The 46507-nt window shown below is 35.6% G+C and carries 45 protein-coding genes, 1 pseudogene and 1 riboswitch; of the genes and pseudogenes, 33 read left to right on the plus strand and 13 right to left on the minus strand.

The genetic code is table 11. The features are described 5' to 3' along the window. A partial coding sequence (prsA, locus tag ACFWDE_RS19855) for a peptidylprolyl isomerase PrsA (protein WP_377894178.1) occupies positions 1-734 on the minus strand: 734 nt, incomplete at its 3' end. Between the two features lie 448 nt (positions 735-1182). Next, positions 1183-1377: a hypothetical protein gene (locus ACFWDE_RS19860; protein WP_000172692.1), complete on the minus strand. Its 195-nt coding sequence runs from the start codon at positions 1375-1377 to the stop codon at positions 1183-1185. Positions 1378-1495: 118 nt separating this feature from the next. On the opposite strand from ACFWDE_RS19860, the gene ACFWDE_RS19865 reads away from it, so the two are divergent. Further along, the gene (locus tag ACFWDE_RS19865) at positions 1496-1831 is read left to right on the plus strand and encodes a DUF1878 family protein (RefSeq protein ID WP_002150076.1); all 336 of its coding nucleotides are present in this window, start codon (positions 1496-1498) and stop codon (positions 1829-1831) included. Positions 1832-1836: 5 nt separating this feature from the next. Here ACFWDE_RS19865 and ACFWDE_RS19870 read toward each other — a convergent pair whose 3' ends face one another. The 3 genes from ACFWDE_RS19870 to ACFWDE_RS19880 form a co-directional block, all read right to left on the minus strand. After that, positions 1837-2394 (minus strand): HTH-type transcriptional regulator Hpr, encoded by a 558-nt coding sequence (locus tag ACFWDE_RS19870; RefSeq protein WP_002150075.1) that lies wholly within the window; start codon positions 2392-2394, stop codon positions 1837-1839. Positions 2395-2693: 299 nt separating this feature from the next. Next, a complete protein-coding gene (locus ACFWDE_RS19875; RefSeq protein ID WP_377894181.1) occupies positions 2694-3056 on the minus strand; it encodes a YtxH domain-containing protein in 363 nt (120 codons plus the stop codon). 208 nt (positions 3057-3264) lie between these two features. Further along, complete coding sequence (locus ACFWDE_RS19880) at positions 3265-3699, minus strand: HIT family protein (RefSeq protein ID WP_001016832.1); 435 nt, start codon at positions 3697-3699, stop codon at positions 3265-3267. A gap of 582 nt (positions 3700-4281) precedes the next feature. Between ACFWDE_RS19880 and ecsA the strand changes: the two genes are divergently transcribed. The 6 genes from ecsA to ACFWDE_RS19910 all read left to right on the plus strand — a co-directional run bounded on the left by ecsA (position 4282) and on the right by ACFWDE_RS19910 (position 9940). Next, positions 4282-5025: an ABC transporter ATP-binding protein EcsA gene (gene ecsA / locus ACFWDE_RS19885; RefSeq protein WP_377894183.1), complete on the plus strand. Its 744-nt coding sequence runs from the start codon at positions 4282-4284 to the stop codon at positions 5023-5025. Further along, entirely contained in the window at positions 5018-6229 is a 1212-nt protein-coding gene (locus tag ACFWDE_RS19890) for an ABC transporter permease (protein WP_002150074.1), read from the plus strand. The genes ecsA and ACFWDE_RS19890 overlap by 8 nt, the downstream gene beginning before the upstream one ends. Before the next feature lie 13 nt (positions 6230-6242). Continuing rightward, a complete protein-coding gene (gene ecsC, locus ACFWDE_RS19895) occupies positions 6243-6950 on the plus strand; it encodes an ecs operon protein EcsC (protein WP_377894186.1) in 708 nt (235 codons plus the stop codon). Between the two features lie 137 nt (positions 6951-7087). After that, entirely contained in the window at positions 7088-7825 is a 738-nt protein-coding gene (locus ACFWDE_RS19900; RefSeq protein WP_377894189.1) for a (Fe-S)-binding protein, read from the plus strand. 2 nt (positions 7826-7827) lie between these two features. Then, positions 7828-9258: a LutB/LldF family L-lactate oxidation iron-sulfur protein gene (locus ACFWDE_RS19905; RefSeq protein ID WP_377894191.1), complete on the plus strand. Its 1431-nt coding sequence runs from the start codon at positions 7828-7830 to the stop codon at positions 9256-9258. Then, the gene (locus ACFWDE_RS19910) at positions 9239-9940 is read left to right on the plus strand and encodes a LutC/YkgG family protein (RefSeq protein ID WP_377894194.1); all 702 of its coding nucleotides are present in this window, start codon (positions 9239-9241) and stop codon (positions 9938-9940) included. The genes ACFWDE_RS19905 and ACFWDE_RS19910 overlap by 20 nt, the downstream gene beginning before the upstream one ends. 195 nt (positions 9941-10135) lie before the next feature. On the opposite strand, the gene ACFWDE_RS19915 is transcribed toward ACFWDE_RS19910, so the two are convergent. After that, the gene (locus ACFWDE_RS19915; RefSeq protein WP_377894196.1) at positions 10136-10270 is read right to left on the minus strand and encodes a sporulation protein YjcZ; all 135 of its coding nucleotides are present in this window, start codon (positions 10268-10270) and stop codon (positions 10136-10138) included. Positions 10271-10426: 156 nt separating this feature from the next. Here ACFWDE_RS19915 and ACFWDE_RS19920 point away from each other — a divergent pair, with 156 nt between their 5' ends. The 12 genes and pseudogenes from ACFWDE_RS19920 to ACFWDE_RS19975 all read left to right on the plus strand — a co-directional run bounded on the left by ACFWDE_RS19920 (position 10427) and on the right by ACFWDE_RS19975 (position 23759). Then, positions 10427-11008 (plus strand): TetR/AcrR family transcriptional regulator, encoded by a 582-nt coding sequence (locus ACFWDE_RS19920; RefSeq protein WP_377894199.1) that lies wholly within the window; start codon positions 10427-10429, stop codon positions 11006-11008. A 2-nt stretch (positions 11009-11010) separates the two neighbouring features. After that, positions 11011-11184 carry a hypothetical protein gene (locus ACFWDE_RS19925; RefSeq protein WP_377894202.1) on the plus strand — a complete coding sequence of 58 codons (174 nt, stop codon included), beginning with the start codon at positions 11011-11013 and terminating at the stop codon, positions 11182-11184. An 80-nt stretch (positions 11185-11264) separates the two neighbouring features. Continuing rightward, entirely contained in the window at positions 11265-11741 is a 477-nt protein-coding gene (locus tag ACFWDE_RS19930) for a PH domain-containing protein (RefSeq protein WP_377894204.1), read from the plus strand. After that, positions 11734-13185 (plus strand): PH domain-containing protein, encoded by a 1452-nt coding sequence (locus ACFWDE_RS19935; protein ID WP_377894207.1) that lies wholly within the window; start codon positions 11734-11736, stop codon positions 13183-13185. The genes ACFWDE_RS19930 and ACFWDE_RS19935 overlap by 8 nt, the downstream gene beginning before the upstream one ends. 229 nt (positions 13186-13414) lie before the next feature. Beyond that, positions 13415-14068 (plus strand): DUF975 family protein, encoded by a 654-nt coding sequence (locus ACFWDE_RS19940; protein WP_377894210.1) that lies wholly within the window; start codon positions 13415-13417, stop codon positions 14066-14068. 219 nt (positions 14069-14287) lie between these two features. Next, complete coding sequence (locus tag ACFWDE_RS19945; protein WP_377894212.1) at positions 14288-14746, plus strand: hypothetical protein; 459 nt, start codon at positions 14288-14290, stop codon at positions 14744-14746. Between the two features lie 169 nt (positions 14747-14915). Further along, entirely contained in the window at positions 14916-15161 is a 246-nt protein-coding gene (locus tag ACFWDE_RS19950; RefSeq protein ID WP_377894214.1) for a CPCC family cysteine-rich protein, read from the plus strand. A 371-nt stretch (positions 15162-15532) separates the two neighbouring features. Then, entirely contained in the window at positions 15533-16069 is a 537-nt protein-coding gene (locus ACFWDE_RS19955) for a TetR/AcrR family transcriptional regulator (RefSeq protein ID WP_377894217.1), read from the plus strand. 170 nt (positions 16070-16239) lie between these two features. Further along, positions 16240-16332: riboswitch (cyclic di-GMP riboswitch) on the plus strand. A 60-nt stretch (positions 16333-16392) separates the two neighbouring features. After that, on the plus strand, positions 16393-21243 hold the full coding sequence (locus tag ACFWDE_RS19960; protein ID WP_377894220.1) for a SpaA isopeptide-forming pilin-related protein: 4851 nt from the start codon (positions 16393-16395) through the stop codon (positions 21241-21243). Positions 21244-21501: 258 nt separating this feature from the next. After that, complete coding sequence (locus ACFWDE_RS19965; protein WP_377894223.1) at positions 21502-21798, plus strand: protoporphyrinogen oxidase; 297 nt, start codon at positions 21502-21504, stop codon at positions 21796-21798. 74 nt (positions 21799-21872) lie between these two features. Next, complete coding sequence (locus ACFWDE_RS19970) at positions 21873-22349, plus strand: PH domain-containing protein (protein WP_377894225.1); 477 nt, start codon at positions 21873-21875, stop codon at positions 22347-22349. After that, a pseudogene (locus ACFWDE_RS19975) lies at positions 22342-23759 on the plus strand (PH domain-containing protein). Before ACFWDE_RS19970 ends, ACFWDE_RS19975 begins: the two are co-directional and overlap by 8 nt. Positions 23760-23862: 103 nt before the next feature. On the opposite strand, the gene hmoB reads toward ACFWDE_RS19975, so the two are convergent. Then, on the minus strand, positions 23863-24366 hold the full coding sequence (hmoB, locus tag ACFWDE_RS19980; protein WP_000644084.1) for a heme-degrading monooxygenase HmoB: 504 nt from the start codon (positions 24364-24366) through the stop codon (positions 23863-23865). Between the two features lie 127 nt (positions 24367-24493). Between hmoB and ACFWDE_RS19985 the strand changes: the two genes are divergently transcribed. The 6 genes from ACFWDE_RS19985 (at position 24494) to ACFWDE_RS20010 (ending at position 33261) form a co-directional block, all read left to right on the plus strand. Continuing rightward, positions 24494-26611: a transglycosylase domain-containing protein gene (locus ACFWDE_RS19985; protein WP_377894228.1), complete on the plus strand. Its 2118-nt coding sequence runs from the start codon at positions 24494-24496 to the stop codon at positions 26609-26611. A 189-nt stretch (positions 26612-26800) separates the two neighbouring features. Next, the gene (gene hemE, locus ACFWDE_RS19990) at positions 26801-27847 is read left to right on the plus strand and encodes a uroporphyrinogen decarboxylase (RefSeq protein WP_377894230.1); all 1047 of its coding nucleotides are present in this window, start codon (positions 26801-26803) and stop codon (positions 27845-27847) included. A gap of 14 nt (positions 27848-27861) precedes the next feature. Next, positions 27862-28797, plus strand: coding sequence for a ferrochelatase (hemH, locus tag ACFWDE_RS19995; protein ID WP_377894231.1), 936 nt, complete (start codon positions 27862-27864; stop codon positions 28795-28797). 21 nt (positions 28798-28818) lie between these two features. Then, entirely contained in the window at positions 28819-30240 is a 1422-nt protein-coding gene (hemY, locus tag ACFWDE_RS20000; RefSeq protein ID WP_377894232.1) for a protoporphyrinogen oxidase, read from the plus strand. A 218-nt stretch (positions 30241-30458) separates the two neighbouring features. Further along, entirely contained in the window at positions 30459-32825 is a 2367-nt protein-coding gene (locus ACFWDE_RS20005; RefSeq protein WP_377894233.1) for a DUF6359 domain-containing protein, read from the plus strand. A gap of 136 nt (positions 32826-32961) precedes the next feature. After that, the gene (locus ACFWDE_RS20010) at positions 32962-33261 is read left to right on the plus strand and encodes a hypothetical protein (RefSeq protein ID WP_002150028.1); all 300 of its coding nucleotides are present in this window, start codon (positions 32962-32964) and stop codon (positions 33259-33261) included. Between the two features lie 47 nt (positions 33262-33308). Here ACFWDE_RS20010 and ACFWDE_RS20015 read toward each other — a convergent pair whose 3' ends face one another. Further along, positions 33309-34157, minus strand: a complete 849-nt coding sequence (locus tag ACFWDE_RS20015) for a hypothetical protein (RefSeq protein WP_377894234.1) — start codon at positions 34155-34157, stop codon at positions 33309-33311. Positions 34158-34591: 434 nt separating this feature from the next. On the opposite strand from ACFWDE_RS20015, the gene ACFWDE_RS20020 reads away from it, so the two are divergent. Together ACFWDE_RS20020 and ACFWDE_RS20025 are read left to right on the plus strand one after the other, a co-directional pair. Next, complete coding sequence (locus ACFWDE_RS20020) at positions 34592-35164, plus strand: TetR/AcrR family transcriptional regulator (protein WP_088077914.1); 573 nt, start codon at positions 34592-34594, stop codon at positions 35162-35164. 210 nt (positions 35165-35374) lie between these two features. Further along, positions 35375-38311, plus strand: coding sequence for a YhgE/Pip family protein (locus tag ACFWDE_RS20025; RefSeq protein WP_377894236.1), 2937 nt, complete (start codon positions 35375-35377; stop codon positions 38309-38311). 38 nt (positions 38312-38349) lie between these two features. Here the strand turns inward: ACFWDE_RS20025 and ACFWDE_RS20030 are convergent, their stop codons facing one another. Both ACFWDE_RS20030 and ACFWDE_RS20035 read right to left on the minus strand, forming a co-directional pair. Then, the gene (locus ACFWDE_RS20030; RefSeq protein WP_377894238.1) at positions 38350-39111 is read right to left on the minus strand and encodes a hypothetical protein; all 762 of its coding nucleotides are present in this window, start codon (positions 39109-39111) and stop codon (positions 38350-38352) included. A gap of 235 nt (positions 39112-39346) precedes the next feature. Continuing rightward, complete coding sequence (locus ACFWDE_RS20035) at positions 39347-39700, minus strand: PH domain-containing protein (RefSeq protein ID WP_002150013.1); 354 nt, start codon at positions 39698-39700, stop codon at positions 39347-39349. 242 nt (positions 39701-39942) lie between these two features. Here ACFWDE_RS20035 and ACFWDE_RS20040 point away from each other — a divergent pair, with 242 nt between their 5' ends. The 3 genes from ACFWDE_RS20040 to yknW all read left to right on the plus strand — a co-directional run bounded on the left by ACFWDE_RS20040 (position 39943) and on the right by yknW (position 41243). Further along, positions 39943-40149 carry a hypothetical protein gene (locus ACFWDE_RS20040; protein ID WP_002125823.1) on the plus strand — a complete coding sequence of 69 codons (207 nt, stop codon included), beginning with the start codon at positions 39943-39945 and terminating at the stop codon, positions 40147-40149. Between the two features lie 29 nt (positions 40150-40178). Further along, complete coding sequence (locus tag ACFWDE_RS20045; protein ID WP_002168936.1) at positions 40179-40481, plus strand: DUF2087 domain-containing protein; 303 nt, start codon at positions 40179-40181, stop codon at positions 40479-40481. Between the two features lie 81 nt (positions 40482-40562). Continuing rightward, positions 40563-41243: a YknW family membrane protein gene (gene yknW, locus ACFWDE_RS20050; RefSeq protein ID WP_377894240.1), complete on the plus strand. Its 681-nt coding sequence runs from the start codon at positions 40563-40565 to the stop codon at positions 41241-41243. 90 nt (positions 41244-41333) lie between these two features. On the opposite strand, the gene ACFWDE_RS20055 is transcribed toward yknW, so the two are convergent. Both ACFWDE_RS20055 and ACFWDE_RS20060 read right to left on the minus strand, forming a co-directional pair. Then, positions 41334-41834 (minus strand): DinB family protein, encoded by a 501-nt coding sequence (locus ACFWDE_RS20055; protein ID WP_377894241.1) that lies wholly within the window; start codon positions 41832-41834, stop codon positions 41334-41336. Positions 41835-41926: 92 nt separating this feature from the next. Next, complete coding sequence (locus ACFWDE_RS20060) at positions 41927-42868, minus strand: helix-turn-helix transcriptional regulator (RefSeq protein ID WP_377894242.1); 942 nt, start codon at positions 42866-42868, stop codon at positions 41927-41929. A 195-nt stretch (positions 42869-43063) separates the two neighbouring features. Between ACFWDE_RS20060 and ACFWDE_RS20065 the strand changes: the two genes are divergently transcribed. Then, positions 43064-44077 (plus strand): LacI family DNA-binding transcriptional regulator, encoded by a 1014-nt coding sequence (locus ACFWDE_RS20065; protein ID WP_377894243.1) that lies wholly within the window; start codon positions 43064-43066, stop codon positions 44075-44077. A 39-nt stretch (positions 44078-44116) separates the two neighbouring features. Here the strand turns inward: ACFWDE_RS20065 and yhfH are convergent, their stop codons facing one another. Beyond that, positions 44117-44245: a protein YhfH gene (gene yhfH, locus ACFWDE_RS20070; protein WP_061883874.1), complete on the minus strand. Its 129-nt coding sequence runs from the start codon at positions 44243-44245 to the stop codon at positions 44117-44119. A 203-nt stretch (positions 44246-44448) separates the two neighbouring features. Here yhfH and ACFWDE_RS20075 point away from each other — a divergent pair, with 203 nt between their 5' ends. Further along, complete coding sequence (locus ACFWDE_RS20075; RefSeq protein WP_377894245.1) at positions 44449-45183, plus strand: MBL fold metallo-hydrolase; 735 nt, start codon at positions 44449-44451, stop codon at positions 45181-45183. A gap of 9 nt (positions 45184-45192) precedes the next feature. Then, positions 45193-46182 (plus strand): lipoate--protein ligase, encoded by a 990-nt coding sequence (gene lplA / locus ACFWDE_RS20080; protein WP_377894246.1) that lies wholly within the window; start codon positions 45193-45195, stop codon positions 46180-46182. Positions 46183-46507: the final 325 nt, after the last annotated feature.

Raw genomic sequence — 46507 nt, forward strand, 5'->3', positions numbered from 1 at the left:
GCTTTCTTCGCAACTAACTCTTTTTTCAGGTCAGCTTTTGATTGCTCAAATGATTTTTCTGGTTCTTTAATGTCTGTTACTTTAATGATATGGTAACCAAATTGTGTTTTTACAGGCTCGCTTACTTCATCTTTTTTCAGTTTATAAGCAGCATCTTCGAATTCTTTAACCATTTTACCATGTTCGAAGAATCCTAAGTCGCCACCTTTTTCTTTTGAAGCAGTATCTTCAGAGTATTGTTTCGCTAACTCTTCGAAAGATTTACCTTGTCCAAGTTCTTCTTTAACCTTTTTAGCAGTCGCTTCATCTTTTACAAGAATGTGGCTTGCCTTAACTTGAGGCTTGTAGTTATCTTTTAATTCTTTATCAGTGATTGTTTTCTCGATAGCTTGTTCTTGAGCTAATGAAGCGCGAACGCCATTTTTAACTGTTTCTTCTTTAAGGCCTTGTTGTTTCATTAGTGTATCGAATTGGTCACCGACTTGCTTTTTCATTTCATCGAACTTTTTGTCTACTTCTTTGTCATCGACTTTGTAGTTTTTAATAAGTACTTTTTCCATAACCATGTTATTTAGTACTTGTTTACCAGCTTGTGTCTTCATTTGATTGTAGAACTCTTCTTTAGTGATGTCACCAGCTTTAGATGTAACAATTTTGTCTGATGATGATGATGTTCCACATGCTGATAATGCGATTACACTTGTTGCGGCTAAGGCAAGCATAGCTTTCTTCATTCAATAAACACTCCTACTATTATGTATTTTTAATTTATCCCGTACAAATGAAGAAACGCCTTATGATAGGTTATTTTCGTTCATAAGAACCTGATTAAGTCTCACTGATGTCTTTGCTTTTTTAATATGTAAAAGCACGCTTAACAGGGCTTACCGAGGCTTTAGGATAAAGTTTAGATGCGTGTCGTTTATTTCATAGTATAAGCAATATGTACAAAATTTAATATATCATATTTCGACGAGTTTTCCTATTGATAAAGAAATTTTAACCAGTTTGTGTCAGATTTTGAAAGGGTACCATATTGGGCACATGTCGCATATACAGAAAAGAGGAGGGGATGGGGGATGAATTCTCAACTTATTTTATTACTTGTACTGTTTATTTTATTAGTTATAGTAGGTATAATTTGCTTATAGAGGAAAAAAATGAGGAAGGGGCTTTCCTTCCTCACTTTCCATGGAATATAATTTCTATATAACTAGAAATTAATAGAATGGTAATACATACATTAATAACTCGAAAGACACCGGGCTGGCGGCTCGCAGATATTTGTTTTCGCTCACACAGTGTATGTGTCATGAAATTCGTGTAAAATATAACAAGAAGTGCGAATGCGACAAAGACAACGGTTATAAGAGTCATGAGGCGAGACCTCCTTTTGGCTAAAATACATATACTTTATATATTGTATCATACGATATTTTGTTCGTGTTACAAAATTCAGAAATAGAAGACTTTGTGTTAGGAAGCGAGGGAGAAAATGGACGTTGTAAGAAGACTAGAACAAGCTGAATATTACGTAGACCTACTATTTAAAATGATTGATGAAGAAAAGTGTCCATTTTATTCTTTAATCATAAAGAAAAAAGCTCGTAAAAAAGACATTGAACGTATACTAAAACTTTGTGAAAAGCTGAACGAACAATATGTAGTGGAGAAAGCAGAAGGCCTTCTATTGTTTGATGCGCTATTAGATCAATTTGAAAAAGCGCTTCCACATCAGCTCGAAGTACACGAAACTGCGGAAGCGCTAGCAAAACAAGGTTTATTTAAGCCACTTATGAATGAATTCTTACGCATGATTGCGAAAAAATAAATAGATTATTTCTTAACTAACTTTTGATCGGATTCCGTAAAGTTCTCCTCGATATCTTCTAATGATTTCTCAAAAATATCGATGAAGTCTTGTCCATAAATATTGCGCAGGATTGCAATCAGTTCGATATTTTCTGGGAACTTACCGTAAAAATTACGAAGTTCAAGTGCCCCATTAAAAACAGAATTATTTTCAGGATCATACTCCTCCATTAAGCGAAGTAGCAATTCTTCCCCTTTGTCTGTAATTTCAATGTACGTATTTCGTTTATCATCTTCTTTTTTTGAGAATACAAGATAGCCGCGTTCTTCAAGCTTTTTAGAGAAGTTAAACGCCGTTGAGACGTGCATAACTCCAAACTTAGCAATTTCAGAAATAGAAGCCCCTTTTAAATGATAAGCGATGGTTAAAATGTGATGCTCATTAATGTTTAAATCGTAAGGTTTAATCCACTGTTGCCAATCTTTCTCTACGCATTTCCATAACGCTTTCGATAATTGAGCAATACGTTGGCTGAAAATCATCGCTTCTTTTACCGAGTAATTTTTTTCTCCACTTTTCATTTACTCACCCACTTTAACATTCTTTTTTCATTATTATCTATTATGCCAGTAAAATAAAAATTAATAAAGTCTTTTTGTGAGAATTGTGAAAATTTTTCGGAAAAACAACATTCTATACAAATCATGCATAACTATGGAAGCGTTTTATGAGTCGAGAATACATGTGTTGTCTTTACATGTTAAAGGATAACATATATTGTAAATGCATAAAAACACGACATATCTATGTGATATGCCGTGTTAAGGTCAATTCGTATGAAAAATATTTGTTATATGCAAAAAACTAAGCAGGAATATGTTTACGCTTTTTCTGGAACGGCTTCTTGTAGTTTCTCAATTGACTTTTGAATGTCTAAAATTTCTTTTTCAATATGTCGTTTGTTTTGAGAAATATCTTGTTTCCAGTTAGAAAACGTGTCATGCATATCGTCTTTTAGTTCTTGGAATACTTCTTTACCTTCTGAAGCAGTTTCAACGATTTGACGCTTTAATAACTTTGTATCAGCTGTAATATCAGCTAAAGTCTTTTTAATATCAGTTCCTTTTTCTTTCAGCTTACCGCGCATAGCTTTACCAGAAGAAGGAGTTGAGAAAAGAACGGCTAGTCCAGCAACTGCTCCGCCGCAAAGTACACCTGTAATAAAGGATTTAGCTTTTGACATAAAAGGAAACCTCCTTATTTTTCGTTCGTATTCATGATGTATAAAAGTGTGCATATCTTTAAGACAAGGGGAAGAAAAGTGAGCTTTTCTCTCTTGTACATGCTATGCACAAAAAATCATATCCCCGGCATTTTTTGTGAAGAAACAAGCCATACAATAAATGCCAGAGGAATCGGCTTGATATGTATTACTTCTTATTATAGTGGCACTATTTCACACTATTTGCAATTGTACTTGCGATGTTTTGTAAATTTTCCATTGTATATTCATTTTGGTGTGATTTCCAAACAGCACCGAAACCATCGTTTTCACCGTAGCGTGGAATTAAATGAAGGTGGAAGTGGAATACAGTTTGTCCAGCTTTCTCGCCGTTATTGTTAAGTAGGTTGAAGCCAACTGGATTAAATTCTGCTTTCATTGCATTTGCGATTTTTGGAACGACAGCAAAAATATGTGATGCGATTTCTGGCGTTAACGCAAAAATGTCTTGTTTGTGAACTTTCGGAATAACAAGAGTATGTCCTTTTGTTACTTGACTAATATCTAAAAATGCAAGTACATGTTCATCTTCGTATACTTTTGAGCAAGGGATTTGCCCGTCAATGATTTTACAAAAAATACAATTGTCCGCTGTATGATTCATCGATCTCATCCTTTCAAATAGTCTTAGCCGTATTTTACCATAATTACATAGGAGAACAAACACGAAAAACAGGAAGCTGACTCAGCTTCCTGTTTTCTGAAGAGGGATTGAAAAAGCATTTTTTTATAATTTACGGTTCGCAGACACCTCATTTATATAAGAAATGCACGGTAAATCGGCTAAAGTTTCTGCCGTAGACACCCCATTTTCAAGTGAAATGAATTGCAATCTTTTTAAAAATGAAATTGTTTATTTTATAAAACAGTATATGCTCTTTCGGAGACACCCCGTTTCGAAAATGAAACAAATTATCTGGTTATGTGTAAATTTCATTGTCCAATTTGGACACCCCATTTCATGATGACTTCACTATGTTGTTGTACTCATCAATTGGTGGTTGCTTTTTCAAGTGTGTTCCTTCTTCACTAATTATGATGTCCGCTTTCGTAAAAATATATGCGAAGAAATTTAATTTTTTTTTTGGAGACATCGATACTATGTAGTGCACCATGATTTTTGGTAAGATGAATATATACATTTCTTACAAAAGTGAATGAATATAAATGAAGAAAGTGGTGTCGTATGAGCGAGTTATTGCGTGTAGAAAATGTTACAGGAGGATATACGAAACGACCTGTACTGCAAAATGTTTCGTTTTCTGTTAATAAAGGCGAACTTGTCGGCTTAATCGGTTTAAATGGAGCCGGGAAGAGTACGACAATTAAACATATCATCGGTTTAATGGAGCCGAAAAAAGGAACTGTCACAATTAACGGGAAAGCAATTCGTGATGATATGACAGCGTACCGTTCTAGTTTCTCCTTCATTCCAGAAACGCCAGTATTATATGATGAGTTAACGTTAGAAGAGCATTTGAAATTAACAGCGATGGCGTACGGTGTAGATGAGAAACAGTACGAAGAACGTGTAGGACAACTATTACAAGAATTTCGCATGAAAAATCGCTTGAAATGGTTTCCGTCTCATTTCTCAAAAGGGATGAAACAAAAAGTGATGATTATGAGTGCATTTTTAGTTGAACCATCACTTTACATTGTGGACGAACCTTTCGTTGGGCTTGATCCGTTAGCGATTCAATCACTTCTTCAAATGATGGATCAAATGAAAAAGAGTGGTGCGGGCATCTTAATGAGTACACATATTTTAGCGACGGCAGAGCGCTATTGTGATTCATTCATTATTTTGCATCAAGGTGAAGTGAGAGCGATGGGAACATTATCAGAACTTCAGTCCGGGTTTAACATGCCTGGTGCAACGTTAGATGATATTTACATTGCATTAACAAAGGAAGAAGACTATGAATAGCACAGCGTTATGGAAAGAAAGATTTCGGCACTTTCTAAAAGAAGTTCGTACATATAGTAAATACGTATTTAATGATCATTTGAAATTTATTTTCGTATTTATCATCGGCGCAGGAGCGTATTATTACCAGCAATGGTTACAAACGTTAACACCTTCGTTTCCGACAGCGTTCGTTATGGCAGTCTTACTTGGCCTCGTATTAACAGCCGGATCTATACAAACGCTATTAAAAGAAGCGGACCTTGTGTACTTGCTGCCAGTTGAAGAAAAGTTAAAGCCTTACTTTACAAAGGCATTTCTCTTTACGTTTATGATTCAGTTATACATAATCGCAATGGTAGCAGCTGCGCTTGCCCCGTTATATTTCCAGCAAATGAAACAAACAGGAGCGGCTTACATATGGATTGTAATCGCGTTTGTCATTGTAAAAGCGTGGAATTTATTCGTAGCGTGGGAAAAATCATTTTTAACAGATCAAAGCGTTCAAAAAGCAGATTGGTTCATTCGTTTTATCCTAAACGGCTTATTTGTGTACTTCCTTGTAGAACGTACTTCAGTCATTTTTACAGGTGTAATTGTCTTTTTAATGGTGCTATACCTTGCTGTTATGCATCAAAAGGTGAAAGGAAAGCCGCTGAACTGGGAGTATTTAATTTCTGAAGAAGGTAAAAAAATGATGCTGCTGTACCGCATTGCGAATATGTTCGTTGATGTACCGGCGTTAAAAGAGAGAGTATCACGCCGAAAATGGCTTGATTTCATTCTTTCGATGATCGGTGAGAAGCGTACATATTTATACTTATATACGAGAACATTTTTAAGATCAGGTAACTATTTCGGCTTATATGTGCGTTTACTCGCTCTTGGCGGGATTATTCTTTACTTCATCCCATTTTTATATGGACGCTTTATCGTAAGTCTTATTTTCTTATACTTAATCGGCTATCAGCTATTAACCCTTTGGAAACATCACCGCATGAAAATTTGGCTTGATTTATATCCAGTAGGGGGAGATGAGAAGACGAAAGATTTCCTTACTTTATTAAATGCGATTCTCATCATCGGTAGCGTTGTGTTTACAGTTATATTTGCACTTGCGACGAAAGATTTCATGATGACCGGCATTTTATTTGTAGTAAGCATATTATTTAGTATTGGTTTCGTTTATCAATACGGTGCGAAACGCATTGAGCGTTTAAATTGAAAGGAATGAACCTATGATTACATATGAAGAGAAAGTTATAAAAGAATTGGAGCAGTGGAAAGCTACATTCATGAAAGATTCTTCTATGATGACACGGTTCTCTAAAAAAGTGCAGGTGAAAGTGCAACAACTAGTGCCGGCGAAAGTGCAAAAGGTACTAACAGAAACGATTCGGATGATGGTACAAACAATTAGTGCTGGATCAAACTTCATAAAGCCGAAGCTAAAAGAAACGAACTGGTCACTGCAAAGACGAGACGATGAAGTACGTAAAAAAATGGATGAGTACAAAAAAGTCGCAGCGGCAGAAGGAGCAGGAACGGGAGCAGGTGGTATTCTCCTCGGTCTTGCTGATTTTCCGCTTCTACTTACCATTAAAATAAAATTTTTATTTGATGCAGCGACATTGTACGGATTTGATACGAGTAAAAAAGAAGAGCGTCTTTTTATTCTTCACGTTTTCCAGCTTGCTTTTTCGAGTGATGACCATAGAAAAGAAATATGGAAAGCAATTGAAACGTGGGATACAGAAGAAGAAAATCATATGGACTGGGAAAAGTTCCAAACAGAATACCGAGACTATATCGATTTAGCGAAAATGCTTCAGCTTGTCCCAATCATCGGCGCCCCGGTCGGAGCGTATGCGAACTATCAATTATTGCAAAGGCTTGGGGAAGTGACGATGAATTGTTATCGTTTGCGATTGCTTAATAGAAATTAATTTGCGTTACAAAAAGCATCCTAAATTACAAATTTAGGATGCTTTTTTTTATTTTTATTCATATTTTTTATTTTTTTACCAATAATATACAAAAAAAGTTACTTGAGCTTACTTTACTGTATTTAGGGGTGCAAAATATGAAAGTATCAATATTTATTACTTGTGTTGCAGATGTTTTTTATCCAGAAGTAGGGAAAGATGTTGTGGAAATTCTTGAAGATTTAGGGTGTGACGTGGATTTTCCTAAAACTCAAACGTGCTGCGGACAACCTGCTTATAATAGCGGGTACGTTAAAGAAACAAAAACAGCTGCAAAACATATGATTGAAGCTTTTGCTAGTTCAGAATATGTTGTGGCACCATCGGGGTCTTGCGCTATGATGGTTCACGAGTTTTCTAGCTTATTTTCTGAAAGTGAAGCGGATTGGAAGAAAAAAGCAACTGAACTTGGGAATAAAACGTATGAATTCACACAATTTTTAGTTGAAGTATTAGGGAAAGAAGATTTAGGTGCAGAGCTTCATAAAAAAGCAACGGTTCATACATCTTGTCATATGAGCCGATTAATGGGGATTAAGGAACCGCCGCAAAAATTATTAAAATGTGTAAAGGGACTGGAAGTTGTTTCACTGCCGCATAATTATGATTGCTGCGGATTCGGGGGTACATTCTCAGTGAAAATGCCAGAAATCTCTGAGCAAATGGTCGAGGAAAAAGTAAAGCATATTATGGAAACCGGTGCGGAATTGTTAATTGGGATGGATTGTAGCTGCTTAATGAATATAAAAGGACGTTTAACACGTAATGGTTATCCAATTGATGTAAAACATATTGCTCAAGTATTAAATGAAGATCGAAAACAAGGGGGGATATAGAGATGGGAATGAAAATTGGGAACGATCCCTTTCATAAGCGTACTAAAACAGGCATTGGGGATCCATTTATGCGACAGGCTGTCAGGAAAGCGCAAGATGGTCTTAGAATCAAGAAATTAAAAGCTACTGAGAGTCTTGGAAACTGGGAAGAATGGCGAGCTTTAGGAGAAGAAATTCGAAAGCATACATTAGAAAACCTTGATTATTATTTATATGAGCTGAGTGAAAATATTGAGAAAAACGGTGGTTTTGTTTATTTTGCAAAGACTGCAGAAGACGCAAGGGAATATGTAAAAGGGATTGTAAAAAAGAAAAACGCGAAAAAAATTGTGAAATCAAAATCGATGGTAACGGAAGAGATTAGTTTAAATGAAGCGATTGAAGAAGCTGGAGCGGAAGTGTTAGAAACAGATCTTGCTGAATTTATTCTACAAGTGAACGACCACGACCCTCCATCACATATTGTTGTTCCGTGTCTTCACAAGGATAAAGAACACATTTGTGAAATATTTAAAACAAAGTTAGATTATACGGGAACATCTGACCCTACGGAAATGGCGAGGTTTGTAAGATCGTATTTACGTGATGATTTTTTTGCAGCGGATATAGGGGTGACTGGATGTAACTTTGCTGTTGCAGAGTCTGGGTCAATTTCTATCGTAGCAAACGAAGGAAATGCAAGGCTTACTACGACACTTCCGAAAACGTTGATTACAGTTATGGGGATGGAACGTATTGTTCCGACGTGGGAAGAGCTTGATGTTTTAGTAACACTTCTATGCCGAAGTTCTGTAGGACAAAAGTTAACAAGTTATATTACAGGGTTAACTGAGCCCGGCGGGACAGATGGACCTGAGGAATTTCATTTAGTCATTGTTGATAATGGTCGTTCCGATATTGTAGGAACAGAATTCCAAAGTGTTCTTCAGTGCATTCGTTGCGCGGCATGTATTAATGTGTGTCCTGTATACAGGCATATTGGTGGACATGCATATGGCTCTATTTATCCAGGACCAATTGGAGCTGTGTTGACACCGCTTTTAGGGGGATATGATGAATATAAGGATTTACCTTACGCATCTAGCCTTTGTGGTGCTTGTACAGAAGCGTGTCCAGTGAAAATCCCGTTACATGACTTATTAATTAAACATCGCAGCCGCATTGTAGAAGAAAAACGATCACCTGTAGCTTGGAACGTGGCTATGAAAGGTTTTGAAAAAGCGGTGAAGAGTCCTAGACTATTTTCTTTTGCAGCGAAGAGCGCTCCGTATGCATTAAAACCTCTTGCAAAAGGGGATAAGATCGAGCGTGGAATTGGGCCGTTAAAAGCTTGGACGGATGCGAGAGATTTTCCATTTCCGAAAAAACAACCGTTTCGAGAATGGTTTGAAAAACACGAAAAGGAGAACAATGATGGCCATCCAAAATCGTGAGGAATTTTTACTCCAGTTATCAGAAAAGCTTGGTAGGAAACGTCCAGAAGCAGTGGAAAAACCGAACTGGTCTTTTTCCCCGCAGTGGACTGTTTTTGACGGACTGGCGCAAGACGAACTTGTATTAAAGTTAATAGAGCACTGCGAAGTCATTCATACAGAAGTAAAGCGAACAACAAAGGGAAATCTTGTTGAAACATTGGGGTCTTTTATAAAAGATTGGAATATCAAATCTGTTATATGTTCGAATGATGAGCGCTTTAATGAGTATGGTCTTACTCCATGTTTCAAAAATGAAGGTACAACACATTTTCGTACATGGGGATTAGATCATAAAGAAGAGGACATAAAATTTGCGAAAGCTGCTGACCTTGGTATTACGTTCAGTGATATGGCTCTGGCAGAATCAGGAACTGTTGTGCTATTTAATGATGGGTTAAAAGGAAGGCATGTTAGTCTGCTTCCAGAGTCATACATTGCAATCGTTCCTAAAAGTACGATTGTACCAAGATTAACCCATGCTACAAAACTGATTCATGATCAAAATAAAGCGGGAGAAAACCTGCCCGCTTGTGTGAATTTCGTTTCGGGTCCGTCAAATAGCGCGGATATTGAAATGAATCTTGTCGTAGGTGTACATGGACCAATTAGAACAGCCTATATTATTGTGGATGATCAATAATGATTTACATGTGCGGCAGAGCGCGAAATATAGCTGAAGCATTATAAGAATACTGAAAATAGAAAGCGCTGGCTGTTAAATATAACCGGGGCTTTTTATTTTGTGTGCCCTTATTGGTGAAGAAACCTTAAGAAGGAAAATTTTAATCTGTTTCAGTTTTCTACGCTACTATAACTAATTGAATTGTGTCTTTTCTTAGAAGCTAAGCACACTATAACTAGCTCCAATTATAATGAATACGATAAAGAGCAGAATGAGTAATAAAAGCCCACTACTACCGCTCTTACCATCTTCACCACCGCCGCTACCGCCTTTACCGCCAGATCTCATATGAAAATCCTCCTTATCGTTATACATTATTTTTACTTTATATTTTTCTAGGTTCATCAAGAAGTTCCTTTTAAAACTCTAATTAACTTGCAAATCATTCCTTTTCATTTTACAATTTACTTACCGACCGGTAAGTAAAAAAAGAAGAGGTACAGTATGACAAAAAATTTACAAACATCGCAGCACATTGTAGATGCATCATTTAAACTAATGGCAGAGCATGGCATTGAGAAGATGAGTCTTTCCATGATTGCGAAAGAAGTAGGCATATCAAAGCCCGCTATTTATTATCATTTTCCGTCTAAAGAAGCTCTAGTTGACTTTTTATTTGAAGAAATATTTTCTGGATATTATTTCGTCAATTACTTCGATAAAGAACAATATACGAAAGAAAACTTTGCAGAAAAGTTAATTGCAGATGGTTTACATATGTTGTCCGAGTATAGAGGTCAAGAAGGCATATTACGCGTTATAAATGAATTCATCGTAACTGCGACGCGAAATGAAAAGTATCAGAAACGCTTATTTGAAATACAAGAAGATTTCTTAAATGGATTCCACGATTTATTAAAGCAAGGTGCGAGACTTGGTGTTGTGTCACAACATGCAACAGAAGAAAACGCGCATACGTTAGCGCTCGTTATTGATAATATGAGTAATTACATATTAATAGGATTCCAGTTAAAGTATAAAGAAATTTGGATTCGAAATGTGAAAAACGTAATGAAGGGGGGATAAAGGTGAAAATGCAAAAAAACTGGTGGCTCGGGTTTCTTGGATTTGTAGGAGTTTATAAAATTCCAGGTATGATGGAAGCTTTTCAAGCGGATAAAGGTTGGTTTGCATTAATCGGTTTCGTTTGGCTAATTTGGTTCGGATATTTTATTCCTGAGAAGAAAGAGGAGAAAAAATAAAATTTCAATTTTATGTAAAGTTATGTAAAATATAGATTGGAAGTATTCATATATTAGATTACTAGATTTGGAGTGGTTACATGGATCCATTGAAAAATGAAATTCATCCTGACATGGTCAAGGTGTGGAAAGTTCGTGCTGTAATTGAAGAAGGAATCGGTATTCTCGTCATTTTAGCTTACCTTTTCCTCATGATAAAGTTTGACTGGTGGGCGTGGATTCTGTATGTACTGATCGGGTTAACCGTTGCACTAGCACCATTTGAGTACTTCGTATTCCCGAAACTACGTCAGCGTTATTACAGCTACCAACTAAATGAAGAAGAACTTGAAATTCAGCACGGTCTTTTTGTCGTAAAACGCGTATTAGTTCCAATGATTCGTGTACAGCACGTAACGATTGAACAAGGGCCAATTATGAGAAAACATGGATTAGCAGAATTACATATTTCGACAGCGGCAACTTCTCACAGCATTCCAGGCTTAACGATGTATGAAGCAGAAATGTTAAAAACGAGAATCGCAGAATTAGCGAAAGTGAGTGATGAGGATGTATAAGAGACAACATCCAATCACGATGTTATTAGAATTAAAAATAACAGATTTTATCCCATTACTTATTTTTATGTTTAGTTTAAATGGAAAGTTTCCATTTTGGTATTTAATTCCCGCTGGATTCGGTTTACTCACCGTTTTTTCAGCGTTTGAAAAATGGTATTACACAACATATTGGGTTGAAAATAACGTATTACATGTTAAACAGGGGCTCTTTGTGAAGAAGGAGAGCTACTTAAATAAAGAACGTGTTCAAACGATTAATACAAGTTCTAACGTGTTATATCAAATGCTCGGTTTAAAGAAAATTCAAATCGAAACAGCTGGCGGAGGCGATGATGCAGAAGTGAGCTTAGCTGGTATTACGGAAGATGAGGCGAAGGAGCTTATTTCCTTACTAAATGAGCCAACTCCAGAAGTGAAAGCAGAAGAAGCGTTAGATGAAGAAGCAGAACATGCAGTAAAAAAAGAAATCATTACAGAGGAAAAACAAGCGACAGAATACAAGTTAACTTGGAAAGAAATTTTATTAGCGTCTATTACATCTGGTCAATTTGGATTACTATTCTCTTTAATATTTTTCGTTTACCATCAAGTAGATGAGTACATTCCGAAATGGATTAAAAACAGGGTAGAGTCTTATGTTATGGACCATGATGTATATGGGTGGATTTACATGGCAGCTATTTTACTCGTCATTTCGTGGATTGTATCCACGATTGGTTATGCATTAAAACATGGGAATTTCACAGTAAATCGAAAAAATGATGAAGTGCGTATTTCTCAAGGTTTGCTTGAAAGGAAAGAGCTTGTACTAAAGTTACACCGTATTCAAGGGATTACGATAAAAGAAGGTATTTTACGTCAGATGTTCGGTTATTGTGCTGTACAAGTAGAAGTCATTCAAAGTAAGGGAATGGGAGAAGAGAAGGACAAAGTTACACTGCATCCGATTATTCGAAAGGATCGTGTGCAAGATTTACTTGTACATTTACAATTACCATATGAACTGAATACGAACATTACAACATTACCAAAAGCGGCACTACGCCGCTACTTAATAGATAGTTTTATTTTCTTTGCTATGCTAGCAATCCCGCTTACAGGAATAAGTATATACTTTGAAAAGTATTTCATCATGTGGGCTGTATTACCGCTTGCTATCCTCATCTTTACACTTGGATATGCAACATTTAAAACAAATGGTTACGGTGTAAACGGAGAACAAATTACACTTGTTTACCGCAGTATTGGGAAACATACAGGACTTGTAAGAAGAAGACACGTCCAATCAATTGAAAAAGCACAATCATATTTCCAGCGCCGGGCGGATTTATGTACGTATACGTTTTCTAGTGCATCATCGAATTATAAACTAGAGCATACGAGAGTAGAAGATGCGGAGAGAATGCAGGATTGGTATAAGAAGAGAATAAGTGAGAATTAATTTGAAAAGGCTTGCCTAGTATGAAGGGCAGGCTTTTTTGTTATAGAGAAATGAGTAGTTTGCAATTGGACTAGGTTTTCTTTAGTGTAATTTATATGTGGGTGCAAATACAGCTCACATTTCTCAATACGTATCAGAAAAAAGGTTGTAGACTTCTATTTCAGGGAAATTCGTGGAATTTTTGATATAAATGGTATACTAAAATAGAAATAGTATTAGGAGGTTGTATATGATAAGTCAGTTGAAAAGAGAAGCACTTGATGCATTAAAAGGAAAATGGGGATTAGCGGTAGGGGCAACCTTATTACTTGGAATCCTTATTGGAGCTGTTGAACTTCTAATTACAGGTGTTTTCTCGATGTTTTGGGGTTGGGAAGAAGCAAGTGATTCGCTTACAGTAAGTATTATTGCAATGCTTGTTATCGGTCCGTTAACAATAGGCGCCTATTATCTTGTTTTAAATGCAATCCGTGGGACTAGTGCTCGCATTGGTCATTTATTTAGATGGTTTAGCGATGGAAGTAAGCTTATGAAGTCGTTTTTAACATATTTACTAATGTATGTATACTTGATGCTATGGACATTACTTCTTATTATTCCGGGTATTATTAAATCATTTTCTTATTCTATGACGTATTTTATTTTGAATGATTATCCAGAATACACAGCGAATCAAGCAATTACCGAAAGTCGCCATATGATGAATGGACATAAAATGGATTACTTTTTACTATGCTTAAGTTTCCTTGGCTGGTTCATTTTAAGTATTCTTACCTTAGGAATCGGTTTCTTATGGTTAGCGCCTTATTTCTACGCGACATCGGCAGCATTTTATGAAGAGATTTCAAAAGAATATTATAAAAAAGAAGGTACTACCTTCTAACAAAACACCTAAACCACGTATCCCCTAAAGAATATAGGGAACAGATGGTTTAGGTGTTTTGATATGTGTTCTGTTTTCGGGGTTCACTTCAGGATGAGGTATAGGTTTTTATATAGAAATTCTTCCCTCTATGTTTTATCATAGAGGGTTATTTTTTTATGTAAAAATGATAGAAAATAATGAATAATATATGTAAAGGAAAAAGTGAGGTGAATGAGAGTGAGCAAATTTTTAATTCCGTATTCATTTTCTATATTAAGTTTCTTTATTTCAGTAACGGTACTTGATTTATATGATAGGATGGGAAAAATGAATGAGATGACTTCGCCGACCATACTTGGAAAGGTAATTCAATCTACCGCGCAAATGGGAGTCCTTACATTGTATTTCGGAGTACCTATTATTTTAGGTGGATGTCTTCTTGGTGAGCTATTGTTTAGAGGTATCATTTTACGATTTAAACTAAGCTATATTATATCTTTATTATTATATCTACTTTTAGCTTTTAGTATTGTTTTTATCTTTTTGTCTGTAATGGTAGGAGTTCCAGCTGCATATGAAGAAGTTCGTACTCTTCAAATGATGTATTTCATGGGGATAACTATGATTTGCGCTGTAACATTCTTTGTGAGTCGGAATATATGGGGAAAACAAATGAATAATGGAGTGACAAAATGAAATATACATGTCCATGTTGCGGATATAAAGTGAAACTTTAATCAGTGGGGATTTTGTTCATTCCCCACTGATTATTAGTTGAACCAATCGGGCATTTATGGGCAGTTGATCTTCCGCCTAACTCCTTTGTTCTAGCTGAATTTTGAGGTGGGAGTTTTACTGCCCGTTAATGCGGGATAAAACATTAGAAGAAGAACCACCAGGTACATATGAAATTTGTAACATATGTTATTGGGAAGATGATGAGGTTCAATTTAACGATCCTGACTTTGAAGGCGGAGCAAATGAAGTTTCGTTAAGACAAGCGCAGAAAAATTTTATTGCGTTTGGCGCTTGCGAGGAATGTTGTGTGGGATTAGTTAGAAAGCCAACTAGTGAAGATGTGAAGGATGTTAGTTGGAAGCAAATTTGTTAAGCAGTTTATAAATAAAAAATGTTATTACTCCATTCAACAGGAGGAATAACATTTTTTATTTAGTACTGAAAGAATTACAGTTGTCTAATAAGGAAAATCAATAAAGATGATAAAATAATAGGAAAAGCTAAACTAGTAAATCCTATTCATGGATATATTAGGAATGAATATAAAAGTATAGATGTATAGTCAACGTTGTGTATTTGATGTTATCATATTGTGATATGGAAATTTTTAATAGAAGAAGCAACTAACAATTTAAAGGTAGTGAAGCCTTTGTTGTATAAAGAAAATACTTAGTAGTCCTCAACAATATTAAAAATAAGATACGTATTTATATAATTTTAGTAGAAATGGGGTTTTAAAAAGGAATGAGTACAAGCATAACACGGCAAAAAATTTTAGCCGCCGCTTCTCAAATTGTTCAATTTAAAGGCGTAGCTAAGTTAACTTTAGAAGCAGTAGCAAAAGAAGCGGGTGTAAGTAAAGGTGGACTGTTGTATCATTTTTCAAATAAAGAAGCTTTAATAGAAGGTATGATACTTAAAGGCGTAGCGGATTATGAGGGGGCTATTCACAATAAAGTAGAGGAAGACCCAGAGAGGAAAGGCAGATGGGTACGCTCTTTTGTAGAGGAAAGATTAAGTAATGAGAGAAGAACAGAAGAGTTGTCTAGTAGTATGATGGCAGCATTAATGCTAAAACCTGAACTACTTGAACCGTTACAACAATCATTTCAGCAACTGCAAAATAATATAGAAAATGATGAAATGGATTCAGTTTGTGCAACAATTATTAGATTAGCAGCAGATGGGTTATGGTATTCGGAATGTTTAGGGGTTGGAAGACTAAGCTCCGAATTAAGAGAAAAAGTGATTCGAGCTCTTGTTAAATCTTCTTATAAATAGAATATACAAACTATATAATATAAAATAATTCACCGTTGGCTATTTAATCCGAGGGTGAATTATTTTTTTATTAGAATAATAGAACAATTTTATAGGGTGTTGAATTATAACCGTCTAGACGGTATAGTAATATTTGGTTTAAGAGGAAAATGAAACAAAAAAAGAATAAAAAATATTTTTAGCACACTATTCGAAAGGATAGGCCGCAAAGCTTAGAGTCTACGGTAATATTTATTGGTTACTAAGATCGTCTGGTTGCACATTTTTGATGCAACCGGACGGTCTTTTTTTGTTATATAAATATAAAAAATCAGGAGGAAATTATGCAAAAGAAAAGTACTAAAAGGCACATTTCAATGGTTTCATTAGTTTTTCTAGTATTATTTTCAGTGCTGAATGTATGGGCTCCAGTTATTCAAGCCGCTGTGATAAAAAATCCAGTGGACGAGATTAATATTTCCCGTACTGATGGCACAACATCTGAACCATATCAGGCCTCAGACGGTATGAAAGTAGAAGTGAAGTGGTCAGCTAAAGAGCAAATAAAAGCTGGAGATCAATTCACAATTGATATGCCAAAAGAATTTAGAAAAGACCTTATGAATATGAGTTTTCCTTTAAAAGATGCTGAAGGAAAAACAGTTGGTACATGTGAGATGAAAAAGGGTCTATTAACGTGTACTATGGGTGATTATGTAGAAGGAAAGAATAACGTTAAAGGTTCTTTATTTGTAGAATTCTACTTTGGTCTAGAAGCATATGATGGTGTGAAAGAAATTCCATTAGAATTTAACGTTGATGGTCAAATCGTAAATAAAGAAGTAAATGTAAGTAATACGACAGAGAGACCGAAGCCACAGCCCAATACAGATAATCTATTGAAATGGGGTTCTTATAATCAAGAAGATCCGTCCATTGCTGATTGGCTTGTATATGTAAATGCAACTGGAACTGAAATGCAAGATCTTAAATTAACAGACACATTAGGACCTGGGCACGAGTTAATTACAGACAGCGTAGTATTAGAAGAGGCTGTATTTGAAGATGGTTATGCACCAACAAATATTAAACCAGCAGATTTATCTAAAATTAAAATCAATGCAACGAAGACTGGATTTACAATTGAATTCCCAGACAGTTCAAAAGGTTATATTTTAAGATATAAAACAAAGATTACAAATCCTGCTGCAAAACCTCATAAAAATACAGTGAAATTAGAAGGCAAAAATATTAAAACTGAAGAAAAAGTAGGACAAGTATTCGTAAGTGGTGGGGGAGGAACCGGTTCAGGTGACGATAATCCACCTAGCATTGAAAAGAATATAGTTGATGAGAATGGTAAGCTTGTAGAGAATCAGCAGTTAACACAAATGGATCAACCTATTCAATACCAAGTTGGTACGCATATACCGAAAGATCCGCCTAAGTATACATCAATGGTAATTAGTGATGATTTAGAAGATGTTTTAGAAGTATTAGAGGCAAAAGTATATGATCAAAATGGCCAAGATATTACTTCTAAAGGAACACTAACGATAGATAAACAAAAAAGTGAAGTAACATTTACGTTCGGTGAGAGTTTTGACTATAAGTCATATGAAGACCAGATAATTAACTTGAATATTAAGGCGAAAATTAAAGCTGATGCAGACTTATCTTCTTATGTAGATAAGAAGATTCCTAATAAAGCAGAGTTACATTATGATGATAATAAATTAACATCGAATGAAGTAACGGTCACGCCGCCTGAACCTCCAAAAGACGGTACAGTAGCTATTCATAAAATAGATGCTGAGAATCCGAATAAAGGGTTAACAGGTGCAGAATTTGAAGTTCGAAATAGTGCGGATAAGGTTGTTGCAGTACTGAAAACGGACGAAAACGGTTTTTCGGTACCTCAAACTTTAGCTCCTGGGACGTATAAAGTTTATGAAACAGTAGCACCAGAAGGATATCAAAAATTAAAAAGTCCATTAGAAGTTACACTTCAAGCTGGAGAAACAAAAACAATTGAAATTAAAAATACTATGCAAAAGGGTCAAATTGAATTAAAGAAAATTGATTCGGAAAATGGTGAAAAACCATTAGCAAATGCAGAGTTTGATATAGTAAAAGACGGTGTAGTAGTTGAACATATTGTTACAGATAAAGATGGTAAGGCAATCTCTAAACCGTTAGCACCAGGAAAATATATTTTAAAAGAAACGAAAGCGCCTGAAGGATACCAATTAAAAGAAAAAGAGTTCGAAGTAAATGTAACAGGGGACGGCATATTCCCAATAAAAGTAGAAAATACGATGGTAGACAAGGGTAATGTAGAAATTACAAAAGTGGACAAAGAAAACGGTGCAGTATTAGCGGGTGTCGAATTTGAAGTCCAAAATGAGAAAAGTGAAGTAGTAAGAAAAGTAACAACGGATAAAGATGGAAAAGCAAACGTTTCAGATCTATCAGTAGGAAAGTACAAATTAGTAGAGACGAAAAGCTTACCAGGTTACAAGAAACTAACAGAACCAGTATCATTTGAGATTACAAAAGGTATGACGACAGTCCTATCATTAAAAGTAGAGAACGAACTGCTAGATAAAGGATCAGTAGAAATTACAAAAGTAGATAAAGACAGTCAAAAAGTATTAGCGGGCGTAGTCTTCGAAGTGCAAGATGAGCAAGGCAAAGTAGTAACAGAAGTAAAGACAGATAAAGATGGAAAAGCAAAAATATCAGACTTATCCGTAGGAAAGTACAAACTAGTAGAGAAAGAAAGCTTACCAGGCTATAAAAAACTAACAGAACCAGTATCATTCGAAATTAAAAAAGGTATGACAGAAGTCTTATCAATAAAAGTAGAGAATGAGCAGTTAGACAAAGGATCAGTAGAAATTACAAAAGTAGATAAAGAGAGCCAGAAAGCATTAGAAGGCGTAGTCTTCGAAGTGCAAGATGAGCAAGGCAAAGTAGTAACAGAAGTAAAAACAGATAAAAAAGGTAAAGCAAACATCGCTGATTTATCAGTAGGAAAGTACAAATTAGTAGAGAAAGAAAGCTTACCAGGTTACAAAAAATTAACAGAACCAGTATCATTCGAAATCAAAAAAGGTATGACGAAAGTTTTATCATTGAAAGTAGAGAATGAACTGTTAGATAAAGGTTCAGTAGAAATTACAAAAGTGGACAAAGAAAGTGGCGCGGCATTGGCAGGCGTAACATTCGAAGTGCAAGATGAAAAAGATAAAGTAGTAACAAAAGTAACAACAGATAAAGATGGAAAAGCAAACGTTTCAAATTTATCAGTAGGAAAATATAAGCTAGTAGAGGTAGAAAGCTTACCAGGATACAAAAAATTAGAAAAGCCTGTACCATTTGAAATTAAAAAAGGTATGACAAAATCTCTAGCGTTCACTGTAGAAAATGAAATGGTAGATACAGGGAATGTAGAAATCACAAAAATAGATAAAGATAGTAAAGCACCATTAGAAGGTGTTGCGTTTGAAGTACGTGATTCAAAAGGGAAAGTAGTTGCTAAAGTAAAAACGGATAAAGAAGGAAAAGCAAACGTTTCAGATTTATCTATTGGAAAGTATGAGTTGGTGGAGGTAGAAACACCAGCCGGATACAAACCACTAGAAAAACCAATTTTATTCGAAATTGAAAAAGGTAGAGTTACAGCATTACAATTAACTGTCGAAAATGAATTAGTGGATACAGGAAATGTAGAAATTACAAAAATAGACAAAGAAACGAAAGATGCTTTAGCTGATGCAGTATTTGAGATTCAAGACGAAGCAGGACAAGTAGTTGCTAAAATAACGACAGATAAAAAAGGACAAGCAAAGGTTACTAATTTATCAGTTGGCACATACAAGTTGGTAGAAGTAAAAGCACCAAAAGGATATAAACAATTAGTAAATCCGATTACTTTCCAAGTTGAAAAAGGCATGACAAAATCTCTTGCTTTAACAGTAGAAAACGAAATGTTAGACAAAGGATCAGTGGAAATCACAAAAGTGGATAAAGATAGCCAGAAAGCATTAGAAGGCGTAGTCTTCGAAGTGCAAGACGAAAAGGGCAAAGTAGTAGCAAAAGTAACGACAGATAAAGAAGGAAAAGTAAACGTTTCAGATCTATCTGTAGGAAGTTACAAATTAGTAGAGGTAGAAAGCTTACCAGGTTACAAAAAGCTAACAGAACCAGTATCATTTGAAATTAAAAAAGGTATGACGAAGGTCCTATCATTGAAAGTAGAGAATGAGCAGTTAGACAAAGGTTCAGTAGAAATTACAAAAGTAGATAAAGAGAGCCAAAAAGCATTAGCAGGCGTAGTCTTTGAAGTGCAAGATGAGCAAGGTAAAGTAGTAACAGAAGTAACAACAGATAAAGAAGGAAAAGCGAAAATTACTGATTTATCAGTAGGTAAGTACAAATTAGTAGAGACGAAAAGCTTACCAGGATACAAGAAGTTAACAGAACCAGTATCATTTGAAATTAAAAAAGGTATGACGGAAGTCTTATCATTGAAAGTAGAGAATGAACAGTTAGACAAAGGTTCAGTGGAAATTACAAAAATGGCTGCTGAAAGCAAGAAAGTATTATCAGGAGCTGTGTTTGAAGTTCATGATGAAAAAGGAAAAGTAGTAGCGAAAGTAACAACAGATAAAGATGGAAAAGCAAAAGTCTCAGATCTATCTGTAGGTAACTACACACTAGTAGAAGTAGAAGCACCAAAAGGATATGAAAAATTAACTAATCCAATTCCATTTGAAATTACAAAAGGGATGATAATTTCAGTTCAATTAGAAGTATTAAACAAATTGAGTCATTTAGCACCACCAGATCCAGAAAAACCTGGAACAACAGATCCAGAGAAGCCTGAAACAACAGATCCAGAAAAACCTGGAACAACGAATCCAGAGAAGCCTGAAACAACAGATCCAGAAAAACCTGGAACAACGAATCCAGAGAAGCCTGAAACAACAAATCCAGAAAAACCTGGAACAACGAATCCAGAGAAACCTGGAACAACGAATCCAGAGAAGCCTGGAACAACGAATCCAGAGAAACCTGGAAAAGAATTACCGAAGACAGGGCAGAAAATGCCTGTGGAACCATATATGGGAGCACTTCTTGTAATGATGAGTTTTGGCTTACTTGCATTAGGTAGAAAAAAACAGAGATAATGAAAGTGAAAAGGTATCCTCAAAGTATTTGAGGATACCTTTTTTATATTATTTGGCATAAAAAAAGCATCTAGCAAAAGTACTAGATGCAAATAAAAACACAAGGGAAGATAAATGTCTTCCCGTTTCCCGTATGTAATTATATCAAAAAAATTATAAAAAACTAGCTTTATTTTTAATATAATGAATGTGTGAAGCTATGAAAGTAAAAGATTACACTGTTTTCATAGTGTTTTATTAAGAAAAGGAGTTATGTCTATGATTAATTTCAAACCAGAAAATTTAAACCAACTACTAAAAGTGACGCTTATAAGTGCGAATAAGTCTTATGACGCGATTAAAGATTATGAATTTACGGGAGAAGCGGTAGCATTCCGTATAGATTTTGAGTATATAGATGTTGCTCTTATGGTTACAGATATGTTAGGGAGATCTGCTTCTAAATTTAACATTTTGCCATATGCTCGTCCTAATACGAATGAACTAGATTATATTCAGTTTCAGGTGTATTCAATTAATGAAGGGAATTTTAAAGAAATGCTCGACACGATGTAAGGAACTATAATTTTACAAAACTGTATATAACAACTAATATATAAGTAATAAATTCATATAATTGGAGTGATGAGATGCAGCCGTTAGAAAAAGAGATTCATTCTAATATGCTGAAAGTGTGGAGAATTCACGCTTTAATTGGAGCAGCAGTTATACTAGCAGTCGTAATTGCCTATTTCTTTTTTATGATTAATTTTCATTGGTGGGGCTGGTTGTTTGGGCTGTTAGTAACAGGAGCCATTATATACATACCACTCGATTATTTCGTGTTTCCAAATTTACGTCAGCGTTATTATAGTTACAGATTAAATGAAGAAGAGATTGAGATTCAAAAGGGAATGTTTGTTGTTAAGCGCGTACTTATTCCGATGATCCGTGTACAGCACGTTACGATTGAACAAGGACCGATTATGAGAAAGTATAATTTAGCAGAATTACATATTTCAACAGCGGCAACTTCTCATAGTATTCCTGGTTTAACGAAAGAAGAAGCAGAACAATTGAAAAGACAAATTGGAGAACTTGCGAAAGTGAGTGATGAGGATGTATAAGAGGCAACATCCGATTACGATTTTATTAGGTATTAGGGTTGCGAGTTTGTTGCCACTTATTATTCTTGTTTTATTTAAACCTGACGAACAAGTGGAACCTTGGTATTTATTTTATCTTTTCCTTTTGTTTGTTTTATTCATTATGGCTATTTTTTCAGCAATCAAATGGTATTTCAAAGTGTACTGGATTGAGAATAATATTTTACATATAAAACACGGTGTTTTTGTGAAGAAGGAAAGTTATTTAAATAAAGACCGTGTGCAAAATATTAGTACGTCTTCTAACGTTATTTATCAATTACTTGGGCTGACGAAGTTAAACATAGAAGTAGCGGGCGGCGGTAGTGAGCCAGAAGTGATGTTAGCTGGTATTAAAGAAGACGAGGCAAAACATTTAATCTCTTTATTACATAAGAAAGAAGTTACTGTAAATGAAGAAATAGAAGAGGAAGAAAGCAAGACGGTTTATCAGTTAACATCGAAAGAAGTTTTAGCAGCAGCGATTACATCTGGTCGGTTGGGACTAGTGTTTTCTGGACTAGTACTTCTTTACACAAAGTTTAATTTTGTTCTTCCGGAAAGGTTCACAAATAAAATAGAAGTGTATGTGATGGGGAATGGTGTCTATAAACTAATTGTAATTGCAGTAATTTTAATGGCAATTTCATGGATTGTTTCTACGGCGGGATATGTGTTAAAATATGCAAACTTTAAAATTGAGCGAAAAGGGGAAGAGATTTGTATCGTTCAAGGGTTATTTGAAAAGAAAGAGTTTGTCTTAAAATTGCACCGCATTCAAGCGATTACTGTGAAAGAAGGTATTTTTCGCCAACCATTTGGTTATTGTGCTGTTGAAGTGGAAGCAATTCAAAGTATTGGAGCAGCAAGTAACGAAGTGATGCTGCATCCTTTTATGAAGAAAAAAGATGTACAGCACCTGCTCACATATTTAGAGTTACCTTATGAAATCGAAGAGGAGATCGTTCACTTACCAAAAACAGCGTTGCGTCGTTATTTCATTATAGGCTGGTTAATAAGTATCATGCTCGCGGTTCCAATTGTCGGCGTGAGTATATATTTTAAACAATATATCGCTTTATTTGTTCTTTTACCGTTATTTATCGTGTTTTCGTTACTTGCGTATGCTAGATATAAAAGTGGCGGCTATGCAATAAGAGAAAATCAACTAACGGTCGTGTACCGTGATTTTGCGAAATATACAGGAATGATGCGACGAAGACATGTTCAAGCAGTGGGCGCTATAATCAATCGTATTTTCAAAGGAAAGATGAATTATGTACTACTCCTGTAGCGGTAGCTGGGCGCGGTTATGAAGTGAAGCATATGCGTAAAGAAGATTCGCTTTGTATATATAATTGGTACAAAGAAAAAGGAAACACCAGTGTGTAATGGTGTTTCCTTTTTTGTGTCGTCATTTGTCGATAAGTCGATATATTCGAAAAATCGCTGATATAATTTCATGTACCGTAGCCCTGGAGGAACCACAAGAAACCTAAACTAACACATCAAAAGTAGTCACGAACGAAGGACGAGAGAAAATGCTTTTTTGCTGCTCTGCATGTGGATGCGCCTGAGCCTGAGCTTGTCCCTCTGCTTGTGCAGGACGTTTTTTATGAGCGTTTTCGAATGAACGTGATTCTGTCCAGTCTTTAAAGTTTTGCTCTGTTTCCCACATCGTTAAAATGACGTATGTATCATTACTTAATGGGCGAAGAACGCGGATTGCTTGGAAGCCTGGTTCGTTTTCGATAAGACCTGCTCGGTTTTTAAAGCGGTTTTCAAATACAGGGCGACCTTCGTCTGTTACCGAAATGTTGTTACAAACGATGTAGCCAGGTTGTCCTTTAAATTCTCCAACAGCGTCTAATACGTCATACTGAAGTGCAGATTCTACAGATTCTTCAGTATTTTCTTTATAAAACATATCTTTTTCGTTATTTTTTGCAGTGAAATGTGCTTGTTCTAGAGGTGTTTCGTATGAAATAATAGCCTTCATTTTAATGCCCCCTTTATAGTTTGTCTCTATTATATCAACTCTTGTGAAAAACTTCGAAGATTATATACATAAAGATACTCCTTTTTCAAATAATAAATGTACCATCATTTGGAAAGAAGGCCGATGTATGAAGAAAGCAAAGTGGACTTTATTAGGCGGGGTAGCAACGTTTGTAGTAGCGATTGTACTCTATAAACTTATTGTATTAACTGGTGGCTATATGATGGATGAAAAGCAGCTTGTTTTCCACTCTTCATCACGTATCGTTGACCAGAAAGGAAAAGAAATTACGAAGTTATATGTAGAAAATAGAGAGCTCGTGCCGATCGAAGAAATTCCAAAGTATGTGCAGCAAGCATTTATTGCGGTGGAAGATTCTCGTTTTTATGAGCATCAAGGAATTGATTATCCTTCTATATTTCGGGCGCTTTATAAAGACGCGTTAGCTGGAGAGAAGGTAGAAGGCGGTAGTACGATTACGCAGCAACTAGCTAAAAATGTCTTTTTAACTCGCGAAAAAACATTTACGCGTAAATTGAAAGAGGTCGCAATTTCTCTTCAATTAGAGCAAAAATATACGAAGCAGCAAATTCTTGAAATGTATATGAACCATATTTATTTTGGCCACGGGGCATATGGAATTCAAGCGGCGGCTAAATTGTATTTTAATAAAAATGTAGAGGATTTAACAGTGGAAGAGGGGGCGATGCTTGCAGGGCTCCCGAAAGCGCCAAATGGCTATTCACCTTACTTCTCTCCTGAGAAGAGTAAAGAGCGCCGTGATCTTGTTTTGTCACTTATGCATAAACAAGGCTATTTAACAGCGGAAGATAGTGTTCGTTACCAAGGGAAAACAATCGCTCTTTATAAAAATGCAGATGAACGTGAACTCGCATATATGCCGTATATCGATATGGTTATAGATGAAGCAGCTCGTTTATATGGTTTATCGCATCAAGAAGTACTACGCGGAGGATATACATTTGTCGTACCGATGGATGAAAAAGTTCAAAAGGTGGCATATAACCAGTTTCAAGATGCGAGAAATTTCCCTGGTAAAGAAAACGGGGCACAAGGTGCATTTTTATTAATGGATAACCAGACTGGTGGAATTAAAGCCGCGATTGGCGGAAGAGAATATGTTCCGAGAGGGCTTAATCGTGTTTTTGCAAAGCGGCAGCCTGGTTCTGTTTTAAAACCACTTATCGTATATGGACCAGCACTCGAGACGAAGAAATATAATCCATATTCTTTATTAACGAATGAAAAAAGTTCGTTTGAAGGTTATGAACCTCGAAATTATAATCATGAGTATACGCAAGAGATGACGATGTACGATGCGGTATTAGAATCAGCAAACGTGCCAGCTGTATCTTTATTAAATGAATTAGGGGTAGATGAGGGAAAGCAATATTTAGAGAAAGGGAATGTTCATATTGCGGACTCAGGTTTAAGCACAGCACTTGGCGGGCTTAAAAACGGTGTTTCTCCATTTGATCTTGTCAAAATGTACCGATCTTTTTTAGCAAACGGGAATATTATCGAACCGCACGTTATTGATAAAGTGTTAAATAGACACGGGGCAGTCATTGGAGAATCATCAAAAGCTGAAACGAAAGTCTTTTCGAAGCAAACGGCATGGTATATGACAAAGATGCTTGAAGGAGTTGTGAAAGAAGGTACGGCGAAAGCTGGCGTATATAATGGAGCTTTAGCTGGAAAAACAGGCACAACTTCACTGCCGAATGATGACCATGGTGCGCGCGATATGTGGTTCGTTGGATATACACCGAATTTAGTAGGTGCAGTTTGGATTGGCTATGACCGCACCGATAAAGAGCATCAATTACAAGATGGAAATGCATCTGCAACGATGTTATTTAAAAAGATTTTAACGAAAGCAAATATACAAGATAAAGCGAGTTTTCATAGGCCAAAAGGTGTTGAAACAATTGGACTGCCAATTCGTTTAGATAAGATTCAAAACGTGGAAGCAAAACTAGCATTTAGTCCTTTCGGTTTATTTGCAATGAAACTAAGCTGGACGCCGCTTCCTGATGAGCGAATTATGTACCGGATTTATAAAGTTGAAAAAGGAATGCATACTCACGTTGGAACAGTAAAAGGAACAGGGAAATATGAGGAAAAGTTTATAAATATATTCTCAAAACCAAGTTTTTACGTTGTACCATATAACACACAAACGAACCGCGAGGGAGAAAAGTCAAAAGTAGCTAAACCATAGTTTTTCTCTGTGTTATAATAAGAATGTTGTGAAAATAGTAAGCGGTTTTACGAATGTTTGTGTCAATTTAATGAACAACGTACATAATGTTATGCATTTTGTTTTTACAAGCTGTATAGTAAAAAAAGATAAATATCGGAATAGAGCATATTTAAAGAAAAAGCATTGGTAAGGAAGGGAGCTAGGGTCTTGGTAAGAACTATAAATGAGACATTTTTAAAAGCATGTAGGGGGGAACGTACAGAGTATGTACCAGCATGGTATATGCGTCAAGCAGGTCGTTCACAGCCGGAATATAGAAAGATAAAAGAGAAATATTCTTTATTTGAAATTACACATAATCCAGAGTTGTGCGCTTACGTTACAAAGTTGCCAGTTGATCAATATAACGTAGACGCAGCAATTCTTTATAAAGATATTATGTCACCACTACCTGCAATTGGTGTTGATGTGGAAATTAAATCTGGCATTGGTCCAGTTATCGATAATCCAATCCGTTCTTTACAAGACGTAGAAAAATTAGGGGAAATCAATCCAGAAGATGACGTACCTTACATACTAGATACAATTCGTTTATTAACGACAGAAATGTTAGATGTACCGTTAATCGGTTTTTCAGGAGCTCCATTTACGTTAGCGAGCTATATGATTGAAGGCGGTCCTTCTCGTAACTATCATAATACGAAAGCGTTTATGTATGCAGAGCCGAAAGCTTGGTTCGCTTTAATGGATAAGCTTGCAGATATGGTTATTACATATTTAAAAGCGCAAATTAATGCAGGAGCAAAAGCGGTTCAAATTTTCGATTCTTGGGTTGGAGCAGTAAATGTAGCGGATTACCGTATATTTATTAAACCAGCGATGGAGCGTATTTTTGCAGAAGTTCGCCCGATGGGTGTTCCAATGATTATGCACGGCGTAGGTGCTGCACATTTAGTGAATGAATGGCACGACTTACCGCTTGATGTAGTAGGTTTAGATTGGCGCTTACCGATTGAAGAAGCACGCGCACGTGGTGTTCATAAGGCGGTACAAGGAAATATGGATCCTTCATTCTTATTAGCACCTTGGCCTGTTATTGAAGAACATGTAAAAGGTATTTTAGATCAAGGGATGAAAGAGCCAGGTTATATCTTTAACTTAGGTCACGGTGTATTCCCAGAAGTAAATCCAGATATATTAAAACGCTTAACTACATTTATTCATGAGTACTCTAAAGAACAGTTAGCGAAGTAAAGGAGATTGTCTGTATGAAAAAGAAAATTGGTTTGCTTGTAATGGCATACGGAACGCCATATAAAGAAGAAGATATTGAACGTTACTATACACATATTCGCAGAGGAAGAAAGCCAAGTCCTGAAATGCTAGAAGATTTAACAGAGCGTTACCGTGCAATTGGTGGTATTTCTCCTTTAGCTACTATTACATTAGAGCAAGCTAAAAAGTTAGAGACGCGTTTAAATGAAATGCAAAATGAAGTAGAGTACTGCATGTATCTTGGTTTAAAACATATTGAACCGTTCATTGAAGATGCAGTACAAGCTATGCATAAGGATGGAATAGAAGATGCAATTGCACTCGTTCTTGCCCCTCACTATTCTACTTTTAGCGTGAAGTCGTATGTAGGACGAGCGCAAGAAGAAGCAGAAAAACTTGGAAACTTAACAATTCACGGCATCGATAGCTGGTATAAAGAACCGAAATTTATTCAGTATTGGGTTGATGCAGTGAAAGGTATATATAACGGTATGTCAGAAGCAGAACGTGAAAAAGCTGTGTTAATCGTATCTGCTCATAGCTTACCAGAGAAAATTATCGCACTCGGCGATCCATATCCAGATCAATTAAATGAAACAGCTGACTATATTGCACGCGGTGCTGAAGTAGCAAATTATGCAGTTGGCTGGCAAAGTGCCGGAAATACACCAGATCCTTGGATTGGTCCAGATGTACAAGATTTAACGAGAGAACTAAATGAAAAGTACGGCTACAGTTCATTCGTATATGCACCAGTTGGATTTGTTGCAGAACATTTAGAAGTTTTATATGACAATGACTTTGAGTGTAAAGTTGTAACGGATGAAATTGGCGCGAAATATTATCGTCCAGAAATGCCAAACGCAACATCTGCATTTATCGACTGTTTAGCAGATGTGGTATTAAAGAAAAAAGAATCTGTATTGTAAGAAGAAAGGGGGAGAGCCTGCTTGAGGAAAAAAGTTGTGATCGTCGGCGGTGGCATCACCGGATTAACAGCAATGTATAACTTACAAAAAAATAATCATGAAAAAAACTTGCCGATCGATACATTACTTATAGAAGCATCGGGTAAACTTGGCGGGAAAATTCAAACCGTTCAAAAAGATGGATTTACAATTGAACGTGGCCCTGATTCTTTCTTAGCAAGAAAAGAGAGCGCAGCTAAGTTAGTGAAAGAATTAGGACTTGATGCTGAACTTGTAAATAATAAGGCCGGTCAATCGTTCGTTCTTGTAAACAATCGGTTACATAAAATGCCGAGCGGTTCAATGATGGGAATTCCAACGCAAATTAAGCCGTTTCTATTTTCCGGCTTGTTCTCCCCAATTGGTAAACTAAGAGCTGGTTTTGATCTGTTAATGCCTAGATCAAAGCCAGTATCTGACCAATCGCTCGGGCAGTTTTTCAGGCACCGTCTTGGAAATGAAGTCGTTGAAAATTTAATTGAGCCATTATTATCTGGTATTTATGCAGGGGATATTGATGAAATGAGTTTAATGTCAACATTCCCTCAAATTTATCAAATTGAACAGGAGCACCGTAGTATTTCACTCGGTATGCGTACGCTCGCTCCAAAACAAGAGAAGGCTGAAATAAAAAAGGGAATCTTTAAAACTGTGAAAAACGGTTTAGAATCTATAGTAGAATCTCTTGAATTGAAGATTCCTAATGATATGGTAATGAAGGGAACTCGTATTGAAAAAGTTATAAAACTCGGTGATAGTTATACGATTACGCTTAGTAACGGAAAAGAAATGGACGCAGATGCGATTGTAGTTGCGACGCCGCATAAAGTATTGCCGTCTATGTTTACGCAGTACAAGCAGTTTCGTTTCTTCCGTAACATTCCGTCTACATCAGTTGCAAACGTGGCACTTGCTTTCCCGAAATCAGCTATTCAGCGTGATATTGATGGTACGGGATTTGTCGTATCAAGAAATAGTGATTACACGATTACAGCGTGTACGTGGACACATAAAAAATGGCCACATACAACGCCAGAAGGAAAAACGCTTCTTCGCTGCTACGTCGGACGCCCAGGTGATGAAGCAGTTGTAGAACAAACGGACGAAGAAATTGTGCAGCTCGTATTAGAAGACTTACAAAAGACAATGGATATTACAGAGGATCCAGAGTTTACAATTGTAAGCCGCTGGAAAGAAGCAATGCCTCAATATACAGTAGGCCATAACGAGCGAATGAAGAAACTCACAATATTTATGGAGAAAGAGTTGCCAGGTGTGTATTTGGCAGGTAGTTCTTACGCTGGTTCTGGTCTTCCGGACTGTATTGAGCAAGGTGAGAGAGCGGCAAAGTGTGTGTTATCTCATTTAGAGAAAGTAATTGCAAACGAATTAGTCGCACATTAAAATATTTCAAACAAAACGCCTTCAATATAATTGAAGGCGTTTTGTTTATTGGATAAAATACCTGATAGTCAATAAACCTATATAAGTTATTTTGTATTATAGTTTGAAAACTTGTAAATTAGATGAATTTTGTGTAAAAGTTGTCGAAATATAGTTCTATATAACGAATCATTTGATATGATAGAAATGCTGAGAAAATATGAATTAGGGAGAGGAAAATGGCTGTGAAGAAATTGTTAAGTGTTTTTATATCATTCTTGCTATTGTTTTCATTTACTGGAACTTTAGCGCAGGCGGAAGAAACTACTTCTATGTCAGTAGAAAAAGCAATTCAAGTATTTAAGCAGCAAGGGAAAACGAAGGGAATAGTGGAAGGATATATCGTTGGGTATACGCAAAGTCCTTCTAAATACACGAAAGATCCGGCTAAGTTTGACGACACAAATGTGGCAATTGCCGATTCGCCAAACGAAACGAATCCAGACAAAATCATGCCTGTTCAGTTGCCAAAAGGCGATGTGAGATTGGCTGTAAATGTGAAAGATCATCCTGAAAATATCGGGAAGAAAGTTAGCTTAACAGGGACGCTTGAATTATATTTCGGTAGCTCAGGTTTAAAATCAGTAACAGCTCATAAGTTTTACGGAGAAGAACAAAACCGTGTTAGCGATGTAGTGGCTTCACCAAATGGCGGGGAAGTTGCGAAAGGAACAGCGGTAACATTAACAACGAATACAGAAGGAGCAACAATCTACTATACGTTAGATGGCTCTAATCCTACAAACAAAAGCGTTCGTTATAACGGACAAATTATAATGAATGAAAATAGTATAGTGAAAGCAATCGCAGAAAAAGAAGGGCTTACTTCTTCAGCGATTTCAACATTTTCATTTCTAATCGTAACAAATGAACCAGTTCGTATTCATGATATTCAAGGGAAATCCCATATTTCTCCTTACAACGGGAAGAAAGTAAACAATGTGGAAGGCGTTGTCACAGCGCTTGATAAAAATGGTTTTTATATAGAAGATAATCAGCCGGATAATGATCCAGCTACTTCAGAAGGTATTTACGTATACAAAAAAGATGCGAATGTGGCGGTAGGAGATCTTATTCAAGTTGATGGAGCAGTAGAAGAATATGTTGGACCTGGATACGCAGAACGTTTTGAAACGGACTTAACGACGACAGAAATTAAAGCGAGTCGCGTTGCTGTAATCGCAAAAGATCAACCTTTACCAGCACCGATTGTACTTGGAGAAAACGGAGTGAAAATCCCAGATCAAATTATTGATAATGATGGATTTGGTCTATTTGACCCGAGCGAAGATGCAATTGATTTTTATGAAAGTATAGAAGGTATGCGCGTTACGATGCCAACACCAAAAATTATCGCTCCTCAGAAAAATGGTAACTTATATGTAACAGTAAAAAACGGTGGGGATAAAGTTATAACGAAGTATGGCACACCGCTATTAGATAAAGAGCAATTAAACCCAGAGCGTCTTTCTGTTAAGGTACCTCGTGATTATGTCGCGAAAGTAGGCGATACGTTCACTGGGGATATAACTGGAGTAGTAGGATATGACTATGGTGCGTTCCGCATTTCGCCAGTAACGGAATTACCATCTGTAGTGGACGGTGGATTTAAGCAAGTAGGTGCAAATATTCAGCCGCGTCTTGATAAGTTAACAGTGGCTACATATAATATTGAAAACTTCTCAGCGAACAAAAAAGAAACAACAGATGAAAAGGTAAAAGCGCTAGCTTATTCTATTAAATACAACTTGAAAATGCCTGATATTATCGGCGTCCAAGAGATGCAAGATAATAATGGATCGATTAATGACGGAACAACAGATGCTTCTTTAAGTGCAAAACGTATTATTGATGCTGTATTAGAAATTCGTGGACCGAAGTATGAGTATGTAGAAATTGCGCCAAGCAACAATCAAGACGGAGGAGCACCAGGGGCTAACATTCGCGTCGGTTTCTTCTATAATCCATCACGCGTGAAATTAGCAGCAGTACCGAAGTTACTAGATAAAAATGTTGTTCGTATTGGAGACGAAAATCCATTATTTGAAAGTACACGTAAACCATTAGCGGCAGAATTTACGTTCCAAGGGCAAGATGTTGTTGTCATTGCAAATCACTTAAACTCAAAAATAGGAGATGCAACACCATTTGGAAAAGTGCAGCCGCTCGTATTAAAGAGTGAAGAAAAACGAGTTCAATTAGCACAAGAAGTGAATCATTTCGTGAAAGGTATTCAAGAAAAGAATACGAATGCGCCAGTTGTTGTATTAGGTGATATGAATGACTTTGAATTCTCTAAACCTTTAGAAGCACTAGAGGGAACGATATTAAAGGATATGTTAAACACAGTGCCGAAAGAGAACCGTTACACGTACATTCATGAAGGTAACGCACAAGTGTTAGATCATATTTTAGTAACAAATAACATTGTACAGCACACAATTGTAGACCCAGTACACTTAAACTCAAATATTATGAAAGAACATGGACGTGTAAGTGACCATGATCCAGTACTTGCTCAAATTGATTTGAAGAAGGCTTCTTAAATCGAGAGGACGCTTAGGTAACTAAGCGTTCTTTTTTGTTTTTACATCGTCATATAATTATGAAGATGTAATTCCTTTTTTTGTAATATGGCGATAAAATTAATTGAATATTTAGTTTTCGGAAGAAGGGCTAAAGATGCAAGCGTTAATAAGTGGGAAATTAATGAATCAAATCGCAATCTTTTTTAGTAGTATTGTCATGATTCAGTTTATAGCGGAGATAACAGGACTTACACAGAATTTAGATATTACGTATAACCTAATAAATACAGCAAGTTCTTATATAACATTTAGTTTGGCAGTCATTTTTACTTTAATAGGAGCAAGAAGAGAATTGAGTAAATATGCAATTATTTCATTATGTTTAGTTGTAGGTACTAAAGCAACTTATTTTGCGGCGGTTGTTATTTTATGGGGGGTGGCTGGTACGCCGTAAATGAATAAAAAACCTAATTTCCAAGATAACGTGAGGAAATTAGGTTTTTATAATGGATGAAAAGCTTTTCTACATCGATCTCTTCTTTGCAGTCTTCTTCTATATTTTTTTCTATCGCGCTTTACTCCTTGTATATACATGAATAAGCTAACGAGGAGGAAGAAGGTACATTGTATTGTTAAAATATATGGTGACATGCCATGCAGCGGTTGCTTTGGATCATATAAATGAATAGGTGCCCCGCCTATTGTAGGGAATATCGTATTTAGCAGGATGTAAGGAATGGCGGTAGTTGCAAATGGAAATAGAAGCGCCATATAATCTTTTTGTGACCATGCAGATGCAGCAAGTCCTAAAAGAGCCATTAAACCTGCAAATAAAAAATTAATTCCGATATATACAGTAATGTAAGTGATGGGAGTATCGTAATATAAGTTTGCGAACATCCCGTTATCATTTATAATGCCTGAACCAGCCGTCGGTTCTCCGTCTGGAATGGTTAATTTGCAAAATAATAATGATAAGATGAATGGAAACGTATAAAGAGTTCCTCCGCAAAAAAATGTAACGATATATTTCATTACTGAATAAGGAAATATAGAAATTTCTTTACTGACAAACGGTTTAAAACCATCTGATTTATCCGAGTTGTAACTTGTACTAAAGGGAAGGCTCGCAATAACTGGCATTAATAATAAATAAACATCCATTTCATTGCCACGAAATCCAATCCATTTAATATCCGTTGATATAGGTCCATTCGCAGCATCTCCTAAATAACGAATTACATAATAATAATGATAAATACAAATAAGAACGAATCCACTAAACATAATAATTAAAGAAACACGATTATAAAAAGCTTGTCTTATATTTAAACGAAGCGCACGCATCATGACTGAAAAAGCCTCCACTATTTTTATAAATCTGTCTACTTTCTATATTACTATTAAATGTAAGGATTTTCTTGTTTTTTTATTTGTTTATTAGAGAAAGAGGAATTTAAGTGTTGTCAGGTAAGGTTTAACTGTAGAAGAAGATTGTCAGAGTGAAAGGAAAAGAGAGGACATATTGAATTCTAGTTCAGACAAAATTACGCTTTTTACGTTGAAATAAGAAAAAGGTGTTCATAAAAATTATATCTGAAGAACATCTTTTCCTTTCCCCTTTTTTTCTGATACACTATGACAGTATTATATAGATTGACTGGAATGTTTTTATACTGGGAATAACTAAAAAAGAGAACTTGTATAGAATGTAAGCGTGTGGTAATATCAAATATGTACCGATTGACTATATTGTCCAATTGGTCATTTTTGGAGGTGACGATGTGGCGATAGATCGAAAACGTTCTATTATTGAAGCTGCAACAAAGTCTTTTTCAGCATTCGGTTATAAGGCGACGACGATGGATCAAGTTGCGAAGTTAGCGAATGTAGGAAAAGGAACAATTTATACTTTTTTCAAAAATAAAGAAGAACTATTTGGCGAAATTATTTCTAATTTAATTACAGAAATGAAGCAAGTTGCAGAAAATGCAATTCGTTCAGATATTTCATTTTTTGAAAATGTACATAGAGCATTATACAGCATATTAGAATTTAGAAAAGAACATCAGCTCATGATTAAACTAATTCAAGAAGAGCGTGATATGGGAACGAAAGAAGTACAAGAAGTGATGCAACAAGTAGATGTGGAAATCATTTCTGTCATCCAATCTTATTTAGAGATTGCGATTGAAAAAGGTGAGATTAGCAAATGTGATCCAGAAATTACAGCGTTTATTATGCTTCGCCTATACGTATCGCTTATTTTTGATTGGGAAAAAAATCATGAACCGTTAGAAAAAGAAAAAATCTCAGAATTATTCGAATTGTATTTACTAAAAGGATTGTCAAATTAAGATAATCCTTTTAATATTATAAAAAAATGACTAATTGAACAAATTGGTCAAATGTATGAAGAGGGTGGTTTAATATTATAATCAAGTAGATGAAAATGTGCATAGTATAAATTCGGGGATAAGGCATATGTATGAACAGATATAGCCTTTTTATTTGGGTAAAAATGACTAAATTGACATTTTGGTCATTTTTAAAAAGGGGGATAAATTATGAAATGGCATAAGTTGCTTAGTAAAGAATTTGCAGAGATTATAAAAAGTAAAAAAATATTAATCCCAATCATTGCGGTTTTATTTGTACCAATTTTATATGCGGGTATGTTTTTATGGGCCTTTTGGGATCCGTATGAACAGCTAGATGACTTACCAGTTGCGGTAGTCAATTTAGATAAAGGTGCAGTATTTGATGGGAAACCGATTGAAGTCGGGAAAGGGCTCGTTGATAATTTAAAAGATAATAAAAGTTTTAAATGGGAGTTTGTAAGTGAAAAAGAAGCGAAAGAGGGAATGGAAGGCAGAAAGTATTACATGTTAGTACGTATTCCAGATGACTTCTCAAGTAACGCTACAACGTTATTACAAGATGATCCGAAACCATTAAACTTAGAATATATTCCAAATGAAAGTTTAAACTTCTTATCTTCACAAATTGGCGGAACAGCCATTGGAAAAATTAAAAGTGAAGTATCAAGCACGTTAACGAAAACATATGCAGAGAAAATGTTTGATTCCATTAAAGACGTCTCAAAAGGATTAGCAGATGGAGCGGACGGAGCAAATAAGTTACATGACGGAGCTAGTGAGTTGCATGATGGATCAAGTAAAGTGACGGATGGACTGCATACACTTCAAGGGAAATCTGGTGAGATGAAGGATGGGGTTGGGAAGCTATTAGATGGATCTGGTCAGGTAACAGATGGATTGCATACGTTGCAAGGAAAGTCTGGAGAAATGACAACAGGTATTAATAAATTGTTAGATGGATCTGGAAAGGTGACAGATGGATCAAGTCAAGTAACGAATGGTTTAAATATGTTAAACAGTAAAACCGGAGAAATGAAGATTGGAATTACTGAATTGTTAAATGGAGCAGGACAGCTTTACGGTGGTTCTAGTCAAGTTAATAGTGGATTAAATGTGCTAGTTAATAAATCGGGCGAGTTACAAAAAGGGATAGGTAATCTGTCTGATGGCTCAGGTCAATTATATGGTGGTTTAAAAAAATTAGAGAGTAAATCTATTGAATTAAACGATGGTTTGCAAAGGGCTGCTACAGGTTCTAGCGAGTTAGAAAAAGGTATAGTCAAACTTTCGAGCGGCGTAGAAAACCTTGATGGTGCAAACGGTCAACTAGAAGAAGGGGCGAAAAAAATTCGGAAAGATTTGCAAAATTTAAGTGATCAAGCACAAAGTGTTGTAACTGGTCAATCAAATGTACAGAAATCGTCAAATACAGTACAACAAGTAAATACAGAGATAAATAAAGCAGTGGAAAGTGTTGGGAAACTGAAAGAAGATTCTCTATCTAATGCAGATAGTGTAAATCAAACAACAAAAGATGTGGCAGCCTTGAAAGAACAAATTGCAAGTCTACCACAAGAATATCAAGATAAGTTAGAACCATTTATAGTAAACGTTCAGAAAGGTACAGAGACAGTTCAAAAAAAATCAACAGAATTTGTAGGTACAATAAGTACAGTACATAAAAATGTATCACAGTTAAAAAGTGTAATGAACGAGGAGAGAGATGGAGTACAAACAAAAGTATCAACTCCAGAAAGTCTAAATGGTTTAGTAGCTGGTATTGAAAAAGTAACAAAAGAGCAAACGAAATTCATTAGTGGTTTCCAAGAATTTGGTAAAGGATTAGGGGAGGCGAAATTCGGAGCAAAAGCAGCAGCAGAGAGAAGTAAAGAATTAAGTACTGGTATTAGTAAAATGGCGGGAAATGGGCCGGAACTTGTAAGTGGAGTTAATGAATTAACAAATGGAGCGGGTAAGCTAAATAATGGTTTAGGTGAATTATCTACAGGATCCAATCAATTAATTACAGGTGTAAATCAATTAGCGGATGGCTCTGGAAAAGTGACAAGTGGTTTAGGTGAACTAAATGGTGGCTTAGGTGAATTATCTAATGGCGCCAATCAAATTGCAGGGGGGATAAATCAGTTAGCGGGAGGGGCTAGCCAAGTAACAAATGGATCAGGTCAAGTAACAGCAGGTTTAGGAACATTATCAGGTGGAACCGGCCAATTAGTTGATGGAGTAAACAAATTAGCATCTGGTTCAGATCAAGTAACAACAGGTTTAGGTGCATTATCAACCGGCTCAACCCAGCTAATCGACGGAGTAAATAAACTAACAGACGGATCAGGAAAAGTAACGGATGGCCTTGTAAAAGTAAACGATGGTTCAGGTACACTGGCTGAGAAACTTGGTGAAGGTGCAGAAAAAACAGGAGAAGTAAAAGGAACGGATAAAACGTATGATATGTTTGCAAGCCCAGTAAAAGTGAAGACGGAGAAAATGGCGGAAGTTCCAAACTACGGAACAGGATTCACACCATATTTCTTATCACTCGGTTTATTCGTTGGGGCATTACTATTATCTATCGTATACCCATTACGCGATACAGTTGGCGTTCCGAAATCAGGATTCAGCTGGTTTATTAGTAAGTTTGGTGTTTTACTATCAGTCGGTATTATTCAAGCAATAGTAGCAGATGTCATATTACTGTTCTGGTTAGGTGTAGAAGTACAAAGTATTCCATACTTCATACTCTTTAGTATTGTTACGAGTTTAGCGTTTATTTCATTAATTCAATGTTTAGTAACAGCATTCGGTGATGCAGGGCGTTTCATCGCCATCATCACATTAATTATTCAGCTTACAACAAGTGCTGGAACATTCCCGCTAGAGTTGATTCCGAAGTATTTACAACCATTTAATGCTTGGTTACCGATGACATACTCGGTATCAGGATTGAAAGCAGTCGTATCAAGCGGAGACTTTAACTTCATGTGGCAAAATATTGGGATACTCATGATCTTTATCGTTGTATTATCACTTGGAACAATTGCTTCATTAACGTGGATGCACAAACGACAATTTAAAAATATTGCTGAAAATCAATCGATTGAAGCATAAATAAGAAATATAAAAAAGGCACCGAAATGGTGCCTTTTTTATTGGTCTTGTTTTATTGGATGAGAAATTTTATTTGTTTTTCTATTTTTGCGGAACAAGTATATAACAATACTTATAAGGATAATAGTAGCTACAATCCAAACAAATGGACCATATCTTTCAGCAAAAGTATATAGTTTCATGTTGCTGGCAATGTCCTCTTTTGTTTTTCCTATTAGAATTTCAGAACCACTATACCCTTCAAGTGTATCTCCTTTTTTTATACCAAAAATAAGAGTGTCTGATTTGTTTTCTATTCCTGTATATCGGTATCCTTTACCTTTAATTGTTAATTGAGTATCATCCTTTTTTAGTGAGTAATCTTCGGTGGAAATATCTTTTCCTGACAGTGTAATTGGTTCCATCGAAAAACGGATTTCTTTTAATGCAGGAAGAGCCTCATTGTTTAGTAAGAGCTGCTTTGCAATATGCTGCTCGGTATCAATGTTTTTCCAATTTGCTTTTCGTCGTTTATACGTATTAATTTCAAGAAGTGCAAATTCTTTATTTTGAAGTTTTTCCTCTGTAATAGGTTGCGCGGTAGTTAATGTTCCTTTTAATAAAATCACACCGTCTTTTGCAGATTGAAATGAAGAGACCTCCTTCGTTTCTTTTAATGTATTGATAGCACCTCTATAATCTTCTTTTCCTAAAAGAACAGCTCCCGTATGTACGGTTAAAATAAGATATAGGATGCTTAATACTATAATAGCTTTTTTCACTATTTTCCCTCCAAAATATGTATAAGTTAATTGTAACATAATTTTCCATATGAAATTTTTCAATTTGAATAATAGGTTACAGGAATGAGAGTGATAAGTAAATTAAGAGAAGTGTGGATGAGAGAAGTAAAAATGAAAGAGAAATACAGTTGTAAGAAAGGTGAACTGTACTTCTCTTTTAGATGAAAAGTATTTTATTCCGTAAAATCCCAATTGGTGTAGGCTAATAATCCGTGGGGGATGAACAAAATCCCCCACGGATTAAAGTTTCACTTTATTGAATTCTTTTTCTCTGTATTACATTTAAAAAACCCTCAATATTCGAGCTTAAAATTTGGCCCACCGTTATATATTCGTCTTCATAGTAAAATATTAGTTTTTTATCAAAGAATGTTCTTTTCGTCTCTATGGATAGAATTTTTTTATATTCAAATTCCACAATCAATGCATTTTTACAACATTTGAATGATTGTCCATAAAAAATAACCCTCCTATTAGTGGCAAGTAACACTCCGGAACGAGGGACATTATGTGTAATAATATAGCCAGTAAGTGAACATCTTAAAGTGGATAAAATATTTTCTTCATGATGTAATAGTTGTTTTGCATCCTCTAAAATTTGATTCATTGCATATAATCCTTTTTTATTTAAAATACAATCTATATGGATATTATTATAGCAAGAAAGACCATACACCAAATATGTAACATTGCATATTTGGTGTACGGTCTTTCGAATATTATTCAGAATGGTTCTTACTTTCCAAAGAGCATCTTTTCCTTAATTTTACTATATTTTATGTTTGGCCTAAACGAAAGAAAGGAATCAAAACAATTTGAATAGAATCATATTACAGGGGAGTTGATAGTATGAGACAAAAATCTCGCTTCTATTTCATCATATATCCGCTAGTCTGCTTCTTAGTTTATACACTATCTCCGATTTTGTTTCATAAAAAAGAATATACGAGTATGAAAGACATAGTGGGAATGATTGTAACCTATTATATTTTAATTGGTGGATATTACTTTATTGATTTTTTAAGTAAAAGAATAAAGAAAAACGGTAAAGTTTAATAATATAAAAACTGATGGAGGAGAACGAAATGACCGAAAGCCAAATGAAATTTCGTGATACGACCATTCGCAACTTTTTTGATAAAGAGGACCGCTTAAAATCGATTCCAGGTCAAAAAAAGAAAAAGTTAGTCTTATTGGAACATTTGATTAGAAAGCTGGATGCTGGAAACCAATATACAGAAGAAGAAATTAATGCGTTCGTAAAACAGTATCATGATGATTTTTGTACGATAAGAAGAGAATTTGTTATACATGGGTTTATGGACAGAGAAGACAATATTTATAGTGTGAATGCGAGGGAAGAGTGGACGAGGTGGGAGATGTTATAGAGAGCTCTAATTGTGTAAGAACCTGTTTTCATATCTTTGCTGTATTAAAATGATGAATGTAGCGATAAAGGAGGGATTGTCTTGCAAGCTAGCAGTCTTATGCATGAAGAATTTTCGAGGAAGCCATCGGTTTTTGGGATTTTCACTTCACCGACATTACAATTCAAAAGGATGAGGAATCAAAGAAATATATTCCTCCCATTAACTCTTTTAATTTTACTTATTATCATTTCAAGCGCCTTAATTTCCTGGAATTCTTTACATAACCCTGCACTTAGTATGTTTCATGATAAAACTGGATTTACTGTTCCAAAATACATAACTTTCTTTACTTCATTTGGAATTTCTACAGTAAGTGGAATAGTAGCTATATTTTTTGTGCCTATATTCTATAAAAACATTATGATTTTTTTTGGAGTCGATATTAACTACAAGGAAACATTTCCTATCATTATCTATGCATCTTTTGTATTAAAATTAGGGATGCTTTTAAACGGATTGATTGCGTTCTCCCTTGGTGGATATGAGTTGTCCTATACAGGTTTAGGTGCGATAGCAACAGATAATATGGTTTTACATGCAATCGCTCAAAGGATAGATATATTTAATATTTGGTATTACGTTTTATTAGGAATAGGCTTAAAAACAATTACGAATTTAAATGAAAATAAACTTGTCACTCTCATTATTGTGCTTTTCGTTTTTACTAGTGCATTAGCAAGCATATCTGGATTTATGCAAGAAATATCTAAATTACAATAAAAGTATATTGGATTATATTTTTATTCATTTGTATGAAGAAAGGTGGTTTGGCTATGTGCCAAACCACCTTCTTTCATTCTTTATGGTAAATTATGAAATACTGTGATCCAATCGTTCTTTCTGATGAAGATGATGTGCAAAATGCATAGAAATGAGCTGAAACCACTCAGTGGCATTTAAGTAACCAAGTCCAGGGTGCTCTGCTTTACAATCATTAGGAATAGAAGTAAGTGTTGGCTCAATGTCTTTAACAACTGTAATTAATTCCAGAAAACGTTCTTGTACTTCTTCTTTGTTAGTTGGATTTTCGGGTGTATATCCCGGATGATCTGGCACTTTTATTTGTATGTCAGGAAAAGCCCCCATTATATATACTTTTTCACCCATATTCGTTTTTTTGTTAGCTACAGATGGTGTTTCAGTTTTACATTTCTCGATTGCATCTAACTGCATATATGTAGCCGAAAGTAAATGATTATACATTTGACCAAGAGACCATTCTTCTGTAGAAGGTTTCGTTCTAAATTGTTCGAGAGAGTATTTTTCTAATTCCTCTATGTAATACGTTGCTAAATCCTCAAATTTGTTCATATTATTATCCCCTTTTTAAGAAAATGTATTTGTTAATACCTACAATAAAGGAGGGCTACTGACAACATTATGTCAGTAGTAAAATAAAAAAATTAAAGTTTTAACATTTTTTTTACTTCATCATATATTTTCTCAGAAAGAACTTTTGGCTCTAGTACTTGCACTTGGCTCTCCCAGCTTAATACCCATTGAAATACTTCATCTATACTTCTTGATTTCAAAAAGACATGAAAACCATTATCTTTATGCTCGTATGAATCTATAAAAAAGTATCGTGACTCAACAATTTTATGTGCAATATGGGATGGGAATAATAAATGGATCGTAACAGTTCGATTGTTTTCAGGTTGATAGTCTTGTAAAGAAAAGTCCTTCGGTTTTGTAAAAAATTCTTGTTCTTGCTGTAATGTATCCATACGGTCTAAACGAAAATTACGTATTTGTTTTCGAAGTAAACAATGAGCAACGATGTACCAAATTCCTGAAATGTTGACTAAACCGTAAGGATGAACGGTACGTTTTGTTTTTGTAGTTTCTCTCGGTTTACGATACGAAAAAGAGATAGATTGCTCTCTTTGAATAGCTTCTTGTAACAAGAAAAATTGGCTCTCTAGTTTTTCTTGCTCGGCTTGCTGGTTTGAAAATATAGGAGAAAGGAAACGGAAAGTTCCTCGCAATTCCTCAATTTTCTTTTGTTGATCAGTAGGGAGGACTATCTCAAGTTTCTCTTTTGCTGATTGCGCATGTACAGAAAAAGAAGAGGTGAAAGCTTTCTCAATATAATCACCGCCCAATAAAAGAGTAACGGCCTCTTCTGGCGTAAGCTGAATGGGTGGCAAGAAATAACCATCCATTAATGAATAGCCGTGACCAGGCATTGAAAAAATGGGAACGCCGGATTCGCTGAGTGCGTCCATATCTCGATAAATAGTGCGTATACTTGTCTCAAATTTTTCAGCTAAGCTTTGTGCTGTAACGGTTTGTTTTCTTTGTAATTCAATTAATATAGCTAATAAACGATCCGTCCGATTCATGAAATATCATCCTTTATTTTATAAATATTCTTATTGTGAACTTCTAAAAGTAGTATGTAATTCCCTGCCATTAACAGACTTTTTCCTATGTATAATATTAATATAGTAAAATCATAAGAACCTATATTGCAGTTTCCAATAATATACTATATAATCAGGATAAGAAAACGTTTTCATGTAAAGGGGGAAAATTTCGTGTCGACTATCGAGGACGTGGCGAAATTAGCGGGGTTATCAAGGACAACGGTTTCTAGGGTGATCAATAATCATCCATATGTTTCAGATGAGAAGAAGAAAAGGGTTCAATTAGCAATGAAGCATTTAGGCTTCGTTCCTAATTCTGCGGCGAGAAGGCTTCGTAAACAAAAAACAGAAACAATTGCGGTGCTTGTTCCAAGGATTACAAATCCTTTTTTTAGTAGATTTATTGAAGCAATCGAGATTGCTGCTTCTGAACATAAATATAAACTGATTATTTGTCAAACAAGATATTTACCGGAAAAAGAGATGGAATATTTACAATTATTATCTACGAAACAAGTAGATGGGATTATTCTATGTTCACTAGAAAATCCATGGGAGAATGTAGAGCCATACTTGCAACACGGTCCAATCGTGTTATGTAATGAATATATTGAGGAAGCAAATGTTCCAACAGTGAAGTTCGATCATGCACAGGGAGCATACATAGCTGCCAATCATGTATTAGAACAAGGATATCGTAATCTTATTTTTTGCCGTGGTAACGAAACGAAAGTAGTGAGCCAACAGCGAAAAATGGGCTTTTTACGCGCTATTACTGAAAAGAGTAGAGAAGTGGGAGCGATCGATTTTCTTGAAAACGCTTTCTCTTGGGATGATGGAAAACGAATATTCCATGAAGTATTAAAGGACAAAAAAAATCCTACCGCGATTTTGGCAGGAGGCGACGAGGTTGCAGCTGGAATTATCTCAGAGGCAAAACACCATGGTTGGAGTATTCCAGAAGATCTCGCTGTGATCGGTTTTGATAATCAAATTTTATCACAGATTACAGAGCCTGGTATTACGACAATTGAACAGCCAATCGACGAGATGGCCCGAAAAGTTGTCGACTTAATGATGGATAAAATCCATACGAAAAATTATCGACAAAAAGAATTGTATGAGTTTGAACTGGAGCTCTTGGTGAAAGGTTCAACGATGAAGGATAAGATGTTATTAGCCTAGTAGACTATGTCTGCTAGGTTTTTTTATGTTCACAAACTACTATTCTTCGTGAACGCAATCGTCACATTTGTTATGGTATGCTTCGTGCTGCTCATCAATTTCTTTCCCGCAGTGTACACAAGTTTTCGTCGGTAAATTTCTGAAAAACTCCATTGGTTGATCGATCATGTCAATCCCTCCATTTCCATTTCTTACTATCATTGTATTAGTACAAAAAACAAAAGTCAACAACTGTTTTATAACAAAATTGAAAATTAATGAAAAAGTTTAGGAAATGGATTATAGTTAACAATGTAGGATGTAAGTAAAAAACTTTCTCAAGTACGGAGAAAAACGGCATTCCTACTCGGTTTTAGAAAGGATGGATACATATGAAAATGACTGTTGTCGGCTTTTGGGGCGGCTTTCCAGAAGCGGGAGAAGCAACGTCGGGGTATTTGTTTGAACACGATGGTTTTCGTTTACTTGTAGACTGTGGTAGTGGTGTACTAGCACAGCTTCAAAAATATATAACACCATCTGATATAGATGCAGTTGTACTGTCGCACTATCATCACGATCATGTTGCAGACATTGGGGTATTGCAATATGCGAGATTAATTACGAGTGCGACTAAGGGACAACTACCGGAGTTACCAATATATAGTCATTCGTTTGATGAGAATGGATTTAATTCTTTAACGCATGCACCGCATACGAAAGGAATCGCGTACAATCCAGAAGAAACACTTCAAATTGGACCATTCTCCATTTCATTCTTAAAAACTGTTCATCCTGTTACATGCTTTGCGATGCGTATTACAGCTGGCGATGATGCCATAGTATACAGTGCGGATTCAAGTTATATTCCTGAATTTATTCCGTTCACAAAAGATGCTGATCTTTTCATTTGTGAATGTAATATGTATGCACATCAAGAGGCTGCGAAAGCAGGGCATATGAATAGTACAGAAGTAGCAAGTATTGCGAAAACTGCGAATGTAAAAGAGCTTGTATTAACGCACTTACCGCATACAGGCAATCCATCTGATTTAGTAACAGAAGCAAAACAAATTTTCAGCGGCCATATTACGCTTGCGCATAGTGGTTACGTTTGGAATTCATGAGGTGATACGATGTTATTTATTGATAATAAAGGGATTACAGATCCTACGATAAACTTAGCAATTGAAGAATATTGTGTGAAGAATTTAGATATTAACGAAACATATTTACTGTTCTACATTAATGAACCTTCGATTATTATTGGTAAAAACCAAAACACTGTAGAAGAAATTAATGCAGATTACGTAAAAGAACAAGGTATTCATGTCGTTCGTCGTCTATCAGGCGGAGGCGCAGTATATCATGATTTAGGAAACTTAAACTTCAGCTTTATTACGAAAGATGATGGAGATAGTTTCAGCAACTTTAAAAAATTCACAGAACCTGTAACGAAAGCGCTTGGTAAACTAGGTGTAAATGCAGAGCTAAGTGGTCGTAACGACATTTTAGCTGAAGGTAGAAAAATTTCAGGTAACGCGCAGTTTTCAACGAAAGGTCGTATGTTTAGTCACGGTACGTTATTATTTGACTCTGAAATCGATCACGTTGTATCAGCACTAAAAGTGAAAATGGATAAAATTCAATCAAAAGGAATTAAATCAATCCGTAGCCGCGTTGCGAATATTACAGAGTTCTTAAACGAAAAAATGACGACAGAAGAGTTTAGACAACTTCTTCTAGAAACAATTTTCGAAGGTGAAACAGATATTCCAATGTACGAATTAACAGAAGCGGATTGGAAAGAGATTTATAAAATTTCTGAAGAACGTTACCGCAATTGGGACTGGAACTACGGGAAATCTCCGAAGTTCAACTTACAACATTCACACCGCTTCCCAGTTGGACAAGTTGACGTTCGCCTTGAAGTGAAAAAAGGAACAGTAACAGAATGTAAAATTTACGGTGACTTCTTCGGATCACTAGATGTTCATGACATTGAAGAACGTCTAACAGGCGTACAATTTGATAAAGATGCATTCACTGTAGCTTTAGAAGGCGTGGATATTGCACGTTACTTCGGTAATATTACAGCAGAAGATTTCTTACATTTATTCTTCTAAAAATGAGGGAGGCTGTCATAAAGGGCAGCCTCTTTCTTTTTGTGTGGATTGTCACTTTTTGTCGGTAAGTCGATATATTTCAAAAATCGCTGATATAAGTTGAGTTGCGGTCGATATATCCGAAAAATCGCCGATATAATATTAATTTGTATGAGGAGTATACGAGTTTAAATAAAGAGGGACTTGAAACGCTTAGAGGAAAGGTGAGTGCATATTATCTTAAAATGATTTCGGGCCTAGTTTAATAATTTGTTGGTAAATAAAATACCCATATCCTTTCAAAGTGAGTCAAGAGGAGGTGAGCCGTGTATATGCAATTAATGGA

Origin of the sequence: Bacillus sp. NPDC060175 (genome assembly GCF_042728695.1) — a bacterium.
Lineage (GTDB): Bacteria > Bacillota > Bacilli > Bacillales > Bacillaceae_G > Bacillus_A.

Excerpts from the sequence above, each read along its gene's own strand:
- ACFWDE_RS19860 (WP_000172692.1), bottom strand. The coding sequence starts at position 1,377 with ATGACTCTTATAACCGTTGTCTTTGTCGCATTCGCACTTCTTGTTATA.
- ACFWDE_RS19865 (WP_002150076.1), top strand. The coding sequence starts at position 1,496 with ATGGACGTTGTAAGAAGACTAGAACAAGCTGAATATTACGTAGACCTA.
- ACFWDE_RS19870 (WP_002150075.1), bottom strand. The coding sequence starts at position 2,394 with ATGAAAAGTGGAGAAAAAAATTACTCGGTAAAAGAAGCGATGATTTTC.
- ACFWDE_RS19875 (WP_377894181.1), bottom strand. The coding sequence starts at position 3,056 with ATGTCAAAAGCTAAATCCTTTATTACAGGTGTACTTTGCGGCGGAGCA.
- ACFWDE_RS19880 (WP_001016832.1), bottom strand. The coding sequence starts at position 3,699 with ATGAATCATACAGCGGACAATTGTATTTTTTGTAAAATCATTGACGGG.
- ecsA (WP_377894183.1), top strand. The coding sequence starts at position 4,282 with ATGAGCGAGTTATTGCGTGTAGAAAATGTTACAGGAGGATATACGAAA.
- ACFWDE_RS19890 (WP_002150074.1), top strand. The coding sequence starts at position 5,018 with ATGAATAGCACAGCGTTATGGAAAGAAAGATTTCGGCACTTTCTAAAA.
- ecsC (WP_377894186.1), top strand. The coding sequence starts at position 6,243 with ATGATTACATATGAAGAGAAAGTTATAAAAGAATTGGAGCAGTGGAAA.
- ACFWDE_RS19900 (WP_377894189.1), top strand. The coding sequence starts at position 7,088 with ATGAAAGTATCAATATTTATTACTTGTGTTGCAGATGTTTTTTATCCA.
- ACFWDE_RS19905 (WP_377894191.1), top strand. The coding sequence starts at position 7,828 with ATGGGAATGAAAATTGGGAACGATCCCTTTCATAAGCGTACTAAAACA.
- ACFWDE_RS19910 (WP_377894194.1), top strand. The coding sequence starts at position 9,239 with ATGGCCATCCAAAATCGTGAGGAATTTTTACTCCAGTTATCAGAAAAG.
- ACFWDE_RS19915 (WP_377894196.1), bottom strand. The coding sequence starts at position 10,270 with ATGAGATCTGGCGGTAAAGGCGGTAGCGGCGGTGGTGAAGATGGTAAG.
- ACFWDE_RS19920 (WP_377894199.1), top strand. The coding sequence starts at position 10,427 with ATGACAAAAAATTTACAAACATCGCAGCACATTGTAGATGCATCATTT.
- ACFWDE_RS19930 (WP_377894204.1), top strand. The coding sequence starts at position 11,265 with ATGGATCCATTGAAAAATGAAATTCATCCTGACATGGTCAAGGTGTGG.
- ACFWDE_RS19935 (WP_377894207.1), top strand. The coding sequence starts at position 11,734 with ATGTATAAGAGACAACATCCAATCACGATGTTATTAGAATTAAAAATA.
- ACFWDE_RS19940 (WP_377894210.1), top strand. The coding sequence starts at position 13,415 with ATGATAAGTCAGTTGAAAAGAGAAGCACTTGATGCATTAAAAGGAAAA.
- ACFWDE_RS19950 (WP_377894214.1), top strand. The coding sequence starts at position 14,916 with ATGCGGGATAAAACATTAGAAGAAGAACCACCAGGTACATATGAAATT.
- ACFWDE_RS19955 (WP_377894217.1), top strand. The coding sequence starts at position 15,533 with ATGAGTACAAGCATAACACGGCAAAAAATTTTAGCCGCCGCTTCTCAA.
- ACFWDE_RS19960 (WP_377894220.1), top strand. The coding sequence starts at position 16,393 with ATGCAAAAGAAAAGTACTAAAAGGCACATTTCAATGGTTTCATTAGTT.
- ACFWDE_RS19965 (WP_377894223.1), top strand. The coding sequence starts at position 21,502 with ATGATTAATTTCAAACCAGAAAATTTAAACCAACTACTAAAAGTGACG.
- ACFWDE_RS19970 (WP_377894225.1), top strand. The coding sequence starts at position 21,873 with ATGCAGCCGTTAGAAAAAGAGATTCATTCTAATATGCTGAAAGTGTGG.
- hmoB (WP_000644084.1), bottom strand. The coding sequence starts at position 24,366 with ATGAAGGCTATTATTTCATACGAAACACCTCTAGAACAAGCACATTTC.
- ACFWDE_RS19985 (WP_377894228.1), top strand. The coding sequence starts at position 24,494 with ATGAAGAAAGCAAAGTGGACTTTATTAGGCGGGGTAGCAACGTTTGTA.
- hemH (WP_377894231.1), top strand. The coding sequence starts at position 27,862 with ATGAAAAAGAAAATTGGTTTGCTTGTAATGGCATACGGAACGCCATAT.
- ACFWDE_RS20005 (WP_377894233.1), top strand. The coding sequence starts at position 30,459 with ATGGCTGTGAAGAAATTGTTAAGTGTTTTTATATCATTCTTGCTATTG.
- ACFWDE_RS20010 (WP_002150028.1), top strand. The coding sequence starts at position 32,962 with ATGCAAGCGTTAATAAGTGGGAAATTAATGAATCAAATCGCAATCTTT.
- ACFWDE_RS20015 (WP_377894234.1), bottom strand. The coding sequence starts at position 34,157 with ATGATGCGTGCGCTTCGTTTAAATATAAGACAAGCTTTTTATAATCGT.
- ACFWDE_RS20025 (WP_377894236.1), top strand. The coding sequence starts at position 35,375 with ATGAAATGGCATAAGTTGCTTAGTAAAGAATTTGCAGAGATTATAAAA.
- ACFWDE_RS20030 (WP_377894238.1), bottom strand. The coding sequence starts at position 39,111 with ATGTTACAATTAACTTATACATATTTTGGAGGGAAAATAGTGAAAAAA.
- ACFWDE_RS20035 (WP_002150013.1), bottom strand. The coding sequence starts at position 39,700 with ATGAATCAAATTTTAGAGGATGCAAAACAACTATTACATCATGAAGAA.
- ACFWDE_RS20040 (WP_002125823.1), top strand. The coding sequence starts at position 39,943 with ATGAGACAAAAATCTCGCTTCTATTTCATCATATATCCGCTAGTCTGC.
- ACFWDE_RS20045 (WP_002168936.1), top strand. The coding sequence starts at position 40,179 with ATGACCGAAAGCCAAATGAAATTTCGTGATACGACCATTCGCAACTTT.
- ACFWDE_RS20055 (WP_377894241.1), bottom strand. The coding sequence starts at position 41,834 with ATGAACAAATTTGAGGATTTAGCAACGTATTACATAGAGGAATTAGAA.
- ACFWDE_RS20060 (WP_377894242.1), bottom strand. The coding sequence starts at position 42,868 with ATGAATCGGACGGATCGTTTATTAGCTATATTAATTGAATTACAAAGA.
- yhfH (WP_061883874.1), bottom strand. The coding sequence starts at position 44,245 with ATGATCGATCAACCAATGGAGTTTTTCAGAAATTTACCGACGAAAACT.
- ACFWDE_RS20075 (WP_377894245.1), top strand. The coding sequence starts at position 44,449 with ATGAAAATGACTGTTGTCGGCTTTTGGGGCGGCTTTCCAGAAGCGGGA.
- lplA (WP_377894246.1), top strand. The coding sequence starts at position 45,193 with ATGTTATTTATTGATAATAAAGGGATTACAGATCCTACGATAAACTTA.